Source organism: Providencia sp. PROV_01, from assembly GCF_053098325.1.
Genome location: NZ_JBRFKD010000002.1, coordinates 4,042,816 through 4,100,486, shown reverse-complemented (window position 1 = coordinate 4,100,486; position 57,671 = coordinate 4,042,816). Strand labels below are relative to the sequence as shown.

At 38.7% G+C, this 57,671-nt stretch carries 56 protein-coding genes and 1 tRNA gene (2 of these 57 only partly in view); 37 read left to right on the top strand and 20 right to left on the bottom strand.

Annotated features, from left to right (window positions below; translation table 11 throughout):
* The 14 genes from ACU696_RS19850 to ACU696_RS19785 form a co-directional block, all read left to right on the top strand.
* On the top strand, nucleotides 1-1,548 hold the 3' portion of the coding sequence (locus tag ACU696_RS19850) for an acetaldehyde dehydrogenase (acetylating) (RefSeq protein WP_123382243.1). It extends 87 nt beyond the left edge of the window; 1,548 of the gene's 1,635 nt are visible here — the last part of the coding sequence; its start codon lies beyond the left edge, outside the window; the stop codon is at nucleotides 1,546-1,548.
* A 26-nt stretch (nucleotides 1,549-1,574) separates the two neighbouring features.
* Nucleotides 1,575-1,832, top strand: coding sequence for a EutN/CcmL family microcompartment protein (locus ACU696_RS19845; protein ID WP_004259057.1), 258 nt, complete (start codon nucleotides 1,575-1,577; stop codon nucleotides 1,830-1,832).
* 7 nt (nucleotides 1,833-1,839) lie between these two features.
* Entirely contained in the window at nucleotides 1,840-2,970 is a 1,131-nt protein-coding gene (locus tag ACU696_RS19840; protein ID WP_110731649.1) for a 1-propanol dehydrogenase PduQ, read from the top strand.
* 58 nt (nucleotides 2,971-3,028) lie between these two features.
* Nucleotides 3,029-6,460, top strand: coding sequence for a choline trimethylamine-lyase (cutC, locus tag ACU696_RS19835; protein ID WP_109912645.1), 3,432 nt, complete (start codon nucleotides 3,029-3,031; stop codon nucleotides 6,458-6,460).
* 93 nt (nucleotides 6,461-6,553) lie between these two features.
* Entirely contained in the window at nucleotides 6,554-7,504 is a 951-nt protein-coding gene (cutD, locus tag ACU696_RS19830) for a choline TMA-lyase-activating enzyme (protein ID WP_042851506.1), read from the top strand.
* Between the two features lie 13 nt (nucleotides 7,505-7,517).
* Nucleotides 7,518-7,955: a BMC domain-containing protein gene (locus tag ACU696_RS19825; protein WP_196719644.1), complete on the top strand. Its 438-nt coding sequence runs from the start codon at nucleotides 7,518-7,520 to the stop codon at nucleotides 7,953-7,955.
* On the top strand, nucleotides 7,952-8,596 hold the full coding sequence (locus ACU696_RS19820) for a phosphate propanoyltransferase (protein WP_004907971.1): 645 nt from the start codon (nucleotides 7,952-7,954) through the stop codon (nucleotides 8,594-8,596). The genes ACU696_RS19825 and ACU696_RS19820 overlap by 4 nt, the downstream gene beginning before the upstream one ends.
* Before the next feature lie 14 nt (nucleotides 8,597-8,610).
* Nucleotides 8,611-9,303: a hypothetical protein gene (locus ACU696_RS19815; protein WP_196719645.1), complete on the top strand. Its 693-nt coding sequence runs from the start codon at nucleotides 8,611-8,613 to the stop codon at nucleotides 9,301-9,303.
* 61 nt (nucleotides 9,304-9,364) lie between these two features.
* The gene (locus ACU696_RS19810) at nucleotides 9,365-9,793 is read left to right on the top strand and encodes a DMT family transporter (protein WP_004907975.1); all 429 of its coding nucleotides are present in this window, start codon (nucleotides 9,365-9,367) and stop codon (nucleotides 9,791-9,793) included.
* Between the two features lie 21 nt (nucleotides 9,794-9,814).
* Nucleotides 9,815-10,141, top strand: a complete 327-nt coding sequence (locus tag ACU696_RS19805) for a DMT family transporter (protein WP_004907976.1) — start codon at nucleotides 9,815-9,817, stop codon at nucleotides 10,139-10,141.
* A gap of 195 nt (nucleotides 10,142-10,336) precedes the next feature.
* The gene (locus ACU696_RS19800) at nucleotides 10,337-10,672 is read left to right on the top strand and encodes a tRNA-binding protein (RefSeq protein WP_196719646.1); all 336 of its coding nucleotides are present in this window, start codon (nucleotides 10,337-10,339) and stop codon (nucleotides 10,670-10,672) included.
* 74 nt (nucleotides 10,673-10,746) lie between these two features.
* Complete coding sequence (locus tag ACU696_RS19795; protein WP_004907981.1) at nucleotides 10,747-10,989, top strand: type II toxin-antitoxin system ParD family antitoxin; 243 nt, start codon at nucleotides 10,747-10,749, stop codon at nucleotides 10,987-10,989.
* A complete protein-coding gene (locus ACU696_RS19790; RefSeq protein ID WP_196719647.1) occupies nucleotides 10,982-11,287 on the top strand; it encodes a type II toxin-antitoxin system RelE/ParE family toxin in 306 nt (101 codons plus the stop codon). Before ACU696_RS19795 ends, ACU696_RS19790 begins: the two co-directional genes overlap by 8 nt.
* 80 nt (nucleotides 11,288-11,367) lie before the next feature.
* On the top strand, nucleotides 11,368-12,069 hold the full coding sequence (locus ACU696_RS19785) for a helix-turn-helix domain-containing protein (RefSeq protein ID WP_164529186.1): 702 nt from the start codon (nucleotides 11,368-11,370) through the stop codon (nucleotides 12,067-12,069).
* Between the two features lie 74 nt (nucleotides 12,070-12,143).
* Here ACU696_RS19785 and ACU696_RS19780 read toward each other — a convergent pair whose 3' ends face one another.
* The gene (locus ACU696_RS19780; RefSeq protein WP_115167987.1) at nucleotides 12,144-12,551 is read right to left on the bottom strand and encodes a DUF2628 domain-containing protein; all 408 of its coding nucleotides are present in this window, start codon (nucleotides 12,549-12,551) and stop codon (nucleotides 12,144-12,146) included.
* A gap of 198 nt (nucleotides 12,552-12,749) precedes the next feature.
* Nucleotides 12,750-13,130, bottom strand: coding sequence for a DnaJ family domain-containing protein (locus tag ACU696_RS19775; protein WP_004907989.1), 381 nt, complete (start codon nucleotides 13,128-13,130; stop codon nucleotides 12,750-12,752).
* Nucleotides 13,131-13,587: 457 nt separating this feature from the next.
* Between ACU696_RS19775 and ACU696_RS19770 the strand changes: the two genes are divergently transcribed.
* From ACU696_RS19770 to ACU696_RS19720, 11 genes are all read left to right on the top strand, one after another.
* The gene (locus tag ACU696_RS19770; protein WP_004907990.1) at nucleotides 13,588-15,159 is read left to right on the top strand and encodes an AbgT family transporter; all 1,572 of its coding nucleotides are present in this window, start codon (nucleotides 13,588-13,590) and stop codon (nucleotides 15,157-15,159) included.
* 674 nt (nucleotides 15,160-15,833) lie between these two features.
* Nucleotides 15,834-16,364, top strand: coding sequence for a fimbrial protein (locus ACU696_RS19765; protein ID WP_109912640.1), 531 nt, complete (start codon nucleotides 15,834-15,836; stop codon nucleotides 16,362-16,364).
* An 86-nt stretch (nucleotides 16,365-16,450) separates the two neighbouring features.
* On the top strand, nucleotides 16,451-18,925 hold the full coding sequence (locus ACU696_RS19760; protein WP_123382247.1) for a fimbria/pilus outer membrane usher protein: 2,475 nt from the start codon (nucleotides 16,451-16,453) through the stop codon (nucleotides 18,923-18,925).
* 23 nt (nucleotides 18,926-18,948) lie between these two features.
* Nucleotides 18,949-19,683, top strand: a complete 735-nt coding sequence (locus tag ACU696_RS19755; RefSeq protein ID WP_109912638.1) for a fimbrial biogenesis chaperone — start codon at nucleotides 18,949-18,951, stop codon at nucleotides 19,681-19,683.
* Complete coding sequence (locus tag ACU696_RS19750) at nucleotides 19,684-20,670, top strand: fimbrial protein (RefSeq protein WP_109912637.1); 987 nt, start codon at nucleotides 19,684-19,686, stop codon at nucleotides 20,668-20,670.
* A 508-nt stretch (nucleotides 20,671-21,178) separates the two neighbouring features.
* Nucleotides 21,179-21,481 (top strand): helix-turn-helix domain-containing protein, encoded by a 303-nt coding sequence (locus ACU696_RS19745; RefSeq protein ID WP_109912636.1) that lies wholly within the window; start codon nucleotides 21,179-21,181, stop codon nucleotides 21,479-21,481.
* 209 nt (nucleotides 21,482-21,690) lie between these two features.
* The gene (locus ACU696_RS19740; RefSeq protein WP_004907996.1) at nucleotides 21,691-22,224 is read left to right on the top strand and encodes a fimbrial protein; all 534 of its coding nucleotides are present in this window, start codon (nucleotides 21,691-21,693) and stop codon (nucleotides 22,222-22,224) included.
* Between the two features lie 161 nt (nucleotides 22,225-22,385).
* A complete protein-coding gene (locus tag ACU696_RS19735; RefSeq protein ID WP_272688172.1) occupies nucleotides 22,386-24,836 on the top strand; it encodes a fimbria/pilus outer membrane usher protein in 2,451 nt (816 codons plus the stop codon).
* Nucleotides 24,837-24,842: 6 nt separating this feature from the next.
* Nucleotides 24,843-25,568, top strand: a complete 726-nt coding sequence (locus tag ACU696_RS19730) for a fimbrial biogenesis chaperone (RefSeq protein WP_117162577.1) — start codon at nucleotides 24,843-24,845, stop codon at nucleotides 25,566-25,568.
* A 3-nt stretch (nucleotides 25,569-25,571) separates the two neighbouring features.
* Nucleotides 25,572-26,555, top strand: a complete 984-nt coding sequence (locus ACU696_RS19725) for a fimbrial protein (protein WP_109912633.1) — start codon at nucleotides 25,572-25,574, stop codon at nucleotides 26,553-26,555.
* 69 nt (nucleotides 26,556-26,624) lie between these two features.
* Nucleotides 26,625-27,278: a response regulator transcription factor gene (locus tag ACU696_RS19720; RefSeq protein ID WP_110731653.1), complete on the top strand. Its 654-nt coding sequence runs from the start codon at nucleotides 26,625-26,627 to the stop codon at nucleotides 27,276-27,278.
* Here the strand turns inward: ACU696_RS19720 and ACU696_RS19715 are convergent.
* The 7 genes from ACU696_RS19715 to aspA all read right to left on the bottom strand — a co-directional run bounded on the left by ACU696_RS19715 (nucleotide 27,256) and on the right by aspA (nucleotide 36,488).
* The gene (locus tag ACU696_RS19715; protein ID WP_226538027.1) at nucleotides 27,256-30,459 is read right to left on the bottom strand and encodes an ATP-binding protein; all 3,204 of its coding nucleotides are present in this window, start codon (nucleotides 30,457-30,459) and stop codon (nucleotides 27,256-27,258) included. The genes ACU696_RS19720 and ACU696_RS19715 overlap by 23 nt on opposite strands.
* A 90-nt stretch (nucleotides 30,460-30,549) precedes the next feature.
* Nucleotides 30,550-30,891, bottom strand: coding sequence for a helix-turn-helix domain-containing protein (locus tag ACU696_RS19710; RefSeq protein WP_109912631.1), 342 nt, complete (start codon nucleotides 30,889-30,891; stop codon nucleotides 30,550-30,552).
* A 781-nt stretch (nucleotides 30,892-31,672) separates the two neighbouring features.
* A tRNA-Phe gene (locus tag ACU696_RS19705) sits at nucleotides 31,673-31,748 on the bottom strand.
* 126 nt (nucleotides 31,749-31,874) lie between these two features.
* Nucleotides 31,875-32,447 (bottom strand): division control transcriptional repressor DicD, encoded by a 573-nt coding sequence (dicD, locus tag ACU696_RS19700; protein WP_411268619.1) that lies wholly within the window; start codon nucleotides 32,445-32,447, stop codon nucleotides 31,875-31,877.
* 220 nt (nucleotides 32,448-32,667) lie between these two features.
* Nucleotides 32,668-32,961 carry a helix-turn-helix domain-containing protein gene (locus tag ACU696_RS19695; protein WP_004908080.1) on the bottom strand — a complete coding sequence of 98 codons (294 nt, stop codon included), beginning with the start codon at nucleotides 32,959-32,961 and terminating at the stop codon, nucleotides 32,668-32,670.
* A 635-nt stretch (nucleotides 32,962-33,596) separates the two neighbouring features.
* On the bottom strand, nucleotides 33,597-34,919 hold the full coding sequence (locus tag ACU696_RS19690; protein ID WP_004258703.1) for an anaerobic C4-dicarboxylate transporter: 1,323 nt from the start codon (nucleotides 34,917-34,919) through the stop codon (nucleotides 33,597-33,599).
* A 144-nt stretch (nucleotides 34,920-35,063) separates the two neighbouring features.
* Nucleotides 35,064-36,488: an aspartate ammonia-lyase gene (aspA, locus tag ACU696_RS19685; RefSeq protein ID WP_004908081.1), complete on the bottom strand. Its 1,425-nt coding sequence runs from the start codon at nucleotides 36,486-36,488 to the stop codon at nucleotides 35,064-35,066.
* 436 nt (nucleotides 36,489-36,924) lie between these two features.
* Here aspA and ACU696_RS19680 point away from each other — a divergent pair, with 436 nt between their 5' ends.
* The 4 genes from ACU696_RS19680 to ACU696_RS19665 all read left to right on the top strand — a co-directional run bounded on the left by ACU696_RS19680 (nucleotide 36,925) and on the right by ACU696_RS19665 (nucleotide 40,355).
* Nucleotides 36,925-37,440: an FxsA family protein gene (locus tag ACU696_RS19680; RefSeq protein ID WP_004908083.1), complete on the top strand. Its 516-nt coding sequence runs from the start codon at nucleotides 36,925-36,927 to the stop codon at nucleotides 37,438-37,440.
* Nucleotides 37,441-37,603: 163 nt separating this feature from the next.
* The gene (locus ACU696_RS19675) at nucleotides 37,604-37,897 is read left to right on the top strand and encodes a co-chaperone GroES (protein ID WP_004908085.1); all 294 of its coding nucleotides are present in this window, start codon (nucleotides 37,604-37,606) and stop codon (nucleotides 37,895-37,897) included.
* 51 nt (nucleotides 37,898-37,948) lie between these two features.
* Nucleotides 37,949-39,592, top strand: coding sequence for a chaperonin GroEL (groL, locus tag ACU696_RS19670; RefSeq protein ID WP_164529182.1), 1,644 nt, complete (start codon nucleotides 37,949-37,951; stop codon nucleotides 39,590-39,592).
* 418 nt (nucleotides 39,593-40,010) lie between these two features.
* Nucleotides 40,011-40,355 (top strand): DUF4156 domain-containing protein, encoded by a 345-nt coding sequence (locus ACU696_RS19665; protein WP_004908089.1) that lies wholly within the window; start codon nucleotides 40,011-40,013, stop codon nucleotides 40,353-40,355.
* Between the two features lie 44 nt (nucleotides 40,356-40,399).
* On the opposite strand, the gene epmB is transcribed toward ACU696_RS19665, so the two are convergent.
* On the bottom strand, nucleotides 40,400-41,428 hold the full coding sequence (gene epmB / locus ACU696_RS19660) for an EF-P beta-lysylation protein EpmB (protein WP_004908091.1): 1,029 nt from the start codon (nucleotides 41,426-41,428) through the stop codon (nucleotides 40,400-40,402).
* Between the two features lie 43 nt (nucleotides 41,429-41,471).
* On the opposite strand from epmB, the gene efp reads away from it, so the two are divergent.
* Nucleotides 41,472-42,038 carry an elongation factor P gene (gene efp, locus ACU696_RS19655; protein WP_004258667.1) on the top strand — a complete coding sequence of 189 codons (567 nt, stop codon included), beginning with the start codon at nucleotides 41,472-41,474 and terminating at the stop codon, nucleotides 42,036-42,038.
* Nucleotides 42,039-42,116: 78 nt separating this feature from the next.
* On the opposite strand, the gene ACU696_RS19650 is transcribed toward efp, so the two are convergent.
* The 3 genes from ACU696_RS19650 to ACU696_RS19640 form a co-directional block, all read right to left on the bottom strand.
* On the bottom strand, nucleotides 42,117-42,314 hold the full coding sequence (locus tag ACU696_RS19650) for a YbdD/YjiX family protein (protein WP_004908094.1): 198 nt from the start codon (nucleotides 42,312-42,314) through the stop codon (nucleotides 42,117-42,119).
* 248 nt (nucleotides 42,315-42,562) lie between these two features.
* A complete protein-coding gene (gene cstA / locus ACU696_RS19645; protein WP_004908095.1) occupies nucleotides 42,563-44,656 on the bottom strand; it encodes a pyruvate/proton symporter CstA in 2,094 nt (697 codons plus the stop codon).
* A gap of 339 nt (nucleotides 44,657-44,995) precedes the next feature.
* Entirely contained in the window at nucleotides 44,996-45,904 is a 909-nt protein-coding gene (locus ACU696_RS19640; RefSeq protein WP_123382249.1) for an EamA family transporter, read from the bottom strand.
* A 269-nt stretch (nucleotides 45,905-46,173) separates the two neighbouring features.
* Here ACU696_RS19640 and sugE point away from each other — a divergent pair, with 269 nt between their 5' ends.
* Entirely contained in the window at nucleotides 46,174-46,488 is a 315-nt protein-coding gene (gene sugE / locus ACU696_RS19635) for a quaternary ammonium compound efflux SMR transporter SugE (protein ID WP_123382250.1), read from the top strand.
* Nucleotides 46,489-46,599: 111 nt separating this feature from the next.
* On the opposite strand, the gene ACU696_RS19630 is transcribed toward sugE, so the two are convergent.
* Nucleotides 46,600-46,809, bottom strand: coding sequence for a helix-turn-helix domain-containing protein (locus ACU696_RS19630; RefSeq protein WP_004908101.1), 210 nt, complete (start codon nucleotides 46,807-46,809; stop codon nucleotides 46,600-46,602).
* 206 nt (nucleotides 46,810-47,015) lie between these two features.
* Here ACU696_RS19630 and ACU696_RS19625 point away from each other — a divergent pair, with 206 nt between their 5' ends.
* The 5 genes from ACU696_RS19625 to ACU696_RS19605 all read left to right on the top strand — a co-directional run bounded on the left by ACU696_RS19625 (nucleotide 47,016) and on the right by ACU696_RS19605 (nucleotide 51,970).
* The gene (locus tag ACU696_RS19625) at nucleotides 47,016-47,777 is read left to right on the top strand and encodes a hypothetical protein (protein WP_109911642.1); all 762 of its coding nucleotides are present in this window, start codon (nucleotides 47,016-47,018) and stop codon (nucleotides 47,775-47,777) included.
* A 39-nt stretch (nucleotides 47,778-47,816) separates the two neighbouring features.
* Complete coding sequence (locus ACU696_RS19620) at nucleotides 47,817-49,010, top strand: MFS transporter (protein ID WP_209101820.1); 1,194 nt, start codon at nucleotides 47,817-47,819, stop codon at nucleotides 49,008-49,010.
* A gap of 15 nt (nucleotides 49,011-49,025) precedes the next feature.
* Nucleotides 49,026-49,790, top strand: a complete 765-nt coding sequence (locus ACU696_RS19615) for a helix-turn-helix transcriptional regulator (protein WP_196723503.1) — start codon at nucleotides 49,026-49,028, stop codon at nucleotides 49,788-49,790.
* A 161-nt stretch (nucleotides 49,791-49,951) separates the two neighbouring features.
* Nucleotides 49,952-50,734 carry a helix-turn-helix transcriptional regulator gene (locus ACU696_RS19610; protein WP_117162575.1) on the top strand — a complete coding sequence of 261 codons (783 nt, stop codon included), beginning with the start codon at nucleotides 49,952-49,954 and terminating at the stop codon, nucleotides 50,732-50,734.
* A 51-nt stretch (nucleotides 50,735-50,785) separates the two neighbouring features.
* Nucleotides 50,786-51,970, top strand: a complete 1,185-nt coding sequence (locus ACU696_RS19605) for an MFS transporter (protein WP_117162574.1) — start codon at nucleotides 50,786-50,788, stop codon at nucleotides 51,968-51,970.
* Between the two features lie 139 nt (nucleotides 51,971-52,109).
* Here the strand turns inward: ACU696_RS19605 and ACU696_RS19600 are convergent, their stop codons facing one another.
* Together ACU696_RS19600 and tet are read right to left on the bottom strand one after the other, a co-directional pair.
* Nucleotides 52,110-52,691 carry a TetR/AcrR family transcriptional regulator gene (locus tag ACU696_RS19600; protein WP_196719656.1) on the bottom strand — a complete coding sequence of 194 codons (582 nt, stop codon included), beginning with the start codon at nucleotides 52,689-52,691 and terminating at the stop codon, nucleotides 52,110-52,112.
* A gap of 77 nt (nucleotides 52,692-52,768) precedes the next feature.
* Nucleotides 52,769-53,965, bottom strand: coding sequence for a Tet(A)/Tet(B)/Tet(C) family tetracycline efflux MFS transporter (tet, locus tag ACU696_RS19595; RefSeq protein WP_196723502.1), 1,197 nt, complete (start codon nucleotides 53,963-53,965; stop codon nucleotides 52,769-52,771).
* An 81-nt stretch (nucleotides 53,966-54,046) separates the two neighbouring features.
* On the opposite strand from tet, the gene tetR reads away from it, so the two are divergent.
* Nucleotides 54,047-54,646 (top strand): tetracycline resistance transcriptional repressor TetR, encoded by a 600-nt coding sequence (tetR, locus tag ACU696_RS19590; RefSeq protein ID WP_117162571.1) that lies wholly within the window; start codon nucleotides 54,047-54,049, stop codon nucleotides 54,644-54,646.
* A 63-nt stretch (nucleotides 54,647-54,709) separates the two neighbouring features.
* On the opposite strand, the gene frdD is transcribed toward tetR, so the two are convergent.
* The 4 genes in view from frdD to frdA are tightly spaced (at most 15 nt apart) and all read right to left on the bottom strand, a layout consistent with a single transcriptional unit that may run on beyond the window.
* Nucleotides 54,710-55,063, bottom strand: a complete 354-nt coding sequence (gene frdD / locus ACU696_RS19585) for a fumarate reductase subunit FrdD (protein WP_004258620.1) — start codon at nucleotides 55,061-55,063, stop codon at nucleotides 54,710-54,712.
* Nucleotides 55,064-55,078: 15 nt separating this feature from the next.
* Entirely contained in the window at nucleotides 55,079-55,474 is a 396-nt protein-coding gene (gene frdC, locus ACU696_RS19580) for a fumarate reductase subunit FrdC (protein ID WP_109911650.1), read from the bottom strand.
* A 14-nt stretch (nucleotides 55,475-55,488) separates the two neighbouring features.
* Nucleotides 55,489-56,223, bottom strand: coding sequence for a succinate dehydrogenase/fumarate reductase iron-sulfur subunit (locus tag ACU696_RS19575; protein ID WP_004258616.1), 735 nt, complete (start codon nucleotides 56,221-56,223; stop codon nucleotides 55,489-55,491).
* A protein-coding gene (gene frdA / locus ACU696_RS19570; protein ID WP_004258614.1) for a fumarate reductase (quinol) flavoprotein subunit crosses the window boundary here: on the bottom strand, nucleotides 56,216-57,671 show its 3' portion. It continues 341 nt past the right edge of the window; the window shows 1,456 of its 1,797 coding nt (coding positions 342-1,797); its start codon lies beyond the right edge, outside the window; its stop codon occupies nucleotides 56,216-56,218. The genes ACU696_RS19575 and frdA overlap by 8 nt, the downstream gene beginning before the upstream one ends.

Genomic DNA, 57,671 nt, shown 5'->3' with positions numbered 1-57,671 from the left:
ACATTTTCGCAGGAAAAAATCGACAGTATTGTTAAGCACATCGCGATTGAGTCGGCACTTCATGCAGAAGAGCTGGCAAAAATGGCCAATGAAGAAACAGGGTTCGGTAAGTGGCAAGATAAAGTCCTGAAGAACACTTTTGCTTCAATACGTGTTTATGAACACATTAAAGATCTCAAAACCGTTGGCATCATTAATGATGACAAAATCAACAAAGTTATGGATGTGGGTGTCCCTCTTGGTGTGATTACGGCGTTAGTACCTTCTACTAACCCAACATCTACCATCATCTACAAAACGTTGATTGCCTTGAAGGCAGGTAATGCCATTGTCTTTTCCCCTCACCCAAATGCGAAAGCCTGTAGTTTTCGTACATTAGAAATTGTCAAAAAAGCCGCATTAGAAGCAGGGGCACCAGCGGGTATTGTGGATGGCGTCACGATGTTGACTCTTGAAGCAACGAAAGAACTGATGCACAGCAAAGACGTTTCTTTAATTTTGGCAACGGGAGGTGAAGGCATGGTACGCGCAGCTTACGCATCCGGTACACCAACCATTAGTGGCGGTCCAGGTAATGGCCCTGCATTTATTGAACGTAGCGCCAATATCAAACAAGCGGTGAGTGACATCATCACCAGTAAAACTTTTGATAACGGTGTCATTTGCGCTTCAGAACAATCCATCATTGTAGAACGTTGCATTTACAACGAAGTTCATCGTGAACTGCTCGCTCAAGGCGCTTACTTCATGAATGAAGACGAAGCGAAACGCATGGCATCCATGCTGCTAAGAGCGAATGGCACTATCAACCCAGAAGTGGTGGGTAAAGATGCCATCACATTAAGCCAGCGTGCAGGTTTCACTGTTCCAGCTAATACGCGTGTATTGATTGCTCTGCAAGACACGGTATCACCGAAAAACCCATACTCCCGGGAAAAATTATGCCCAATTTTAGGGATGTATATCGAGGAAGACTGGCAGTCAGCTTGTCACCGTGTAGTTGACTTACTGACCAATGAAGGTCTCGGCCATACTTTGGTTATTCACACACAAAACGAAGATGTTATTCGTCAATTTTCTCTGGAAAAACCCGTTAATCGCATTTTGATTAATACACCGGCTGCATTGGGTGGGATCGGCGCAACGACCAATATCACGCCAGCGTTAACACTGGGTTGTGGCGCAGTAGGTGGTGGCTCTAGCTCCGATAACGTCGGCCCGATGAACTTGCTGAACATCCGTAAAGTCGGTTATGGCGTACGTTCCATTGATGATTTAAGACAGCCCGCCCAGTCTTGTACTTCTACCCAGCCAGCGGTATCAGCAGCTGGCAATCAACCGCAAGTCAGCATTTTTGATGATAACCGCTTCCGTAACCCTGTTGCAGCGACAACGTCAGCGGTGACTGCTAACCCAACAGGCGACGACCGATTTGGCAGTACGGCAACGACGGCTGCGATTGCTGAGGCAGTGGTTTCTCAAGGTGATATTACTGAAGAAAATGTTGAGCAAATCATCAAGGCCGTTCTCGGACGCCTAAATAAGTAACTTATTGGAATAAGGCGGTATAAACCATGATCCTCGCAAAGGTAGTTGGACATGTTGTTGCAACGCAGAAATGCCAAGAACTTAGCGGCAGTAACTTATTGATGGTAACCAAGCTAGGGGATGACCTTGAACCGTTGAAAAACAAAACGTATGTGGCAGTCGACAGTGTTGGCGCAGGTATTAACGACATTGTTTTAGCTGAAGCTTACTTCGCTTTGAATAAAGACAATTACAAAGCCATGTCAGTGGTTGCCATTGTTGAGAAGGTTTATACCAAGGAGTAAAAACAGCATGAACCAGTTTTTGATTAAACCTAAAGTTCAATTCGGTGCGAATGCATTGGACTTTATCTCACACATGAGTGCTCACCATGCCTTTATCGTCACTGACAAAGCGATGGTGAAGTTTGGCTTAGCCGATGAAGTCACTCGCAGGTTAACCCAAAGTGGCATCACATTTTCAATTTACGATGATGTTAAGCCAGATCCTGATATTTCAGCCATTGTTAACGGTATGAAAATCATGGATATGCAATATCCAGATGTGGTGATTGCACTCGGTGGTGGGTCGGTTATTGATGCTGCGAAAGCTGTTATTTACTCCCTCTGGCACACAAAAAAAGACGTCAGCCGCGTTAAACCACAGTTTATTGCCATCCCAACTACCAGTGGGACGGGCTCAGAAGTGACGTCGTTTTCAGTGATCAAATCCCAGTCTGAAAAACTGGTTTTGGTTGATGAGTTCATGCTGCCAGATGTGGCTATCTTAGACCCTGCACTGGTGAAGTCAGTACCCGCTTCTATTACGGCAGACACAGGTATGGACGTGCTATGCCACGCGCTAGAAGCCTATGTTTCTCGCACTGCATCTGACTTTTCTGATGCCTTAGCTGAAAAAGCGGTGCAATTAGTGTTCGGCCATTTAATTGACTGCTATCGCGATGGTAGCAACTTAGTGGCTCGCGAAAAAATGCATAACGCGTCATGTATTGCGGGAATGGCTTTTACCAATGCCTCATTGGGAATAACGCATAGCTTAGCCCATGCATTAGGCGGCGTATTCCATATTCCTCATGGCCGTGCCAATGCGTTGTTGATGGCGCAAGTCGTGGCTTTCAATGCGGATTTAGAAGGGCGATGCGATAACGAAGCTGCAAAACGTTATGCCCATCTCGCAAAAAATTTAAGTTTACCTGCCTCAACAATACGTGAAGGTGTTGAAAGCCTAATTGTGGCAATCAACGTATTGAAAGATGAAATGAATATGCCAAAAGGCATTCAAGCAACCGGCACTAATGAATTCGATTTTAACGCCCGTTTAGGGGAAATGGTTGGGCAAGCACTGCGCGATAGTTGCACTCCGACCAATCCACGGGATGTGAGCAAGGTGCAACTGGAAGTGCTGTATAGACAGTCTTTTTAACAGTTAACGCTTTTATGTGATGAACAACAAACTAGAAAGAACATCAGGATAGGCTAACATGAATAAATATGCTTTGACCCCACGCGTAAAAATGCTGGCTGAACGCTTAAGTGCCCGCAACAGCTCAATTATTACTGAACGTGCCAATATTTTAGAAGCGCTTGGCAACCAACTGTCTGGCGCACCGCAGGCGATTAAACCTGCCCAACGTTTTTATGAATTTATCCGTCATTTTCCGGCATTTATTGCTCAAGATGAGCTGATTATTGGTAGCCAATCATCGACCCCTCGCGGAGCGATTTTTCATACTGAAAATGAAATCAATAGCCACAGTATTTATACCTTTTTAGCTGGCGATAGCACCATCGATGCGCCAGATTACTTAGCGGTATTAAACATCGGCTTTTTAGCTATCAAAGCACAGTTAGAGAACAAAGTTAGAAACATTGGTAGTGCGGTCAGTCGCAATAGTATTGATGAGGCAAATAACTGCCGTTCGGCAATTTACGCATGTGATGCGGCCATTCATTTTGCACAAGCTTTAGCTTCTAAAGCAGAGAGCATGGCAGCGGCAGAATCTAATCAATACCGTCGTGCAGAATTACAAGAAAGTGCAGCGATTTTACGCAATGTACCGGCAAAACCGGCGCAAACTTTTAAAGAAGCGTGCCAAGCTTTCTACTTACTTCAATTAATCCTGCATTTAGAAAATGGTAGCTATGCCGTTAACCCAATGGGATTCGATAAAGCGGTCTATCCATTCTACCAACGTGATATTGAACAAGGCCGTTTGACCCAAGCACAAGCTTATGAAATTGTAGAAAGTTTATGGTTGAAACTGGCTGAACTCTCTGAAGTTCGCTCAACCAAGCAAGTTGATGGCTACCCAATGTTTGATGCATTGAAAGACGGCATTTATCTGAATGACCCACGCGTATGCCTTAACGAATTATCAGCCATGATGTTATCCGCACATGAAAACATCAGCGCTATCAATAATGGATTGAAAGTCCGTTTATATTGTGGAAAAAATAGCGTTCAGCCGCAATATGCAGCACCAAATGCCAGCTATGTTGCGCCGGCAGCTCAAGCTGAAACTGAATTCAAAGTCATGGAAGGTTTAACGCCTCGCTTACAGCGCTTGCGTAACCGTTACTTAGAAGCGCGTCCAAGCGTGTCTATCTACCGCGCACTCGCTTTTACTGAAGTTGTCAAAAATAACCCAGGTTTACCGCCAATTTTATTGCGTGCGAAAGCATTCCGCCGTGCTTGTGAAACTGCACCAATCTTAATTCAACCTGAAGAGCTGATTGTGGGGCATCCATGTGGTAAAGCCCGCGCAGGTGCATTCTCACCGGATATCGCATGGCGCTGGGTAGTCGAAGAACTCGATACAATGAGCACACGTCCACAAGATCCGTTTGTTATCTCTGAAGAAGATAAAAAAGTGATCCGCGAGGAAATCGCTCCATTCTGGGAAGGCCGTTCACTGGATGAAATTTGTGAAGCTCAATACCGTGAAGCGGGAGTCTGGGAATTCAGTGGTGAAACTTTCGTCAGTGACTTGTCTTATCACCAAATCAATGGCGGTGGGGATACTTGCCCCGGTTATGACGTGTTGTTATTCACCAAAGGAATGAATGGCATCAAAGCAGATGCTCAGGCGAAACTGGCTGAATTAAGCATGGAAAACCCTGATGATATTGATCGCATTTATTTCTATAAAGCGTCAATTGAAACCTGTGAAGGGGTGATTGCGTATTCACACCGCATTGCTGCCCATGCTCGCGAATTAGCGGTGCTGGAGTCAGACCAAAAACGCCGTGAAGAATTGCTGACTATCGCACAAGTCAACGAAAACGTGCCAGCGAATCCGCCGGTGACGTTACAAGAAGCATTACAAAGCATTTGGACAGTTGAGTCACTGTTTGAAATCGAAGAAAACCAAACTGGCCTTTCTTTGGGACGTCTTGACCAATATTGCTTACCAATGTACGAAAACGACATCAAAACAGGCCGCTTAACCCAAGACCAAGCATTAGAAATGATGCAGGCATTTATTATCAAATGTGCGGAATTAATGTGGATGTCGAGTGAATTAGGCGCGAAATATTTCGCAGGTTATCAGCCATTTATCAACTTAACAGTGGGTGGACAAAAACGTTCAGGTGGCGATGCATGTAACGACTTAACCTACTTAATTATGGATGCGGTTCGCTTTGTTAAAGTGTATCAGCCATCTCTGGCTTGCCGTATTCATAACCAATCACCACAGAAATACATGGAAAAAATCGTTGATGTGGTGAAAGCCGGTATGGGCTTCCCTGCCTGTCACTTCGATGATTCCCACATCAAAATGATGCTGCGTAAAGGTTTTGACTTTGAAGATGCGCGTGATTACTGCTTGATGGGCTGTGTAGAGCCACAGAAATCTGGCCGTATTTATCAATGGACTTCAACGGGTTACACCCAATGGCCAATTGCGATTGAATTCGTATTAAACCGTGGCCGCATGGTGTTATTCGATAGCTATCAAGGTTTAGATACCGGTGACTTACGTGAGCTAAAAACATTCGAAGACTTTGATAATGCTGTGAAAGCGCAGATAGCTCATATTGTTCGCTTATCCGCTATCGGTACCGTCATCAGCCAACGTGTTCACCGTGATGTGGCACCAAAACCATTAATGTCCTTGCTGGTGGAAGGCTGTATGGAAAAAGGCAAGGACGTTGCGGCAGGTGGGGCGATGATCAACCACGGCCCAGGGCTGATTTTCTCTGGTCTGGCGACCTATGTTGACTCGATTGTCGCTATTCGCAAATTGGTTTACGAAGATGGCCGCTACACACTTGAGCAAATTCGTGATGGCTTATTAGCAAACTTTGAAGGCTACGACGAACTACGCCGTGACTGCTTAAATGCACCTAAATTTGGTAACGATGATGACTACGTTGACCAATATGCGCTGGATATTACGGAGTGGACAGAGCGTGAGTGCCGTAAGTACGACATGTTGTATTCAACACTGAGCCACGGAACCTTATCCATCTCTAACAACACGCCGATTGGTGAGTTAACCGCCGCGAGTGCCAATGGTCGCTTGGCTTGGATGCCGTTATCAGATGGTATCAGCCCGACACAAGGTGCGGATAAACAAGGTCCAACTGCCATCATTAAATCAATCAGTAAAATGAATGTTGAAACGATGAACATTGGCATGGTGCATAACTTTAAGTTCTTAAAAGGCTTATTGGACACACCAGAAGGTCGTCACGGTTTAATCACCTTGTTGAGAACCGCGTCTATCTTAGGCAATGGCCAAATGCAGTTCAGCTATGTCGATAACGAAATGCTGAAAAAAGCCCAGCAAGAGCCTGAAAAATATCGTGATTTAATCGTTCGTGTTGCAGGTTACAGTGCCTACTTCGTCGAACTTTGTAAAGAGGTTCAAGATGAAATTATTAGCCGTACTGTGATTGAGAAGTTCTAAATCAACGCTGGCAGGTATGGCTTCATACCTGCCATGTCATACCGGCTATTTAATAACAACAATAATAAATTTTGAACTGATTTTAGAGGTGCAATGATGAGCGCGGCAGAAATTAAAGGTCGGATATTTAATATCCAAAAATACTCGATTTATGATGGCGACGGTATTCGGACGCTGATTTTCTTAAAAGGGTGCAATATTCGTTGCCCTTGGTGTGCTAACCCTGAAGGGTTAAGCAGCCAGTTCCAAGTGATGTTTTCCCACGATAAATGCGTCAATTGTGGGAAATGTGTTGATGTCTGCCCTACAGGGATCCACTACAAAACCATTAATGACCAAGGTGAACAAATTCACCGTGTGAATCGCAGCATTGACTGCATTGGTTGTCGTAAATGCGAAGAGGTGTGTATTGGTGGTGCGTTAGACATCATGGGGAAAGATGTCACGGTAGCTGAAATGATGGACATCATTATGCAAGATTATGATTTTTATATTTCTTCTGGTGGTGGCGTAACAATCGGTGGTGGCGAAATGAGCCTACAAACCGATTTTGCCGTCGCGCTGCTGCGGGAGTGTAAAAAAATGATGATCAATACGGCGATAGAAACCCAAGGGACGACATCATTAGAAAATTATGAAAAGTTATCTGAAGTTGTCGACCTGTTCCTCTATGACATTAAGCACATTGATACTGTTCAGCATAAAAACCTATTCGGCATTGGTAATGAAAATGTTCGCCGCAACCTCGAAAGACTGGTTGATCTCGGCGCGAACGTCGTCGTCAGAATGCCACTCGTTCGTGGTTATAACGACTCCTTTGATGCCATCACGGGGGCGATTCACTATGCGATGGAATTGTCCAAACGCGGCAATGTAAAACGCATCGATATTCTGCCTTATCACCAGTTGGGGCGTGGTAAATACGACAAGCTGGATATGATTTATCCCGTTAAGCAAGACCCAACCTATAGTGCAGAAGAATTAGACCAACTTGAAGCATTCTTCAAACAATTTGATTTCGATATTCGACTGGTTCGTCACTAAGTAGGAGAGACAGATGAAAAGTTTAGGCGTAATTGAAACTCGGGGACTGACATCCGCTATACAGGCTGCAGATGCGGCATGCAAAGCAGCCAGCGTAGAAATTGTAGGTTATCGAAAAATAGGTTCTGGACTGGTATCCGTTTGTTTTCAAGGGGAAATCAGTGCGGTTCGTACTGCGGTTGACCACGGCATTGAGGTCATCGCGAATAGCCAACTATTAGTCGGCTCATTAGTCATTGCTCGCCCAGAAGAAAGTGTTATCAGCAAACTGCTTACCGTGAAAAGCAAAAAAGGCGAATTAGAGAAAAGTATTCAGCCGGAAGTGAAAGCCGAAAAACTAGTGGAAAAAGTGGTCGTTGAAACTAAAACGGAAGCACCAGTGGCTGAAGTCAAAACCGACATCAATGCGAAAGATGTCAAAAATGACCTGCGTAAAGGGAAAAAATCATGATGAATGAGCAATTGATGGGGAAAATACTGGCTCGGCTTTCAGCTTACACACCAGCACAAGCAGGTGTCGCTAACATTGCTATCCCTGTCGGAATATCTAACCGCCATGTTCATCTTTCACAGCAGGACGTTGAAGCCTTGTTTGGCCAAGGTTATCAGCTAACGCCATTCAAAGATTTAAAACAGCCGGGGCAATTTGCTGCGAAAGAATGCGTCATGGTGGTGGGGCCAAAAGGGTCGATTAGCAAAGTCAGAGTATTGGGACCCGTTCGCCCAAAAACGCAGCTCGAAGTGTCTAAGGCCGACTGCTTTGCCCTTGGTATAAAAGCGCCGGTAAGAGAGTCTGGTGACATGGCAGGTTCAGGCAATGCTTTACTGATTGGCCCCGCAGGGCATGTCAATCTTGAATCACAAGTCATTTGTGCTCAGCGCCATATTCATATGAGTGTGATGGATGCGAGAGCCTTAAATGTGGTGAATGGGCAAAAAGTGAATATCCGTACAGAAGGTGAGCGTCGCTTGGTGTTCGATGAGGTTGTCGTGAGGGTTGATGAGCGATTTTCCCTTGAGTTTCATATCGATACTGATGAGGCGAATGCTGCGGGATTACGTAATAACGATAGCGTATTCATCGCGGGTTAAGGGATGGTGGCAAAATGAACGAAAAACTGATTGAACAAATTGTGCAGCAAGTTTTACGTCAGTTAAAGCGACAAGTTTTGGTTGTGCTATCGCCAGTTGAGGGGTACCAGCAAGCCATTTACCAAAGGCTGGCACAGCTAGAGTCTGTGGCTTTTTCCTTTTATGCCACCGCATCCATGCTTCAGTCTTCCCAAGTTGAAAAATGGGCTGAACTGGGAAGTGTTATAAATAAACACACCTTATCAATAAATGGGTTAAGTCATTATGACAGCCTGTTTTTACCTTTTATTGATGCAAAAGTAGTTGGTGAGATAGCCAATGGTTTGTTTGCCAGTGAAGAAAGTGAATTAGTCTTGTGTGCCTTATCACAAAACATGCCTATATTGGCATTGAAATACCATTGCTGCCCTGAAAGTGAATTAAGTCAGGTTTTAGGTTTAAATAAAAATGAAAATTATAATCGTCTGATTAAAGAAAATATTAGTAAGGCTATCAAGTTAGGTATTCATTTCGATTCATTAAATGAAATAGAAAAGAAAATATCAACGAATGAACTTTCTGAATGTTTAAAACCTGAAATAAATAATGAACACCCAAGTCGCTATATTACTTTAAAAGAAGTAATGAATAACCCTAGGGGGTACTGTGCGAATGAAAATAAATTAACGGATTCAGCAATCGATTATTTAAAGTCTCTTAAAAAATAAAGCTATTTAATCAAATTAAAAATTAATTTTAATCTTTCTATTTATCGTAGGAGTATTATCTATGTCCCCTAAAGCAAAGTCATGGCTTTGGATGCTGGCGGTTATTATTTCTGAAACCTCAGCCACATCGACCTTAAAAATGTTTGATAACAGTGAAGGCATGACCAAATCATTATTATTGGCATTAATCGTTGTGTTGTATGTTATTTGTTATTACTCACTCTCTCGCGCAGTAAAATATATTCCAGTTGGTTTAGCTTATGCTACATGGTCAGGTACAGGAATTTTAATGGTTTCTACGCTGGGCATGTTGTTTTATGGTCAACATCCAGATACTGCGGCCATAATTGGAATGGTGGTGATTGCAAGTGGTATTGTGATCATGAATCTATTCTCCAAGATGGGCTCAGATGACCCAGAAGAAACAGAATCATCGAAAGATGAAACTGAGTCTTCATTAATATCCGCAAAAAATAACACTGCTCATTAAATCAACGCTAAGGGGAATATTATGTTTACTGGATTTTTATGGTTAGCGCTTTCTATTGGCTCTGAAATAACGGGCACCTCAATGATTAAAAAGACTAATAGCTTTAGCAAATTAGGTCCATCGGTATTAGTTATTATTGCTTATTGTTTATGCTATTTTGCCTTAACTCGTGCAATGGGTTATATCCCCGTCGGTGTGGCGTATTCACTGTGGTGTGGGTTTGGTATTGTCGGTGTAACTTTAGTTTCTATGATTTTATATAAACAAAAACCGGATTTTCCAGCGGTATTTGCGATGGGATTAATTATCTCTGGTGGGATCATTATGAATACATTTTCAACAATGTAATTAACAAGAAATTTTTATTTCAACCTATTTCCTGTCTTGTATCTTTTGCCCTCAATTTCTAATGAGGGCTATTTTTTGCCTATCTTCCTAACCCGTGGTGGTCTGGCTACATAAAATGACGTTCTGGCGATAAAATGCAAAATCTGTTGTATGTTAACTTATTACACATAAGTGATTTAATTCAGGAATAGATTTATGAAAATTATTGAATGGGACGATTTTACCCGTGTTGAAATGCGTGTGGGTACCATTGTTAGTGCACAAATTAACAGTAAAGCCAAAAAACCAGCTTATGTGATGGAAGTCGACCTAGGTGAATTGGGTATCAAGTGCTCAAGCGCACAGATCACCGTCAATTATACGCCAGAAGATTTGATTGGTAAGCAGGTGTTATGCGTGTGCAATTTTGAGGTTAAGCGAATCGCGGGGATCAAATCTGAAGTATTAATTACCGGGGCTCCCGATGAAACAGGGGCAATTGTCCTTGCAGAGTTTAACTTACCTTTGCCGAATGGTGCGCTTCTAGCCTAATGACTACATGGATTGATTTTATAGCGATAACCCACTAAAATATTTGTGTTAATAATTAACACAAAGGTGATCCTATGGCTCGTACCACAAGTGTGACAATCGGAGCGCAATTAGATGAATTTGTAAATCAACTGATTTCGTCTGGAAGGTATGGCTCTACAAGTGAAGTCGTTCGCTCCGCACTGCGTTTACTTGAAGCTCAAGAAAAACAAACGGCAGCATTAAAGATGCTAATTGATGCCGGTGAAAAAAGCGGTGAATCATCATTAACACTCCACGATATCGCCAAGAAAGTGAAGAATGCACATAATGTATAAACTTTCTAACTTAGCCGCTAAAGATTTTGAAGGAATATTTGAATATACTTTAATCAATTTTGGTGTCAGGAAAGCGGATGAGTATACAAAAAGTTTACATTGCGTATTAGAAATGCTTAGCTCCAATCCTTTGATAGGACTGGAGTGTGCGGAAATTTCAGTGGGAATTAGACGTTATAATCATTCTAAGCATGTCATTTTTTATCGACATAGAACCAACGATATCTTTGTTATGCGTGTTCTTCACCAGCAAATGGAACCGCTGAAATACTTCTATTTTGATGAATTTACTAAATAGGCTGGTCACTTCTTCTATAGCTATATTGCTGCCAATAGCCCTATACTCTTACTATTCATTGACTGTGGGAGTATAACCCTTTGCGATTACCTGAGCTTCATTTTCGCCAATATTCGAACGAAGTCATTTCTCATCAACATGATGGGCAGTGGCAAGTTATTCTGTCGTTATCTGGGCAAATGGAAATCAATATGTATCGCCAGCATTTTTTACTCAATGCAGGCAAGGGGATGGTGATCCCGCCAAGTGTTAATCACGCTTTTAGTGGACAGGTAGGCAATCAAAATTATGTATTAGAAATGCCAGCCACAGCACAATGGGCATTAAGTGAAAAAATGACGGAATTTACTCTGACACCTGCCGCAGTCGGTCTTTTGAATTGGCTGCAAAGTTTTCCACAAGCTCCCGAACATAATTTTACTGTTGCCCGTTTGTTATTGGCCCAGTTAAAACCTGAAAAAAAATGGATTGATGAAGTTTCTCAATGGGTGGAGCTGCGTTTACATCATCCTATTAGTTGTGAAGATATGGCGACCGCTTTTTGTATGTCAGTGAGTACGCTTCAACGAAAAATAAAGGCAGAAGCACAATTAACTGCGATGCAATTTTTATTACAAAAACGTATGGAAGCGGCAGGGAGCTTGTTATTAACCAACACATCAATAGAACAAATTGCATTAGCAGTGGGTTATGACTCACATTCCTCATTTAGTCACGCATTTCGCCAATTTTATGGCAAAACGCCGAATGAATATCGTTTGCAGAGTGTTAATTTAGAGTAGCTATTTATTCTAAATTTTATTTTACGGTAAAAATTAGCTGCCTTGCCAGCAGCCAACTTTGATTTGATCGTCACTTAAAGCATTCGGATCCCTTCAAACGGATTCCAATTATCCAATCCTTTGGTTTCTTTAATATAATAAGCATAGTTAGCAATCATTGCCCACATTGCGGACATACCGACAGATACCCCGGTATAAACTGCATTTGGGATAGTTCCACCAATCATAAAATCAATAATATTCAAAACCAGACCAACCCCAATAGTGATACCAAGCATCACTAACCCTTTTTTCCAAAGTCCTAAAATCAGGAAATAAATAATACCGAAGAAGAAAGCAAAAATGTTCATGTTAATGAGAATACGCTCACCGAAAGAGGCGGCTTTTAACGCTGCTTTGAATTCAGGTGTATTAGGTGCACCATACTTATCAAAGAAATCAAAACGTTTTTGCCATTTACTAGAATATTGTTTCTGTTCCATCTTTATCCCTTGTCTATTAATAATAAAGTCGAGGTTGATAATACTGAGATGTTCACATAAATATAGGGGGAAATAGTCTTAATATGATTATTGCGGAGCTTTCTTAAAAAAGTGTTAAGAAACTATAGAAAATGGCAAATTACTCGTATATTTACTCGGTTACTATTTGACATAAGTTTATTTGCTATTTGCTATTTGCTATTTGCTATTTGGTTTATTATTTATTTGTTCAGAAATTGAATCTGCATAATTACCATGTAAAAAATCGGTATTGACATTGGCTTGCTTGAGCTTTAATTCAAGCAAAGCCAGCTGTTTACTCATTGATGTATAATTTGGGTCATCCACTGATAGGCTTTGTAACATGTGGCTAAGTGTCAGTGCATCTTTTCTTTGCTGTAATTCTGCGGGTAAATAACCTGAATTTTTCAATATCCGATATCCAGCCCTGAGTTCAGGCGGAACCAGGCTATCATCTTCAAGCTGCAAAGCTTTACCTTCCCCTGCTAAATTTGTAAGTTCTCCTCTGCTTAGTGCTTCTTGTATGTGGCGTTCAGCCCAAAGGTCGATAACTGACATTATAGAGGTTCCATGAGTTAATTTTCTGACATTATAACCTTCCATGACAGTGTAAATAAAGTTGGCATATTATGCTTTATTAGGTTTGTTATTCCGAGTTATAAGTAAGGTTTTATCGAGTATTGATAAATAAGGGTTTTCAGATTTATATAAAATAAAACCGCTAGAAAATGATATTTAATTAGTGATAAATGACGAAAAAAAGCCATAGATAATATAAAAATTGTTATGTTGACCACACTTATCGAAATTAATTTACTAAAACTATTTTGGTTGTAATTATCTTCTTTAGCTAAATTAATAATATTAATAGCTGATAAAATGGAGTTAGTCCTAATTATGTTGAATTTTATGTCTGATTTGTGTGTATTTTGTTAATTTAAAATTATCTATTTGTAAATAGCAAAAAGCAAAAACATTGTGTAATGTCCGTTTTTCTTGTTTATAAGGAGAAAATATGGAACAAAAAAAGCAAGAGGGAAGCCGTTTTTTAAGAACGGTTGAGTGGCTAGGCAATGCTCTACCACATCCTGTTATTTTATTTATTATTTTAATTGCGATTTTATTAGTTTCCTCGGCAATTGGTCAGTACTTCGGTGTCAGCGTGCCAGACCCTCGTCCCGAAGGTGCAAAAGGGCGCGCAGAAGATGGTATTATTCATATTGTGAGTTTATTGGATGCCGAAGGGATCCGAAAAATTATTGCGAATGTCGTCACTAATTTTACAGGCTTTGCACCGTTAGGAACGGTACTCGTCGCATTATTAGGGGTGGGGATTGCTGAACGAGCAGGTTTACTTTCCGCTGCCATGCGTTTGGTTGTCACCAAAGCCCCTCGAAAATTAACCACAATGGCGATCGTGTTTGCTGGGATCATGTCAAATACCGCGGCAGAGTTAGGTTATGTGGTACTTATTCCGCTCGCAGCTATCATTTTTCATTCATTAGGTCGTCACCCTTTAGCCGGCCTTGCTGCGGCATTTGCTGGTGTTTCCGGAGGTTATTCAGCAAACTTATTATTAGGCACGGTTGACCCGTTATTGTCGGGTATCACTCAACAAGCCGCACAAATCATTGATCCAACTTATATCGTGGGTGCAGAAGCAAACTGGTACTTTATGTTTGCCAGTACGTTTTTAATCACTATTTTAGGTTATTTGATCACTGAAAAAATTGTTGAGCCACAACTTGGCCCATACACCGGCGGTGCAGTAGATGATGATGAAAATAGCCTCTATGCCTCGGCAAATGTCACTCCGTTAGAGAAAAAAGCCTTATTTTGGGCATCTGTGACTTTTTGGGGATTGGCAGCACTTTTGGCGTTAATGGTAGTACCAGAAAATGGAATATTACGTAACCAAGACACTGGGTTAGTGAGTAACTCGCCGTTCTTAAAAGGGATAGTGGTCTTTATTTTTGTCTTCTTTGCTGTCCCCGGTATTGTGTATGGCTATATTGCTAAAACCATGCGCTCTGATAAGGATATCGTGGATGCAATGGCTGGCGCAATGAGCACGCTTGGCTTATATTTGGTTATTATTTTCTTTGCTGCGCAATTTGTGGCTTTCTTTGGTTGGACAAACATCGGGCAAGTTATTGCGGTTAAAGGTGCCAACTTCTTAAATAGTATTGACCTTCATGGTGGTGTACTGTTTATTGGCTTTATTCTTATCTGCGCATTTATTAACTTAATGATTGGCTCTGCATCCGCACAATGGGCTGTCACAGCACCTATCTTCGTACCTATGTTGATGTTGGCGGGCTACGCGCCAGAAACTATTCAAGCCGCGTATCGTATCGGTGACTCGGTCACGAACATTATTACGCCGATGATGAGTTACTTTGGCTTAATTATGGCGATTGTTGTGAAATATAAGAAGGATGCAGGAATAGGAACATTAGTTTCAATGATGTTGCCATATTCAATTATTTTCCTGATCGGCTGGTCATTATTCTTTATTGTCTGGGTATTTGTGTTGGGCATCCCTGTCGGCCCTGGCTCACCAATTTATTTCACGCCGGGAAGTTAAGTACAGTTTATTTTCTTTATATAAAACTAAAAAAGCTGCTTATTAAGGCAGCTTTTTTTATGATTAAGATAAAATGTCAGTATCTCATTCTATTAATTGATTTTTTACTTTTATTTTCACATAAAAAAGAGGATGAACGAGTTTTTTTGCGAAAATAGCTTAAAGTAAATTATAAAAGAGGGTGTATTGAAATATTTAATAATAATTTAGCTTATTGTTTTATAAATGATTTATTTATATGTGGATGGATTGATACTTTATTTTTTATTGAATTGGTAACAGAACCTTGAATGGATGTAAATAAATGTCTCTATAAGTGCATTTTAAGAGTATTTATGATGTTTTAGTTTGTGTTTTTTCTTTTTTTTATTTAAATTCTTTTGTTTTTATTTATATCAACATTTAACTCCTTTTATTTTTAATCTTTCAGCTTTTAATTCTGGGTTATTCGTGTTTTTTTATGTGACCATCAGGATTTTAACTTTAAATTGGAAGGGGGTAAATTCATTATTTATTAAATTTCAATTAGTTATGGTGGTTATGTTTGGTTACACTCTACAAGTTAAATACACATTTCAGTTGTATCGTTTAACTCGAATGCTGAGTATTATTCATCTCGTTCAGAAATTAAATAAATCCCTAGAAATTAATTATTAACTAATAAGGTACGCAAGATGAATAAAACATTAATCGCAGTTTTCTTGGCACTAACAACAACTTCTATTTCTACAATGGCTGCGGATGCTGGTTCAGGTAAAATTACATTTAAAGGTACAGTTAATAGTGGTGCATGTACTATCGCACCTTCAGATATAAATAAAGAAGTTCAATTAGGTAGTATTTCAGCTGCAAACTTAGGAGCTGCAGGTAAAACAGGTCCACTAAATGCTTTTGAATTAAAATTACAAGATTGCCAGTTAGATTCAGGTACACCAGGAACGCCTTATTCTAAAGTTAAAATTGCATTTAATGGACAACCAGATGCAACTAAATCAACTTTATGGGCAAATACAGGTAGTGCAGATAATATTGCCGTAGCATTCTTTAATAATGATGGAAAAGCAATCAAACCTGGTGATGTTTTAGAGCAAAAATTAAAAGAAGCAGAAACAACAATTATTTTATCTGCCCAAGTAGAATCAACAGGTGCAGCGACAGCCGGTAGTATTAATTCTGTTGCGAACTATGTATTAAGCTACGAGTAATATCATCTTTATTTACTTGCTAATTGCTTTACGCCGTTTTGGCGTAAAGCATTTTCTCTGCATTTTTTAATTAAAAGAGTGAAATCATGTATTTTAAGAAAAAAAATATTTGTTATATCATTTCACTTCTTGTATGTGGTGGATACTCTAATGCAGAAACATTTAATATAAATGCACTGAATTTATCTGTTGATGATAATATTGACTTAAGCTATTTTGAAAAAAATAACTTTAGTGAAGGTTTGTATGAAACAGATATTGTTTTAAATGGAAAGAGAATTTTACGTGGCGAAAAAATTAAATTTATTAGCCATGATGGAATAATTGAACCTTGTATTACAGCGAGTGTTATTAAACGCTTTCCATTAACTGAAGATGCAAAAGAAATATTACTATCTTCGGAAGAAGACCATTGTATCAATATTAGTGCGTTGGATAAAAATGTCACTGTCGATTTTAATGACAGCGATCAAGTTCTGACAATCTCTATTCCACAAAAATACCTTGTAGCGGTGTATTCATCTTGGATTAGTCCTGAGCTACGTGACTACGGTATTGCTGGTTTAATTTTAGATTATACGGTTAGTGATAATAATTTTTACCGAAAAGATTCTGGTAATCGTAATAACCTCAGCGCATTTGGTAATGTGGGTGCTAACCTTGCTGAGTGGCGTTTACGTGCGAATTATCAATATGAAAATAAGCTAGTTGACAGCAGTAATGATAAAAAAAGCCGCTTTGAATGGGAGCAAATTTATGCATTCAGAGATATGGCGAGTTTATCGGCAAAATTATTTGTCGGCGAGATTTATATTAAATCTGATTTGTTTGATAGTGTACGCTTTAAAGGGATCAGTGTCTTTACTGACGAAAGTATGATGCCACCTAACCTCCGAGGGTATGCACCGCAAATAACTGGTGTTGCAGCATCGAATGCGACCGTGACTTTATCTCAAAATGGGCGAATTATTAGCCAAATTAAAGTACCCGCAGGGCCTTTTGTTATTAAAGATTTGAGCCAGTCTGTGATGGGTACAATTGATGTTACTGTGATTGAAGATAATGGTAAAGAAACCAGGTTCCAATACACTACCACGAATATTCCATTTTTGACCCGTAAAGGCCAAGTGCGCTATACCATGAATTTAGGGCAACTTTCGCCAGAAAATAATGAAAATATCGATAAGAATTTTATAACAGTTGAAAGTTCTATCGGGGTTCTCAACAACACTTCAGTGTTTGGTGGCTTGGTTGCTACATCAAACAATCAATATCGAGCAATCAACCTTGGTGTTGGTCAAAACTTAGGTTTCTTAGGTGCTCTTTCTGTTGATGTAACTCAATCATATGCCGATGTGGGTACAAGAGAAACAGGAAAGAGCTATCGTATTAATTACGCTAAAAATTTACCGAGTATTGATGGGCAATTAACTTTAACTGGTTACCGCTTTGCTGACCGTACATTTAATTCATTATCTAATTTTGTTGAAAAGAACTTTAGTGATAACTCGCAAGGTGAATTGGATAAAGATAAACATGTATTTTCACTGTCATATGCACAGCAATTACATTTTATGAATGCGAGTGCGAATATTACAGCATCACGCAAAACCTATTGGAACGGCAAACAAAATAACTATTTTAGCATTGGATTAAATAAATTCTTTGATGAAGGAATTATGAAAGGAGGGAGCGTTTCTTTATCTTTAAATCAATCGCGTAACTCCCGTGATAAAACAGATAATCAAATTTATTTATCGGTAAGTCGGCCATTACAGACTGAAAGCCAAAATGCCTCAATCTCTTACTTTGCTTCTTATAGTGATCAAGATAAGCGCTATACTAATAATGTCAACTACAGTAATTATGTGAATAAAGATACAAACTATAACCTGACAGCATCAACTCAAGACGGTTTATCTCAAGGAAGTGTGAATGCGTTTATTTCACACAGTGGTGATACAGGGCAGTTGCAAATGAGTGGGGCATTATCCGACTCAATGAATTCAGCGAGTATTATGGTGAGTGGTTCAATCACAGCGACTCAACATGGTATTTCCGCGCATCGATTAACATATCGTGACCAATCTCGCTTAGTGGTTGATGTCCCTAAAGCGAAAGGTGTCATCATTGAAAATAGCCATGCCATCACCAATGACCTTGGGTTAGCGACCATCAGTAATGTACCGACTTATTACAATATGGAATATAAAGTGGATGTTAACAACTTGCCGGATACTGTTAACGTTGAAGATAACGTTTTAGAAACGGCACTGACGGATGGCGCTATTGGTTATATCAAAATGGATGCTGACATCGGCAAATCATTAATTTCACGGATTAAATTGGCGAATGGCCAATACCCACCACTAGGCGCAGTGGTGACAAATACCTCGAATAATAAAGTTTCTGGGATCATTGCAGAATCCGGTATTGTTTACTTAACAGGGTTAAATATGGGCGACCAGTTAAGTATCAACTGGGGAGAAGGAAAGTCATGCAGCTTCTCTGCCGACAGTATTCTGGTAAAAAGCAGTGATGCCATCATGTGCAATCAGTAAAATAACGAAAAAATGGGTGAAAAATGACATTCTTTAAAAAGGTAATTTCGGTTGTTTTATTATCTGGCGTAATGACGCAAGCCCACGCAGTATTAGGGCTTGACCGGACTCGTATTATTTTGAATCAAGCGGATGGCGGTACGAGTGTAGTTGTTGATAACCAAGATAAAACATCATCATTTTTAGCGCAGACATGGATAGAAACCGCCAAAGGCGATAAATTAACAAACTCTTTAGTGGCACTACCCTTTTTACAGAAAATAGGGCCGCTACAGAAAAAACAAATTAAAATTACGCATATGGAAGGGCTGAACACCTTACCGCAAGATAGAGAAAGTTTATTATATTTCAATGTTCTTGGAATCCCACCACAAGGCAAAGAAGCGAATGTGGTGCAGTTTACCATCCAATCACGGTTGAAACTGTTCTATCGCCCAAAAGGAATTAATTACCCATTATCTGCCGATAAAGATTTTCAACAGGATCTTAAAGTCGCTAAGCAAGGGGGAAGCTTAAAATTAACTAATCCAACACCATTTAATATTATTGTTACGAATATTAATGTGGATAGAAGCAAGGATAACCAATTTCCAGAAACTGTTGTTGCGCCTTTCAGTGATGCAGTTGTCACATTAAAAAACGCATCTTTAAACAGTTTTGAGGTTGCTTATATTGATGACTTTGGCGGATTAAAATTTAATAAATACCAATGTGATTCATCACAATCTTGCCAGTTATTACCACAGGCGAAAAAATAAATGAAAAGCTTTAATCATACAAAAAAAGATCACAAGAAAAGACTGATTAAAGGCATATTAGGGTCTTTATTATTACTCTCAGGAGCGTCGTCTTATGCGGGGGTAAATTGTAAACCTGGCAGCGGGAATGCCTGGTTTCCTCTACCTTTGATATCGATTGATATGAATACAACTCCTGGTCCTATTCCTACAGGCACTGAGTTAGGCAGTGGACGCTCGATGATGGCATGGGAATGTAATTTTTCGGGGTCTGTAGCTGATAGAACGATTTGGTTTTATAACCAAACGCCAGCCCAGACTAAGGCATATCTCTTATCTAGTGGTATTCAGGTTTATCAACATTCTTATAGCCTTAGCAAGGTTGTTGAGATCACGGCACCGAACACACCGCGTTTAGAAGTAGGTTATTGGGGGGTAGGTACGCAAAATATTGGGTTATGGCATGTGTTTACGCTAAAAAGAGGATATGGTGAGCTAAAATCTTTTGATACAGGAAATTTTGTTATTGGTTATCATACAGATGGAGTAGGGAAACGTATAGGAGACTTATATACTATCCGTCTAGTTGGGAAGTTAGTTAATTATTGTCCCACTCCGATAGTAACAATGAGCGATAAAGTCGTTGATTTTAAAGAGCTTACTCCTGAGCAATTCAATAATGGTAAAACGGTTAAAGAGAATTTTAATATCACGTTAACGCCTATTTCTACTTGTGAAGCGGCACTTGAAGTTAGCGTGGCTTTTCAAAGTAACAGTGGTGTTGTGAATAAAAAATATTTGATGTTTGACAATGGGTTACAAATTGCAATTACGGATAAAAATTTAGGACAGGAAATCAACTTTGACCAGTATTACTATAAAGGTCAAATTTCTCAGCAACGACCTGGAAACTACCAATATACTGCTGAATTATCGAATAAAAGTAATGATCCAATTAAATCAGGACAATTTAGTAATACTGTAAATGTATTATTTTCATACCGTTAACGTTACCTCATTTTATTTCATGAAAGCTCATCATATTGAATATGATGGGCTTTTTTGTTTTCATGCTTTCAATCAATTTAGTCATTTATAGCTTTAAGTCTTATTATTTTATAGATGTATGTTTCACTCTATCTTGGGGATATAAAATTCCATTAAAAAGAAAATGTTAACGTCAGGTTAATTAATAACATTTTACATTGAAGATTTTTTAGATAAAAAAACTGTATTTTTAAAATATATGAGATAAGTAACTATATTTAGTGATGGTGTTTACCCGAAAAATGACGAGTTCGCTAGATAATGTTTCATAAACCTTACTTATATTAAGGGTAAATCATATATTAATAGTCAAAAATCAGAGATTTTAATAAATAAAATTAATGTTTGGTTTTATTTATTACTCGTATGTGAGTTTGTTATTTTTATTTTATTTAATTAGTATTGCTCGCAGTTAGTTATTCTTATGTTATTCAGTATCTACTTTGTATTTTTCAGAAAGGAAATAAAAATGGCAGCTAGATATCCTATTGCCAAAATAGTAGGGAGCAGAATAAAGAAGCTTAGAAGGGAGTATGGGCTAACGGGAACTGAAGTGGCAATGGCTTTGAATGTTAGTCAACAACAGTTTTCTCGCTATGAACGAGGTATTAACAGAATAGATATCGATTCATTAGTTATGATTGCAGACTTCCTTAAAGTCAGTGTTCATTATTTCCTTGAAGATATAGAACAATCAAATAGCTGGACCTCTGAATATAATTCATTATTGAGTCATGGTTTTTATTCAAAAAATAAAAAAAACGAAGGTTAGTGCTTGTTTTAAGGATCTCCTTATATTTACGGTTCATGTTAGTAGTTATATTACTTCACATGTTATCGGACATCTCAAGTCATTAAAATAATGATATGAATAAAGTTAACTGAATTCTAGTTATATCAATAATACTATTGGTATGGCTGTGTACCAACTAAGGTATTTCCTTAGTATATATTAATAATATCATGAAATAAGGGTTTAAAATGAAAAAGACGCTATTAGCATCTTCAATTATCGCATTAACATTCACTGCTGCATCAACTTCATTCGCTGCGGATGTAGGAAGTGGTACTATTGAATTTAATGGTACAGTGAATACTGGTGCTTGTACTATTGCACCTTCTTCTGTTAATAAAGAAGTTCAATTAGGTTCTGTTCCAGCGGCATCATTACAAACAGCTGGTTCACAAGGTCCAAATGTTGATTTTACATTAGAATTAACAGATTGTATTTTGGACCCTACTGCAAGTGGTACTGATTATTCTAAGGTAACAGTTAAATTCACGGGCCAAATGGATGCTGCAGGCACCTTATGGGCAAATACTGGTACTGCTACCAATGTTGGTGTGTTATTCCAAAATGCAAGTGGAACAAATTTAAAAACAAATGATACTGTTGAGCAAAGCTTAAATGCAGGGACAAATGTTATTAATTTATCTGCTCGTATGCAGGCATTAGGTGCAGCTACAGCCGGTTCTGTTAAATCTACAGTCGCTTACGTTTTAGATTACCAATAAGTATTAATATAAAAATATTAAAAAAACAATAAATCTTATATTTGCTGATTATGCTGTGTATAGCAATTGCTTCACAGCATTTTCAGTTATATGAGTTCATTCAATAAATCCATTATAGAATATTGCGGCTAATGAAAAAGAACAATTTTAATAAAAACATAGTGACTAGTTTAGTATCTAGTTTATTGTTTTACACTTACTGTGTTAATGCGGATTCTGTTCAATTTAATGAAGACGCATTATCTATTTTGGGTAATACTAATATAGATCTAAGTGCATTTGAGAAAAATAAAATTAGTGAAGGTTCTTATTTTTCTAATGTATCGGTAAATGGTCGAAGAATTAATTATTTTGATCAAATAAATTTTTTAAAAAAAGATGAAAAGATACAACCTTGTATTTCTAGAAGCTTAGTAGAAGTTATTGGGTTAAAAGAAGATTTTATTAAAGAAGTGCCTACATGGGGAAATGGTCAGTGTTATGATCTTACATCACAGGATCAAAACATTCAGGCTAGATTCGATGATGAAAAGCAAGAGTTAATGCTTTCAATACCTCAAGCTTACTTTCAGTATTCTGATGACAATTGGGTTCCGCCTATGCAGCGGGAAGTTGGGGTTAATGCGCTCGTCTTGGATTACAACCTTGTTGAAAACTATATTAAATATAAGAATACTCGAGATATTAATAATTTTAGCTCATTCGGTTCTGTTGGTGCGAATGTAGGGCGTTGGCGTGTCCGCAGTAATTATCAATACCAAAAAGATTTTAATGATAATAAAAATGATAATTTTAAATGGGTACAAACTTATTTATTTACAGATTTACCTAGCTTATCTGCAAAATTTTTTGCGGGTAAATATTATACAGTAAGCAATGTATTTGATTCTGTACGTTTTAACGGTGTTAGTGTCTTTACTGATGAGAACATGTTACCGGCTTCTCTAAGAGGGTATGCACCGAGTGTCACAGGAACCGCGACAAGTAATGCGACGGTTACTATCTCGCAAAATGGACGTATCTTGAATCAAATGAAAGTGGCACCAGGGCCTTTTTCAATTGATAATTTAAGTTCCTCTTTATCGGGGGCTCTTGATGTTAAAATTACAGAGGAAGACGGCTCTATACGTGAGTACCAAGTTTCCTCGACTAATATTCCATTTTTAACACGCCCAGGCATGGTGCAATATAAACTAAATGCAGGTCGGTTAGACCCAATGGGATATAAAAACATTAATGATGATTTTATATCAACTGAAGCCTCTTGGGGGATCCTCAACAATTTGTCTATTTTTGGTGGTGTTTTCGCAACCTCTAATGATGAATACCATGCCTATAATGCGGGTGTTGGGGTAAATATGGAACGCTTTGGTGCAATATCTTTTGATATTACACAGTCGAGAAACCAACTACAGGATATCTTTTTACATACTGGTGAAAGTTACCGTATTAATTATGCAAAACGTTTTTCAAATTCGAGTCGACTGGATTTAACAGGGTATCAGTTTTCTAACGAAGGCTTTATGTCAGTGAATGACTATATTAGTTTAAAAGAAACTCCGTTAACACCACATTATCGGCAGAAAAATGTATTTACGACTTCTTTTACACAACAACTCCCTGATATACAGGCTGATATAAGTTTAAGTTACTCGCGGGAAAGTTATTGGAAAGAATCAAAAAATAACAATACTCTTAATTTATCGTTTAATAAAACAATTAACACAAGTTTTATAAATAATGCGATTTTATCATTATCGGTCGGTGAAAGTAGTTACGTAAAAGGTAAGCGCTCTAAGCAAGCATACCTTTCGTTAAGCGTCCCATTTGGTGGTGAAAGAAATTCACGGATTCAATACTTTAGTTCTTATAATGATATTGATAAGAAATATAATAGTAATATTAATTACAACTCTAAAATTAATGATAATAACGTTAGTTTAGGTTTATCAAGTAAAGACTTTTTTGAAAATGCAACAATGAATGCATCCGTTTATCGTGATACGCAATATGGTACTGCACAACTAACGGGTTCCTATGGCGAAGACTACCATACATTAAGTGGTTCTCTAGACGGCTCTTTGACCATTACCAGTCAAGGCCCAGTCTTACACCGACGAGTTTATGATAACCAAGCTCGTATGGTTATTGATACAGATAAGGCTAAAGGGGTATCAATTAATAAAAATGAATCAGTCACGAATGGGTTTGGTTTAGCCGCAATTAGTAATGTTCCAACCTATTATAGGTCGACCCAGTATGTGGATCTTAATAATGTACCAGACAATGTCAGCATTGATGACAGCGTGATTGAATCAAATTTAACTGATGGTGCGGTTGGTTATTCAAAACTCAATACATTAGTAGGTGAAAAAGCGTTAGTCACAATTAAATTCCCTGACGGCAATACGCCTCCATTTGGTGCTTTAGTTTATGGCTCTGATAATAAAAATGTATTGGGAATGATTGCAGAGGAAGGGCAAGTTTATTTAACGGGCTTCCAGCCAGACCAACAATTAATAGTTAAATGGAGTGGTGACCAGTCATGTCGAATTATGCTAGGTAAACAAACTCATTTAACCAGTAAAAACATAACCTGTAATAAAGAATAGAAAATTATGAAAAAACTTAAATTAATAATGAGTGCTTTAATTTTAATTAGCACATACACACATGCATCAATTTCTGTTGACCGTACTCGCGTTATTTATGATGAAGCAAGTAAAGGTGTTAGCGTTGTGATTGAAAATATTGATAAAAAAGATCCTTATTTAGTCCAGTCATGGATCGAAAATGAAAATGGCGAAAAAATTTCAGAACCACTGATTGCTTTGCCTTTATTACAACGTGTTGAAGCAAATCAAAAGAAGCAGGTTAGAATTAGTTTATCAAAAAATGATGTGAAAATACCGAACAACCAAGAGTCATTATTTTATTTTAATGTCTTGGGTATTCCACCGAAAACTAAGCTAGAAAATGCAGTTGAAATTGTTATTCAATCACGTTTTAAATTATTTTATCGCCCGAGTGAATTGAAAAAATACCCTAATAATGATTGGCAAAAAGAGTTGAAAGCGGAGAAAGTGGGAAAATCATTAAAATTAACTAACCCGACTCCCTATCACATTGTTGTGATTAATGTTAATGATAATGAATCTAAAGTTCCTGATTTTAAAGAAATTGTTGTGAAGCCAAATAGCAATGCAACATATTTACTATCAGATAAACAAGTGAAATCACCAAAAATGATTGTGACTTATATTGATGATTATGGAACACCAAACTTATTGAAATATACATGTAATACAACTTGTTCCTTGTCAAATGAAAAGGATAAGAGGTAAGTTATGTTAATTTTGAAAAAAATAAATGCATTCGCTATATTATCTTTATTTTTGCTAAGTTTTCAATCAGTAGCTGCAGTTAATAATTGTGTACCGAGTTCAGGAGCTACATCTATAGAACAAGAATTAACCTTTGATATTGCAAATAGTAGTGCTTCAATTCCAAATGGTACCTTATTGACATCAGCAATGAGCTCATATATATCAATGAGATGTGAGTTTACTGGTTCATCAAGTACAACTAATGCTGTTTACTTTAAAAATACAATGCCGAATGCAATTAAAACATTGTTGATTAATAGTGGTGTCAGTGTGACACAACAAAATGCAATTTCATCGCCTAATCCAGTAACGATAACTAATCCAACTGTTCCAAATATTTATTTAGGGTATTGGAGTCAACCAGAGACAGGAATTACACGTAATATTGCTTTCATGTATAACTTCTATGTTTATAAGGGGGCTAATGCTCTTAAACCTTTTGATACTGGGTTATTTTTATTAGGAACTCATGTGGATTATTTAGGCAAGGATTTAGGCGGACCAACTTATGTGCGAATTAAAGGTAACTTAACCTTACTCTGCCCTGCGCCGGCGGTGAATATTACGGCTTCTAATGGGGGGAGTGTAAACTTTGACACGATTTCACCTAAACAAATGAATGCGGGAGATGTGGTTAGCCGAACTTTTAATTTAGGTATGTCAGTGCCACAGGACTGCGAAACAGGGCTGAATATATCAGTTCGTTTTGAACCAAATAATAATACGGTGCTAGGCGGAAAATATCTTGATATGGGTAATGGATTACAAACACTATTAACCCGTAATTCAACTGATATTAACTATAATGAAAGTTACAGTATTGGCGAAATCATGCCACAATCACCGATTAGTGTCCCTTTTACTGCGACATTAAGCAAGATAGCAGGTAGCACCATCGCTTCAGGTCCGTTTTCTAAAACAGTTCGAGTTGTTGTTTCATATTAAGAGTGTTAATTGACATTTTTTCTATGGTGTTATATTGAATATACATATTCTGATGCTGAGTATTATTAAATGAAAAAACTCAAATTAGTATTAGTTGATGATCATCCCATTGTGCTTTCAGGTTTGAAAGATACACTTTCTCAATCAATGAATTTAGAAATTTTAGGTGCCTACACTCAGGATGCTGAACTATTTTCTTTTTTGAAAAAAAATGAGGTTGATGTGATCGTAACTGATTATATGATGCCTAATAATACCCAATCTAGCGATGGCCAGAATTATATTCAATTTTTACGTCGTCAATACCCAAATATTGCTGTGATTGTATTAACGATGGTTTCTAACCCAATGATTATACAAATGTTATATGATTCAGGGGTGAGCGCGGTGGTGTCAAAAGAGGCACCATTAAGCGACCTGATGAAGGCTATCACATTAGCGGGGCAAGGCCGCCAATATCGTATTCCTGTTGCAGATATGACAACGACATTAAAAAGCCGTAATGCGATAACATTAAATGATAGGGTAAAGACATTATCACCTCGTGAACTTGAGGTATTGCGACTTTTTGTTCAAGGTAAGCCTATTGTTGATATTGCTAAGCAATTAAACCGCAGTGATAAAACTATCAGCTTACAGAAAAATGCCGCAATGCGTAAATTGGGTGTTGATAATAATCAAGCGTTAATCAGTTATTGCCTTACACACCATTTATTTGACTGATTTTTTTTATCCAATTAGCTAATTGATTGCAAATATTCTGGTTAACCTGAGTATCAATGTGTGTTGATGCCTGTGAATCTAATGTTGCCTCAAACTCACGAAGCTCATTAGCTAATTCACGTTGTTCAACACTAATTAATGCGCCACGGATACGGTGGGATAACTGTTTTATTTCATCAGTATTATTATCTTCGACAGCTCGGCAAAATTGAGCAATATCGGTAATAAAATGATGAATAATTTTTTCTCTATCCTCTCCATTTAGTGGGTTAATCATTTTTAGGGTTGCCGTTTCTAAAGTTGAGGAGGAGTAAATCGGGAATAAACGGTTGAATAATTGAATTAAGGTTTCTAGCTCTATAGGTTTTACAAGCCATGAATCCATTCCAGATTCTAGACATCGCTCTTCTTCTTCTTTTAATCCATTCGCAGTAACACCAATAATTGGACATGTTTCGCCTTCACTGCGTAGCTGTTGTGCAAGCTCATAACCATTACGATAAGGCATATTAACGTCTGTAAGGATGATATCGACAATTTCGTTATCCCAAATTACCAATGCTTCTTCACCATCATTGGCAATAAATACCTTACAACCGAGTAATTCAAGCTGCTCTTGTAGAACAACTTGGTTAATGGGGTTATCTTCAGCAATTAAAACGCGAAGCGGATATTTATGCATATGAGTTTGTATACGAGATGTTGGACAAATAAGGGGTAACTGTTCTTTATTATTTTGTAGTAAGAATAACTGCTGATTTAATTCGGATAGTCGAAAATTCATCTCAGGGCTTACCCATTGTTGTCCATCCCAATGAGTCGGCAGAGGAAACGATGGAATTAATATGCCGACAGCAATAACGGATGAGGTATCTATGGGGAGGCTATTTTCTGTGAAATAAACATTAGCCCCCCACCGTTTTAGCCATTGCGTTATATTTTCAGTCAATAATGGGTTTGGGGTTTGTAACCATATATTGGTGTTTTTTAGCGGCAGCCAATGTGGTTGCTGTATATCGAGAGCTAAAGGTAGTGTTACGAGAAACGAGCTACCAACCCCAGTTTCACTTTGTAAGCTTATTTGCCCATCCATCAATTTGATAAGTTTAGAGCAAATAAATAGGCCTAAGCCAGTACCGCCATAGGCATGAATTTCTGAATGAGCTTGATAAAATGGCTCAAATAATTTTATTTGTTGTTCAGGGCTAATTCCAACACCGGTATCACTGACACGTATTAATATATTATTATTACTTCTTTTAAGTTCAATAGTAACCGTACCCTTGTGGGTAAATTTAATTGCATTACTGAGTAAATTACCTAAGATTTGTTGCAGTCTAGCAGAGTCACCAATTCTATTTGCTTGTACACTTGGGTCAATAGTAGCAAATAGGAGTAACCCTTTTTGCTGAGCAATACCTTGATATAGTTGAACAGTTTGTTGTACTAACTCTAATAAATCAAATGGCTGATTATGGATTTGAATTTGATTAGCTTCTATTTTACTAATATCTAAAATATCGCCAATTAATTGCATAAGTAATTGGGACGTTGTTGATATTCTCTCAATAAAATGAGCTTGTTGAGATGAAAGAGAAGTATTTGCGAGTAATTCTAACGTGCCGATTAGGCCATAAAGTGGGGTTCGTATTTCATGGCTCATTGTTGCTAAAAATGTTGATTTAGCTCGGTTGGCTTCTTCTGCAAGCCGCTTAGCATCATCAAGTTGTTTTTCAGTTTCTGCTTGGATGGTAATATCAGTAAATGCACATAAAATAACAGGACGCTGTTGGTAATAAGTTGCTGTACTCACAACATAGAGGACATGCTCCCCTGATTTTAAAGTTGTTTTAACGTGTTCTGTGTCAGAAAGAACCTTGATGAGTAATTCATTATATTCATTTGAGTCGTGGGGGGGGGCTGTATTGGTTATTTTTAGCCAGTAACGAGCTAACTCATTCGCGAAGCGTAACTGCTGGGTTTCTTTATCTATTACACATAAGCCGATAGGTGTTGTTGCGATAAGCGCTTGGTTGAATGCTTCATTTTCTAAAATGGCTTGTTGGGAGTCTATTGCAGGTTGTAAGATTTTTCGCTGGTACCAGCGGTGGTATCCCCATCCACAAAATAAACTAAAGAAAAGTGCAATAACTAAGCTGATAGGAAACCACAGGTTGTCTTCAAAAAAAGCAGCATAACTAATTCTATAATATCCAGTCCATTCGTCAGTTTTAGATGAAAGCTTAAGAACTAGGCCATCTTTGGTATAAAAAATACCTTCTAATGCTTCTTCCTCAGGCGCTTGGGTTGTGCCAAGTAACTGACCATATTTTGTATGAATTAGCCAAAATTGATGTGTGAGTGTGGGGTTTAACATTCGTTCCAGCACACTTAACCTAGCTTGGCTTAACATACTGACCGCATAAATATTTTTAGGGGAAATATGAGCATTTTGCCATAAATGTTCATCAAAACCGGCTGGAATAATCCCGATGAGAATATTATCAAAAGGCACTGGGCGTAGCCAAATAATTTGTTTTAAGTCAGTTGGTTGCGATTCTGAAAACTGGGCATGGATAGCAGGTAAATTTTTCCTGACGTTATCAATAACGGAATAATATAAATTTGGAGATATCGATTCATTTCCTAACACAGTGCCAACAGAAGGCACACTAATACTAATTTGGTCGTGCTCATTGACAAAAAATACAGCGGCTGCTGGGAAATAGGATCCCCCCCAAAACGTAGAATAATAATCAGCTAAATAAGCCCCCAGAGAAAATAATATGCTGGGCACTTTGGTGCATTCTAAACTTTTATCACAAGCTAGCGTGAATGGCATTGCGACTAAAGATTCTTTACCTTCGAGTAGGTGTAATGATAGTTTGGTTGGTAGTGATTGCTCTTGTATTGCATAAGTTCGGCTTTCAACTAGCTCTGATAGGTCTTGGTTTTGCTTATTTAACGATCTTAAAAATTTCTCTTGCTCATTGATATAGCCTATTAGTGACCTAAAATCGACTTCTAACCGCTTAGTTTCTTGTTGGACAATGCGTTCTGCGCTCCAAAATAATGTTGCTATTAGGATAAACAACAGAGGGAAGGCGACAGTGAGTATGCTGTTTGTGCGTCCTGATGTGCGAGTTATCCTTGAAAATGCAGTCGGAGAAGGGGTAGGCATAGTGCTGTTCTCATCGATTATAGGCAAACTCCATAATTTTCATAATAATATAAAATAAACAAATTAAACAATATTTCTTTATGCCAAAGGTTAGACAATTGCTGAATTATAATAGTCTTTCAAATCATCTAATTCCCAACCAAAACCATTTAAATTAGTGATATGGTGTGAAAGTTTAGGATGATGGCTAACGATATAGAATAGCCTATGGTAAAAATCTGGGAAGTTAATACCGAGTATAAGAATAAATTTAAACAATACATCTACGGTTAATGCATTTTCACCTCGTTCATAACGGGATAATTGCTGTTGGCTAATACCTAGCTCTTTTGCAATGCTCTCACCGCTAACACCTAACTCTTGTCGGTATTCTTGTAGGCATTTACCAACTAGCTGGCTGATATAATAAGTTGTATTTTTTTTCTTTTTCATGTGGAAACTTGACCCTAGTATCATTGATTCATAAAACTATGTTTATCTTTAAGAGTAAATTATGGCAAAAATAAAATTTTAGAATATAAGGTATTCCTTAATTAAAAATAATATTAAGTCACTTATTTCAGATTCATATGCAGAGTCTTATTTTAAACATATAGTTTTTTCTTTTTATTTTTGAGAGCTATTTTTATTATTTAACAGTATGTTAAGCATTGGCTGTGAATTGCTCGGTAAGGTTTAGTTGACTTTATTGCATTAAGGCTTGGTTACATTCTCATTACAAATTATTATTATTTATTGTTTAATATTGTATTTGATTATTTTTTTAGCTCAATAGATGGGAATAAAAAATGATATTATGGTTTTTTAATGGTTTATTTGAATAACTATTAATATAAAAACTTATTTTTAGGTTCCTAAATGAAACAATAGGCCAGCAAATACACGTAATAAGAGTGATTAATGGCCGTTTAATGGATGAAATGAGAAAAGGGTGAGAATAATAATCTAGTTATAAGCCCTAGCGTTTGGTTTTTTCCTGTTCCTCCCTAATTATTTGGCATAAGTTAAGTTAATTAACTTTGGCTTGTGGTTATTTTTATATCTATATTCTGTTTATAGGCTTATTACTCATAGCTTGCAAACAGAGAGTATAGAGAAATAGGTGTTTAGAGGAGAGTAAAGGCCATTCCGTGTCTTTAGCCTAGTTAGCTAAGTATGAGTGTTTGAAAATACAAAAGCAAAAACCCGCCTTTTGGGCGGGTTCTTTAAATAGTGGTGCCCGGACTCGGAATCGAACCAAGGACACGGGGATTTTCAATCCCCTGCTCTACCGACTGAGCTATCCGGGCAACGGGGCGCATTAAACCGTATTCAGCCGTTTGCGTCAATGCATTTTTAATAAAAAAACACTTTTTTTTACTGAGTGTTTTCTTTTTCAACAAAAGGTGTGTGTTTAGTATGCGTTAATTGGTTTTTTAGCTTAACGCTCCTTTTTTACGGCACAGTGCGATTGTCAGGATATCCTCAGAAAGGTGTTGTGCAATCTCGACATCTTGAATGTCCCTTTGTACTAATAAGCGGTTTAAACAGCCTTCGAGCACTAATTCCATTTGGTTAGCAACTAATTCCGAGTCTTCAATATCTAGCTCATCTAATAGGCTTTTTGTGAAATGAAACGAATTATCTTTTTGTAGGCGGCTTAATTGGTGGATAGGGTGTTCTGCATCTGGATAATAATTACATGCAGAAATGAATAAACAGCCCGGAAAACGCCCTTCACTGACTTTTTCAGACAATTGTTGGTAACGAGCCATTAATTTTTGTTGCGGGTTTAGGGATTCATCTAGCAAGGTTTGGCGCTGCCATACTTCAATTTGCTGGCTATGATAGCGCAAGCAATCATAAACAAGAGCTTCATCGTCTGGCCAAAACTGCCGAATAGTAGAGAAATCAGATTCAATTTCGCTGAGTAAATTTTCTGTAGATGCGGATAACCCTTGGATTTCCAATTGATTTAACGCATGACTTAAAATAATTTCACGTTGGATAGGCATTGTTAACTCCATCACAATAATGTCTGATTTTTCTCCATCATAACAATGTTCAATTGTGAATTATAGCGGTTTGCAGTGCTATCATGAGGCGCCGTTTCTGAGGTGAAATAAAATCAAATAAGAAATTGAATGGGTATTTTAAAGTGGGGAGTTTTAAGCACACAGGAGGGGGAAGAACCCCCCTGGAACGAACTTCATGGGTTTATATCGGGCTTTAATTGATCAATTTAGCTTCTAACGCTGCATCGATATAGTAATACTGAAAGACTTTTTTCATAAAGTCATCGATGTCATGTTTTCGCAATTCGAGAGCTTGTAAAATGTCCAAAAGACCTTGGATAGTAATGGCATTTTTACCTCTTTCATAACGGGAAACTTGCTGCTGGCTGATTCTTAGGCGAGAAGCTAATTGTGCACCAGTTAAACCAACCACTTTTCTGCGGTGCTTTAAAAAGGTTCCAATATAAACGGTTACATTTGTGTTTTTATTTCGTTGAGTATTTAGCATACCTCCTCCAAATATATAAATCTTGTTAAAATAAATTATTTTTGCTATTGAAAAGTTCTTGATATTTAATTCGTATTACTCCGAGTAATTAAATTATCATTATCAGATTTTTCGGGTGTTATTAAATAAGGATGAGTTAATGATTACCAATATTTATGGCGGATTGATTTTAAATTTTTGATAGATTATTTCTATCTTTGGTGCCTTCAATTCATGTGTCAAGAAAGATGACTTAGCATTACCATCTGCTCAAGAATAAATATCAGAACTTTATTCTAATTTTTATTTATTTTTATTTTATTATTGAATTTATATTCCACCTGGTAATTGTAAGGAAAAAAACGAGATAACTTATTATTGCGTAATTGTAGTCATTATTTGTTACAATTATATTTATAGCCTTAATATATATTATTAGAAAAATTCTTATTTTGATTTGTTTATAATCTAAAGTAATATATTTAAATGCATATTATTAAAAAAAAGTTTGAGTTTTTTATCTAAATGGTTATTGTATTTTTATAATTGCCTACGTGACTTTATATGGGATAACAAAAATAATATGTTATAGGTAGGTATAAAGAACCCGTGCTATTTGCACGGGCCTGTATAAGATTAATTGTAATTAATATAAACTATAGGATCATACCGCCAAATAAGAAGCCGAATGAAACAGCTAATGCGACAGCGATAGTGCCTGGAATAAAGAATGGGTGGTTAAAGACGAATCGGCCAATACGCGTTGTCCCTGTGTCATCCATCTGTACTGCTGCAACCAGTGTTGGGTAGGTAGGCAGAATAAATAGGCCAGAAACCGCAGAGAATGATGCGATAGCAGTTAATGGGCTAACATTCAGCGCTAATGCCATTGGCATCAGAGCTTTCGCTGTTGCGGCTTGTGAGTATAGTAAAGCGGAGCAGAAGAAGAATATAACTGCTAACATCCAAGAATGTTCATGAATTAAATCCCCCGCAGTTTCTTTGATCCAGTCAATGTTGTGCTGTACGAAAGTATCACCTAACCAAGCCACACCTAAAATACAAATACATGCGCTCATACCTGCTTTAAAGGTACTTGAGTTCAAGATAGCATCAGTATTTACACGGCAGAAAATAGTGATTAATGTCGCCACAGTCAGCATGATAATCAAAATTGCATTTGTGGTGTTCATTAATGGTGTTTCAACAATCCCTAAGCTTGGGCTGTTAATGATGGCATAGCAGACAACGCCAACAACCCCAAGCAAGAACAGCAGTACAGAAGACTTAGCTCCCGCTTTGATTTCTTTAACTTGGCTACCACGCAGTTCAACTAAACCTTCAGCTAAACGTTTTTGGTAGATAGGGTCATCAGATAATTTAGAGTTAAACGTCCAAGAGATGATGAATGACATCAAAATGATAGCAAGGAATGTCGCAGGTAATAGAACACTTAGAAGCGAAATATAGCTGACTGTGTTACCTGCACCCACCATTGCTGGATTTTCCATGACGGATGCCATGTAAACCACTGCCGCAGAAATTGGTGATGCTGTAATACCTATCTGTGCTGCAACGACCGCAGTCGATAATGGACGACAAGGTTTCACTCCCTGTTCTTTAGCGACTTCTGCAATAACAGGCAGTGTTGCTAACGAGATATTACCTGTCCCTGCGAAAAGTGTCAGAAAGTAGGTAACAATAGGTGCAAGGATGGTGATGTACTTAGGATTACGACGCAGTAATTTTTCGGTTTGGGCAACTAAATAGTCCAGACCTCCAGCAATTTGCATTGCAGAGATAGCGGCAATAACAGCCATGATAATTGAGATAACGTCAAATGGAATGGTTCCTGGTTTTACGCCAATAGCTGCGAGTACCAGTACACCAAGGCCACCGGCAAAGCCGATACCTATCCCACCTAAACGGGCCCCCAAAAAGATGGCCAGCAGAACAATAATAAATTCTACGGCTAACATAGTGTTTACTCCTCGACAAAATGAAAATTAAAATTATGAAACTGTTATGTTAATTATTTGTGTGTGTATTAATCAAAAAAGGCACGCTTTCTGTTGAGAGGCGTGCCTTTATTTTTAAGTATTATTTATGATAAACATAAATTTTTAGTCATCAAAGCGTTTTGCTTTATAAGCTGGGTGTTTTAAGTTCTCAACAGAGAAAATATCATCCAGTTCTGCTTCAGTCAGTAAACCGCGTTCTAAAACAACTTCGCGTACGCTCTTACCGGTTTCAGCACAGATTTTACCCACGATATCACCATTATGGTGACCAATGAATGGGTTCAGATAAGTGACGATACCGATGGAGTTAAATACAAATGCTTCACAGATTTCTTTGTTCACAGTAATGCCGCTAATGCATTTTTCTTGCAGGTTACGACATGCGTTGCTCATCAGAGAGATAGACTCGAACATCGCTTGGCCAATCGCTGGTTCCATTACATTTAATTGTAATTGACCTGCTTCAGCAGCCATCGTTACACAGATATCATTACCAATAACTTTGAAACATGCTTGGTTGACGACTTCAGGAATAACAGGGTTAACTTTTGCTGGCATGATAGACGAACCAGCTTGTAACTCAGGTAAGTTGATTTCTTTAAGGCCAGCACGAGGACCTGAAGATAGCAGACGTAAGTCGTTACAAATTTTAGACAGTTTCATCGCTAGACGTTTTAAGCCTGCATGAACAGTGATGTAAGCACCACAGTCAGAGGTTGCTTCGATTAAGTCTTCTGCTGGAACGCATGGTAAACCAGTTACTTCTGCTAATTTTTTAACTGCAAGTTCTGAGTAACCAGGAGCAGTATTCAGGCCTGTACCAATAGCAGTTGCGCCCAAGTTAACTTCGAGCAGTAATTCAATGCTGCGTTTTAAGTTTTTCTCTTCTTCTTTTAAGAGAGTAGCGAAAGCATGGAATTCTTGGCCGACAGTCATTGGAACGGCATCCTGCAGCTGGGTACGACCCATTTTCAGAATGTCTTTGTATTCTTCAGCTTTAGCTTCAAAGCCTTTTTTCAGGTATTCAACAGACTCAATTAACTTCAATATAGAATTATACACTGCGATACGGAACCCTGTAGGGTATGCATCGTTAGTGGATTGACTTTTGTTCAGGTGGTCATTTGGATTTAAGAATTCATACTCACCTTTTTTATGACCCATCAGTTCAAGACCGATGTTTGCTAGAACCTCGTTGGTATTCATGTTCAGTGATGTGCCCGCACCACCTTGGAATACGTCAACCGGGAATTGGTCCATGCATTTGCCTTCATTTAGAACAACGTCACACGCTTTGATGATGGTATCCGCGATATTACGTGGAATAGTGTGCTGTTCTTTGTTGGCTAAAGCCGCCGCTTTTTTAACCATAACCATGCCACGAATAAATTCTGGGACATCGTTAATGGTGCGGTCGCTGATATAAAAGTTTTCAATCGCACGCAGAGTATGAACACCATAATAGGCATCAGCTGGAACTTCTTTTTTACCTAACAGGTCTTCTTCGATACGAGTATTGTTTGACATGAGAACCTTCTTAATTAGATTACAGTTACTGTCCGTTTATGCGCTTTAAAAATCGATACTTCGTAAAACAAAATTCACAGGTGATTAATATTGCAAAGTAAAACTTTACAAGCAATTAACACCGTCTACTACGTTGTCAGCATTATGATCTACTGATTTATGGGTAGATGATATGCTTTTAATCATCTATTGCCTTGAACCTAGATCACTATATAGTTTGATTTATGCAACAGATTTCACGTTGTGTGATATTCATCACAGATAAGTACCATTAATGAAAAAAATCCGTGAGTTGAAAAGCGTTATATCTGCCCCAATTATTATGGCTATACTAAAGAAAAAAGCGAATATTGATAGTTGTCTCTTAGATGCAGTTCACAAAGGTTTCCCTAGGGGCGTAAAATAATCGATAGCTTATTGAAATAAAGGAGAACTTGTGCGCTGGTTACCACTCATTCTGATATGTATTCTCGTTTACATTGAATCCGTCATTTTTGTGCGGGTTGCATCTGAAGTTGGTGTTTTAATGACGTTAATTTTAGTCGTTTTGACATCCTGCTTAGGTGTGTCACTTGTGAAAAATCAAGGTATGAAAAATGTACTGCAAATCCAACAAAAGTTAGCATCAGGTGAAAGCCCTGCAGCTGAAATGATCAAGAGCGTTGCATTGGTCTTAGCGGGTTTCTTGTTGATTGTGCCTGGGTTCTTTACGGATTTTATTGGTTTACTGTTATTACTACCGCCAATTCAAAAGCTTATTGTAATGCGCTTAATTCCTCATATTCGTTTCTACCAACCAGGTGCTGGTTTTAACCAAACGGGAAATGGCGGCTTTCAACGTGGCGATACTTTTGAGGGGGAATTCCAACGTAAGCAAGACGATCCTTCTTTTACAATCGATAATTCAGATAAAACAGATTCGTCAGATAAAGACGATCGCCCTAAACCATAAAACCATCCTATTTATGGGGAGATAAAAATGAAAAATTTTTTATCTCCCCCCTTGAAGTCCCTCTTCTTCGCCCCAATCTGCTCAAACATGGTACTAGTTTATTTAAGACATGCTGGTATCGTCCTTTTACCTAGTATGGACTTTATTTATAGGAGAACTATTAATGAAAATTCGTCCATTGCATGACCGTGTTATCGTTAAACGTAAAGAAGTTGAATCAAAATCTGCAGGCGGGATCGTTCTGACGGGTACTGCTGCAAGCAAATCAACTCGTGGTGAAGTTCTTGCAGTTGGCAACGGCCGCATCCTCGAAAATGGTGAAATCAAAGCACTGGATGTGAAAGTTGGCGATATCGTAATCTTTAACGATGGTTATGGCGTGAAAGCTGAAAAAATCGACAATGAAGAAGTCCTGATTATGTCCGAAAGTGACATTCTGGCAATTGTTGAAGCGTAATTTTCACTTAAAACTTCTCAACGAACGAAAAGAATTTGAAGGAAAGAGATAATGGCAGCTAAAGACGTTAAATTTGGTAGTGATGCACGTACGAAAATGCTTCGTGGTGTGAATGTTCTGGCAGACGCAGTAAAAGTGACTTTAGGTCCTAAAGGCCGTAACGTAGTTTTAGATAAATCTTTTGGCTCACCAGTTATCACCAAAGATGGTGTTTCAGTTGCACGTGAAATCGAATTAGAAGACAAATTCGAAAACATGGGCGCACAAATGGTGAAAGAAGTTGCTTCTAAAGCTAACGACGCTGCAGGTGACGGTACCACAACGGCAACTGTACTTGCTCAAGCTATCATTACTGAAGGCTTAAAAGCGGTTGCTGCGGGTATGAACCCAATGGACCTGAAACGCGGTATCGACAAAGCAGTTCTTGCTGCTGTTGAAGAACTGAAAGCACTGTCTGTTCCTTGTTCAGACACTAAATCAATCGCACAGGTTGGTACGATTTCTGCAAACTCCGACGAAACCGTGGGTAAATTAATTGCGGAAGCGATGGATAAAGTCGGTAAAGAAGGCGTTATCACGGTTGAAGAAGGTACTGGTCTGGAAGACGAGCTGGATGTGGTTGAAGGTATGCAATTTGACCGCGGTTACTTGTCTCCTTACTTCATCAACAAACCAGAAACAGGTGCTGTTGAGTTAGAAAACCCATTCATCCTGTTAGTTGACAAAAAAGTTTCTAACATCCGTGAATTACTGCCAGTATTAGAAGGCGTTGCTAAGGCAAGCAAACCACTGTTAATCATCGCTGAAGATGTTGAAGGTGAAGCACTGGCAACTCTGGTTGTTAACACCATGCGTGGTATTGTTAAAGTTGCAGCGGTTAAAGCACCCGGCTTCGGTGACCGTCGTAAAGCAATGCTACAAGATATCGCAATTCTGACCAATGGTACTGTTATCTCTGAAGAGATCGGTATGGAGTTAGAAAAAGCGACATTAGAAGATTTAGGTCAAGCAAAGCGTATCGTTATCAACAAAGACACAACCACTATCATTGATGGTGTGGGTGAAGAGTCTGCGATTGCAAACCGTGTTACTCAAATTCGTCAACAAATCGAAGAATCTTCTTCAGATTACGACCGTGAAAAACTGCAAGAGCGCGTTGCTAAATTAGCAGGCGGTGTCGCAGTAATTAAAGTGGGCGCAGCAACTGAAGTTGAAATGAAAGAAAAACGTGCTCGTGTTGACGATGCTCTGCATGCAACTCGTGCCGCTGTCGAAGAAGGTGTTGTTGCTGGTGGTGGTACTGCACTGGTTCGCGTTGCAGCGAAACTGGAAGCACTGACTGGTGAAAACGAAGAACAAAACGTAGGTATTCGTGTTGCTCTGCGTGCGATGGAAGCGCCAATGCGTCAAATCGTTACTAACGCAGGTGAAGAAGCCTCTGTTGTTGTTAACAACGTGAAAGCAGCAAAAGGTAACGAAGGTTACAACGCGGCGACTGACACTTATGGCGATATGATCGACATGGGTATCTTAGACCCAACTAAAGTAACGCGTTCTGCTCTGCAATTCGCAGCGTCTATCGCAGGTCTGATGATCACAACTGAAGCGATGATCACTGATCTGCCAAAATCAGATGCACCTGACTTAGGTGCTGCTGGTATGGGCGGCATGGGTGGAATGGGCGGTATGATGTAAGCCAGTTGGCGACATCAAGCTCAAGTAGTTACTAACTAGGTTAGGGCTACCCACCATAAGACCGGCATCGTTATATTTCTAGCGGTGCCGGTTTTTTTATTGATTTTTAATTAATAAATAACCATTAATTATTGATGAAGGTAATATATCAAAACAAGATACAATTAATGCGTTATATGATTTATTTTTGCGTCAATGTTGCTTCGCAGGTTATATTTAACGTAAGGTAAGTGGTTTGAATTAGCAAAGAATAGAGCAGGTTCTTGATTAATTTGTGGTAGACTCTATTCGGCTGGTGATGTGCGGCAATTATGACGCTGTATGTTAATCACCTCCTAGATATTTCAATTAGTAGGCTATTGGAACTAAAGAGATTTTCAAACCAGCTGCAAAAACACAATGAAAAATGAGGGAAAACATGCGAATTAAAGTCTTGCTTGGTGCTGCTGCATTATTGCTTTTAGCAGGTTGTTCAACAACAACTAATTTGACTGCGGCAGGCTCACAAGTTCGTTTTGTTGAGAATCAACCTGGAAGTGATTGCCAACTTCTCGGTCAGGTTGCAGGGACTCAAAGCAACTGGTTGAGTGGTGTCAACAATGAATCTAGCTCAATGCGCAGCGCAGCAAATGATTTACGTAATAAAGCAGCGGCGATGGGCGGTAACGTGATTTTTGGTGCATCAAGTCCAAGTGAAACCGTGTTATCTAGCTTCATTCCATTAGATAGCAAAATGGTTGGCCAAGTTTATAAGTGCCCCTAAAATGAATTCATAGCGCCCAAATAATTGTTTGGGCGTTTTGCTTTCTAGTTCTGTCTTAAGTTAAGGTCAAGCAGTGTTTTACTTGGCTCTCCCCCTATTTCCCGAGCGAGCTTAGGTACAAGGTACCCAGAGACCTTACTCAGTAATTGCTGTATCAATTGTCTAGCTTCGGTATCACTCACTAAAAAGTGCGCAGCGCCTTGAACTTTATCTAATACATGTAAGTAATAAGGTAAAATACCTGCATCAAATAAGGCATTACTTAAATTCATCAGAGCCGTCACGTTGTCATTAACTTGGCGCAGTAATACGCTTTGGTTTAATAATGTCACACCTGATAGTTTTAGTTTTTGTATTGCCTTGGTGAATGGCTCGTCAATTTCGTTAGCATGATTAACGTGTGTAACCATAATGACCTGTAACCTAGAGCTAGCAAGACGTTTACAGAGCGTATCTGTAATGCGTTCTGGTATCACCACAGGCAAACGAGTATGAATTCTAAGGCGTTTTATATGAGGAATCGCCTCTAATTGGCTGATGAGCCAATCAAGTTCATGGTCTTTTGCCATCAACGGATCACCACCTGAGAAGATGATTTCATTGAGTTCGGTGTGGTTTTTTATATAATCCACAGCCATCAACCAGTTATTTTTATTTCCTTTGTTGTCTTCGTAAGGAAAATGCCGGCGAAAACAGTAGCGACAGTTGACTGCGCAGCCACCTTTTACCAGCAGTAATGCGCGGTTGTGGTATTTATGCAGTAAACTTGGAATTTCATTATCCTGCTCTTCTAGTGGGTCAGTAGAAAAACCTGGATGTATATCAAACTCTGCTTTTGCAGTTAATACCTGCAATAGCAGAGGGTCTAGTGGATCACCTTTTTTCATGCGGGAAATAAAGGGCACTGGAACGCGTAAAGGAAATAATTTACGTGCCTCACTGCCTTCTTTCGATAAAAGATGATTTTCTAGGTTAAGTATTTGCAGCAATTCATCTGGATTAGTGATTGCTTCAGCAAGTTGTTGTATCCAGACTTCTCTGGATGAGGTATTTTGAGTTACAATATCGACCATTTTTTGGCTATGCCATTTTTAGTTTATAAATTAGAGGATCACCATGGCTACTTATAGTACCAATGAATTCCGCTCAGGTCTTAAAATCATGTTAGATGGCGAGCCTTGTGTCGTTTTAGAAAGTGAATTCGTCAAACCGGGTAAAGGTCAAGCATTCGCACGTGTGCGTATCCGTAAACTGATTTCTAACAAACTGTTGGAAAAAACATTTAAGTCTACTGACTCTGTTGAAGGTGCAGATGTCATGGATATGAACTTAACTTACCTATACAACGACGGTGAGTTCTGGCATTTCATGAACAACGAAACTTTTGAACAGTTAGCAGCGGACGAAAAAACCGTTGGCGATAACGCGAAATGGTTAGTTGACCAAGCAGAATGTATTTTAACACTGTGGGACGGCCGTCCTATCGCGGTAACTCCACCTAACTTTGTTGAGTTAGAAATTACCGATACTGACCCAGGCCTGAAAGGGGATACCGCAGGTACAGGTGGTAAACCTGCAACACTGAGCACTGGCGCAGTGGTTAAGGTTCCTCTGTTTGTTCAGATCGGTGAAGTTATCCGTGTTGATACTCGTTCAGGTGAGTATGTTTCACGCGTAAAATAACGGTTGATCCTATACTGAATCGTTAAAAATAAAAAGCCGTGGTACTCGACCACGGCTTTTTTTGTCTATTTTAAGTGATTAACAGCACTTAAACCCACCTTTGCCACCGTAACGTGCGTCTTGACGCTCTTTGAAAAATTCTTCATAGGTCATAGGCGTTTGGTCAGGGTGTGTTCTTTGCATATGAGCGACATAGTTGTCGTAATCGGGAACGCCAACCATCATTTTTGCCGCTTGGCCTAGGTAGCGGGCCGCTTTTCCCAGTTCTCCAAACATAAATCCTCGTCATATTTTGTGTTGTAGCGGTGTTGGCTTCACTTGTTAACCCTAGTCACATACTGTTATGTATGCTCCTATTTTCTCCTTCATACTTCACGCTGTTGCTGCGTTGGCTTCATTCGCTAACCCTAGTCACATACTGGAGTATGCTCCTAGGGATTATCTTCTTTGCCGCCTTGCTCCAACGTGAATTATTTTGGAGAAAGAGTATATGTCCTAAACAGTGACAAGCTTTTCCGCGAAAATCAATGATGGCGGGTATTTGCCACGATTTCTTCATAGTTGGCTGGCATGGGTTCATATGGTACTTCATTCGCAGTTGGTTGGTCAGATTTTAATGCCTTCAACGCGGTGCGGATGGAGAATAGAGCCAGTAATACCACGACAATCATAAAGAAAATAGTTAACCCTGCATCTAAGCGGTTATTGAAAATTAACTGAGTTAATTGAGACTCTGTATATTGAACAGGAATATTGCCGCTATCAATCATCGCTTGGAATTTATTTGCTACAGCTAAGAAACCGACGCGGGCATCTTCACTGAAGGTTTTTTCCCAGCCTGCAGTCATCGTGCAGATTAACAGCCATGCTGTTGGTACTAAAGCGACCCATGCATATCTTTGGCGCTTCATTTTGAACAGTACCACAGCACACAGCATTAATGCCATACCTGCTAACATTTGGTTCGCGATACCAAACAATGGCCACAAGGTGTTAATACCACCAAGTGGGTCGACAACGCCTTGGTGGAGGAAATAACCCCAAGCTAGCACACACAGTGCAGTTGCTATCAAGTTGGCGGGTAGCGAATCCGTACGTTTCAAAGATGGAGACACCACTCCCAGTAAATCTTGTAGCATAAAACGTGCTGCTCGGGTTCCTGCATCCACCGCGGTTAAAATAAATAATGCTTCAAATAATATGGCAAAGTGGTACCAGAATGCCACATTCATCAAGCCGCCAAGCGCACCGTGAAGAATATACGCCATCCCAACTGCCAGTGTTGGCGCACCGCCTGCCCGTGAAATAATACTGGTTTCACCCACGTCATTCGCAATGCTGTTGAGCTGCTCAGGAGTGATTTGGAAGCCCCAACTACTGACAACTTGGGCCGCAGAGGCGACCACATCTTGCGTACCTGCGGGAGCTAACATCGCCATGGGACTATTCATGGCAAAATAAACACCCGGGTCAATCACACAAGCGGCAACCAATGCCATAATTGCTACGAAAGATTCCATTAACATGCCACCATAGCCAATAAAGCAAGCTTGGTTTTCATTAGCCAACATTTTTGGTGTGGTGCCTGATGAAATCAGTGCATGGAAGCCAGAAACGGCGCCACAAGCAATCGTAATAAATAAGAATGGAAACAAATCACCTGCCCAAACTGGGCCTGTACCATCAATATATTTCGTTAACGATGGCATCTGTAAGTTTGGATTGAGAATTAAAATACCAATTGCCAATCCAATGATAGTCCCGATTTTTAAAAAGGTTGATAGATAGTCGCGGGGAGCGAGTAATAGCCAAACTGGCAAAACGGCAGCAACAAAGCCATAACCGACTAACATCCAAGTGAGTTGAACACCTGTATAGTCAAAGTAAGGTGCCCAAGTTTCGCTTTCAGCAACCCAACCCCCTGAGATAATTGCAAATACAAGAAAAACTAGCCCAATAATAGAAACTTCACCAATGCGTCCTGGGCGGATATAACGGGTATAAATACCCATAAAAATCGCTAAAGGAATAGTAAAGGCAACCGTATAAGTTCCCCATGGGCTATGAGTGAGGGCTTTTACGACAATCATGGCAAGTACGGCTAAGATGATTACCATAATCATAAAACAAGCGATTAAAGCCAGCACCCCTGCGGTATTGCCCATTTCTTCTTTGACTAATTCACCCAGTGAGCGGCCATCTCGACGTGTTGAGACAAACAGCACCATAAAATCTTGTACGGCACCAGCTAGCACAACCCCAGCGAGTAGCCACAGCATACCGGGTAAATAGCCCATTTGCGCGGCAAGAACAGGGCCAACCAGTGGGCCGGCGCCTGCGATAGCGGCAAAATGGTGACCAAATAATACTTTTTTATCTGTTGGTACGTAATCTAAGCCATCATTATGACGAATTGCAGGCGTCATTCGAGTTGCATCGACTTGGAGTACTTTTTTAGCAATAAAAAGCCCGTAATAGCGGTATGCAATCAGATAAATACATACGGCAGCGACAACGATCCACAAGGCATTGATTTGTTCGCCACGATATAAAGCGATGTAGCCAAGTGAAAAAGCACCGAGCAGAGCGAGCACAATCCAAATAAATTGTTTACCCATAGCCATCCCCATCTGTTCAATGAATGATATTTGTTATTTATTTAAGTGAAACTGAGGAAGATATAGCCATAGTTAAGTTAAAGAAAAAGTAGCTAAAACGAGACACCTAATTGAAATTTGAGATAAATTTAATAATTGTTGTCAGTATCACTAATTTAGGATTATTTATTGGATTTTATCTGGTTTTGAGCTAGCGATTATTTGATGAATTGGTTTTTTATCTGGGTTTTTGATGTTTTTTAGTGATAATGTCTGTTACGATGTTTTTGTTGATACGAGAATGGTTAAAGAAAAGAAAATAATCGGAAGCTAAAAAACTCCCGACTATTAATTAGTTAACTAGGCTCGTCTTAATTGTTGGATTATTTTTTTACCAAAAAGCGTGGTAATTAGGCCAAACATGATCAAAACGAGGCCAGCAACTTGTACGCCATTTATATGCTCTCCAAGGAATAAAGCACTGCTGCTTAAACCAAAGACTGGAACCAACAATGAAAAAGGAGCAACACGCCAAGCTTCATAACGGCCGAGCAGGACTCCCCAAAGCCCATAGCCGACAAATGTTGATAAATAAGCTAAATAGATAATGACACCAAAGACTGACCAATTAAAGCCTGATAGCCCTTCAACAATGGCTTCTTCACCTTCTAAAACCCATGAACTAATCAAAAAGGGAATGATTGGGATCAGCGCGCTCCAACTGACCAATGATAGGGCACTGCATTTCTCAGCACCTTCCTGTTTCATTATGATTCTATTGGTAATGTTGCCGCAAGCCCATGATAAACCAGCAATTAAAGTAAATACTAACCCGAGTAATGGAATATCATCTAGCCCACCGACGGTGGCGCCATTGGCTAAAACCGTTAGCCCTGCAATCGCGATAAACATGCCAATAAAATGGGTTGGTTGTAATGATTCTTTTAAAATCATTGCGCCGAGCAATAAGGTAAAAAAGGCCTGAGATTGCAAGATAACAGAGGTAATCCCCGCTGGCATCCCCACTCTAATCGCACAAAATAAGAAGGCAAATTGACCAAAGCTGATGGTGAGCCCATAGAGAAGCAATAATTTGAACGGAATTTTGGGGCGCTTGAAAATAAAAATAGCAGGAAAGGCTACAAACATGAAACGTAATGCGCCTAATAATAACGGCGGAAGTGCGGTAACGCCGAGTTTAATGATAACGAAGTTAACCCCCCAAATTACGACTACACAAAGGGCGAGTAAGATGTCTCTGAGACTCATGCTATTTTCTCGATGAACTTGCCAGATTAGACATCTACTTTACATGTGTATAATTTTGAGTGCGATGGTTATGATGCTTAATAATAAAAAACGGTATAAAAAGGTTAAGTTTTATGGTTGATTTGCGCTTATTTGTTATTTTTCGTTGCTTGAGTCTGGGTCTGTGAATATTTATAATGTATTCATACATCATACGTATTCAGGACGGCCTGAATCAACGTCATTTAAATATGGGGACGACCCCGAGTAATTAACGGGAGCAAGCAATCATGGCTTGGATCGTCCTTTTATTTGCAGGTTTATTAGAAGTGGTATGGGCTGTAGGGCTAAAATATAGCCATGGCTTAACCCGTTTAACGCCGAGTATTATTACCATTATCGCCATTATTGCGAGTATGGGGCTATTAGCCTACGCCATGCGTGATTTACCGGTCGGCACGGCTTATGCCATTTGGACGGGGATTGGGGCTGTGGGCACAGCAATTGTTGGGATTATTTTCCTTGGTGAGTCAGCAAATATGTTCCGCTTGTTAAGCCTTGCTTTGATTATTACCGGGTTAATTGGTTTAAAAGTATCAAGTTAATTTTCAAATTAATTATTATTTAATTAAAAATGAATAATAAGCGGGAGACAGAGAAAGTTACCCGCTTTATCTTCTTGATATTTTATTGGCATAAAGAAAACTATTCTTATGTTATTTTTCGTTATAACGCGATGGCCAAATTTCAGATGGTGCAACACCCAAAAACTCGGCAATAATACGCTCTCCTTTAGGCCAACGTCTTGACAAGGCGTTATTTAATGTTGATGAGTTTAACCCTGCTGAACGTGATATTTGTGAAAGAGAAGAACCTTTTTTCTTTATCGCTGCAATAATATCAGCTGAATGCCAATCTTGTTTCATACGATCTCCAATAGTGAATATATAAATATAATTGAAATTATTTAAGTTAGCTGGAACTAAATTTAGATATCAAGATAAAAAAATAATTCTTAATTTTAAATCCCTTTAAATTTTGGTCTTTGAATATTTATTTTTATGTGCTAAAGATATGGGTTAAACGCTTTTATTATCTTTATTTTTATTTAAATAACTATAAGGTGATTTTTATGGATATAGAAAACAATAAGATGGAAAAAATAAGCACTAGAGTAAAGTTAGATCTTTGCAATTATTTTAATTGGAATGATATTGATATCCATTATACGATTATTAATGTTGATGAGGAAAAGATATACACATTATCTAGTAATTATGAGTGGCAGTTAATTTATTGGCATCATGATATGGATTTATCATTAAAAGAACGGTTATTCTCTGGGGTGCAATATTGGAGTAATTATTCAGATGCATACCAGAAAATATTAACAAAACTCGATAAAGGAAATAAAAAAATTGATATTTGTAATAGGTACAATAATTTATTTGAGATATTTTCACTCAATGGAAACCATAAAGTCTCATATGAGTACTTACTTTCATTATATCAATGGCGTTCAATAGTTTCTGATTATGCATATGAAAAATGGTCTGAAAATAAAACGGTGGCATTACCGTTACGCCAAAAAATTGAATTAGATGAACCTGTACCTATTATTTGTAGAAGTAAGGAAACCCCTAATTTTATACGTTTTGGTCAGTTATCATTTTCAAACAAAGAAGCATTAACCATCCGCTTGTTGCTTTCCCACCGAAATATCAAGGAAATTAGCCGTATTCAAGGCTGTTCGGAAGAGGTGGAATATATAAGAGTTAAAAACATCAAGAAAAAATTAAACTGTGAAATGGTCTCTCAAAAGGAATGCTTTTCGGTAATGGAAGGTCACGGCATTACATTAACAAGTTTAGAAAAATTAATGCCTATTAATTAATTTAACTATTGGTTTTCTATAGGGACATGGGATCATTTTATGAAATGGAAATTACGTTTTGGTGCTGTCGCAGGGCATACCTTAGAATTTTATGATGTTGCAATTTTTGCTGCAATTTCATCATATTTAAGTGCAGAATTAACCCGCCTAGGTTATCAGCAAGCAACGGAGCTGGTGTGGGGGATTTTTGCTTTACGTTTTCTTATTCGGCCATTAGGGGGGGATGTAATTGGCCGTTATGCGGATAAAGTCGGTAAAAAACCGGCAATGATTTTGGTCAGCATTCTTACCGGTAGTGCCACATTGTGTATGGCATTTCTGCCTATTGAATTATTAGGGATATATACACCTTTAGCCATCCTATTTCTTCAAATGTTGCTATCTTTTAGTTTTGCGGGTGAAAGCCCATCACTGTCTACCTATTTATATAAAGATTCTAAACCCCAAGAACGAGGTCGAATTTCAGCGTTGTTAACTGGAAGTGCGGTTGTTGGCGTTATTGGCTCGTTAGGAATTGTGTTAATTCTTGAAAATATATTAACCCCTGAAACCATGCAAAGAGTGGGATGGAGAATACCACTGCTATTAGGTTTAGGTAATATACTGATCTGTTTCTGGTTTCGCTATCGCTTACCAGACCAACCCATTGAATATGATGGGCGCCAAAGAATAGATTGGCTTAAGGCATTTAATATTTTACTGATTGTTATTCCTGGTTCGGTTGTTTTTTATACCTTAAATTTTTCATCTTCGTTTTTACTTAAGGAGCTAGAACTCGAAGAATTTAAAAGCATATATTCAATGATATCATCAACGTTATTATTGGTTTTAATGGCAATAGTTGGTTGGCTAACAGATAAATACAGCTACTCTGAGCGGGTGTTTAACTTAGGGGTAAAGCTCGCTACGATATTATCAATTCCTATTTATTACCTAATGTCTACTAAGGTTTTATCATTAGTACTTATCTCCCAATCGTCAATTATTATTATTTCAGCGATGGTGTTATGCAATTGGAATTATGCGATGGCAAAACCAGCCAATGGGCAAGTTACGACGTTAAGTATGGGGTATAACCTTGCATCGACGATTATAGGTGGGTTAACGCCATTAATTATCAATTACTTAGTCCTCATTGATGTTTCCTTGGTGGGTGTTTTTGTTTCATTGAGCTCGTTAACGCTATTTGCGTCATTTTTATTGAATAAAAAACAAAGGTTATTAACTGCTTAAATTTAAGGGGGATGTATGAATATTGAAAATAAACACTTAGAACTGTCTTGTTCTGGTTTTGGTGATAAGTTTTTAAAATATTTCGATTGGAATGATATGGATGTGACTTACAGTAGAGTGGATGTAACAAATAACGTGGTAAAAGTTATTTCAAATCACTATGAGTGGATTTTAATGTTTTGGGATGATGACCTAGATAAAAAAGTAAAGGAACGATTAACCCCCGGTATTCAATATTGGAATAATTACTCTGCCGCATTCCAAAAAACATTATCTAAAACAGATAAGAAAGAAATGAAGGTGGATTTTTGTACCCAATATGGTGGTATATATGAAATTACCTCAATAAATTCAAGAAAAAAATTCACAAGTAATGAATTATTAGAACTCTATAAATTAAGAGCAGTTATTTCTGATTACTCCCAACATGCTTGGAAAGATAATGAAAATATTATTTTACCACTTAGGGCTGACATAAGCTTATCTCAAAAAATTGAAGATAATAACCGAGATATTTTAGATGCTCACCACTACATGCGTTTTGGTAATATTCGTTTTACCCGTAAAGAAATGATGACTATCCGATTACTATTATCACATTGCCGGGTAAAGGAAATTAGTTATATCCAAGGTTGTTCGGAAGCGACTGAAAATAAACGTATTCAACGTATTAAGGAAAAATTAGGTTGCTCTTATACTTCACCTAGCGGTTTATTTCAGGCATTAAAAGAAAATGGCATTACCCTTGCTTGTCTGGAGTCTCTGGTAAGTTACCCTTAATTTAAAATATCTATTTTAACGTATTGAATTATTAACCAAATTGAGAGTAGGGATGTGGAGCCTTTAATTCATTAACTTCCAGATGCTAATAAGTATACTGTTTTTTAAAAGTATTAATTTTAATCTAATAATTTAAAAAATAATCAAATTAAGGATAGTGTATGGATATAGAAAATAATTTATTAGAAAAATCCTGTTCTAATTTAACAAGCCTTTTTTCAAAGTATTTTGATTGGAATGATATAGATTTGTCCATAACCAGAGTTGATCTTAGTAATAAGCAAGTGAGTATTATGTCAAATAATTACGAATGGCTGCTCATATATTGGAATGCTGATTTAGATTTACGTTTAAGTGAACGGTTATCTCCAGGGATTCAATACTGGAGTAATTACTCAGAAAGCTTTATAAACACATTAGCAAAAACTAAAAAAAGAAAATTGAAAATTGATTTTTGTGCGAAGTATGGAAACATGTATGACATTGTCTCCATTAATTCTAGGAGGATAATTTCACTCAACGATATGATATCACTTTATAAGTGTAGGCCAACGATTATAGATTTTGCGTATGAATCATGGAAAAAAGGCAAAGATAATTATGCTATTTTACCCTTGCGCGAGGAAATTAAGTTTCCACAGAATAGAGTTTATAAGCTTAGTGAACAAGAGCTTGAACCTTTAGATATTCATCCTTATATGCGTTTTGGTAATATTCGTTTTACTCGTAAAGAAATAATTAGTATTCGATTGTTATTATCACATTGTCGTGTAAAAGAAATCAGTTATATCCAAGGTTGTTCAGAAGCGACAGAAAACAAACGTATTCAACGTATTAAGGAAAAATTAGGTTGCTCTTATACTTCACCTAGCGGCTTATTTCAGGCATTAAAAGAAAATGGCATTACCCTTGCTTGTTTGGAGTCTTTGGCTAGTTATCCCTGAAGGCCAGAATATTTTGCTACAAGGAAAGTCATTAATAGAAAAGGGACAAAAATGAAATGGAAATTTAGATTTGGTGCAGTTGCTGGTAATGCTTTGGAATACTATGATATTGCAGTTTTTGCAGCTATATCTACTTATTTAAGTATTGAATTAACTAAATTAGGTTATTTTCAAGCGACAGAAATAGTATGGGGTATCTTTGCATTACGTTTTTTAATCCGCCCTTTAGGCGGATATGTTATCGGTCGCTATGCTGATACGGTAGGAAAAAAGTCAGCCCTAGTATTAACAAGCTTGATAACCGGTACGGCAACATTAATGATGGCACTGTTACCCATTGAATTATTAGGGAACTATACGCCATTAGTGATATTAATTTTACAATTGGCTCTTTCTTTTAGCTTCGCAGGTGAATTTCCTTCTCTAATTACATATTTATTTAAGGATTTAGATGGAAATATTCGATCTAGAGTTTCGTCAATTATTGTTGGTAGTTCTTTGTGTGGAGTCATTGCATCATTAGCTATCGTTTTCATACTAAAGAATACGTTATCTGAAGATACTATGCAGTCAATTGGATGGAGAATTCCATTGTTAATTGGTTTGGTTAATATTTTTATTAGCTTTTGGTTTAGAGCTAAATTACCTAATTATAAAAATGAGTTAGATAAAAAAGCGATATTTAGTTGGTATCATGTATTTTGGGTGTTCTTATTTACCATTCCAGGTACTGTCACTTTTTACTCTCAAAGTTTGTCAACCTCACTAATTATTCAACAATTAAAGATAGATGAGATAAAAAATTATTATGAAATATTTTCATCCGGTTTATTGCTAGTTTTTATGATGATATGCGGTTGGCTAACAGACAAGTATAGTTCGGCTAAATCTGTTTTTGATATGGGCGTTAAAGGGATGGTGTTGTTTTCAGCGCCACTTTATTTTTTATTACAAATAGATAGTTTGCTTCTAGTCTTTTTTACTCAAGTTGTTATGTCCGCATACTCAGCGATGATATTGTGTAATTTATCAGCGGTACTGATGGGCAAATCTAATGGGCAGGCAACAATATTAGGTGTTGGTTATAATAGCGCAGCTGCCTCTATCGGTGGGATCACCCCTCTGATTGTCAGTTATTTAGGTCACTTTAACCTAGGTTATGTTGGGCTATTTATTGCGGTTTGTGGGCTTTTTTACTTTGTATCTGCTTGTTTGCCAAAACCAAACCCTGCTTAGTGTTAACCATGATTTAATCCCCCCGTTAGGGGGGAAATCATCATAAATTATAGAGCTGTAGTAATAGAAAATAAGATTGCCACCCTATTGGGTATACAAAAATTTTGCGGATGAAAAATAAAACCCAGTATTAAATGTGTTATTTGATGAGTTGGCTGAAACGTTGGTATAGGATCTCGCCCAGAGTATGTTGATCATACTCAGTACTATTGGCTAAATTATCAACAGCAGCATGCATGGAGTGATAAATCATTGTCGCCATCAATTCATGTGGCAATTCTGGCCATGCTTTGTTTTGCTCACCAAAAGCTAAAATAGCTTTAATCTGTTCAACTGCACGGGTTTCATGATCATTACTGCGGCCGTGGTATTCGTCATGAAATAGCATGTCGTGAATATTTTGTTTTTCAACATAGTATTTGACGCTATTTTCACACCACGATTTCAGCTTGGCAGTGGCACTTTTTTGTGAATCTAAAGCAGATTGAATGTAGCCTAAATACCAGTCCATGTAGCGTGTGCGTAAGGCTTCCATAATGTCATTTTTGGATTGGAAGTAGTGATAAAAAGTACCTTTTGCGACATCGGCAACGATGACAATTTCACTGACAGTTGTATTGACAAACCCTTTGGAAAGAAAGAGTTTTTCCGCTGCATTCATCAGGTCATCTAACCTTTCTTCCGCAGGTTTCGTTCTTGGCTTTTTAGGTGGTGTTGTCATTGAGTTTTTCTCTTAATGTTCTTTTCACAACAAAGATTATTCAGGCATCATAGCATTTAAATGAGTTACCCTAACATTTAGCCTGCCGATAGTTTTATTTCTTTTGTTTCTAAAGCTTTTTTAGCACAAAAAAGTAAATAAATGACGATAAGTAACGCATAAAGCATAGCCCCAATCATCCACACCCAACCGTCCCATATCAGCAATGTTTGGCCAAAAATAACGCTAAATAGTAATGGGCCAATTACCCCTGTGGCATTGGTTAAACTCACTAATACTCCTTGTAATTTACCTTGATTAGCGTGATTGACGTGAGCTGACATCAACCCTTGTAGTGCTGGTAATGCAATACTACCACCGGCGAGTAAGATTAATGTAGGGTAAATCATCCAACCTTCGGTGAGTAATGACAAAATAATAAATGCGCTTCCGTCTGCGACAAAGCCGACAATGATTGTTACCTTTTCATTGAATTTTTTGGCAATGGCGCCAGCAACAAAAGCTTGGAATAGGGTATGCATAACGCCTAAGCCAGCCAAAGATAACCCAACTTGCACACTATTCCATTGGAAGCGATTTTCGGTAAATAGCACCCAGGTTGTTGCAGGGATCTGACCAATTAACTGTGCCATAAAAAAGACAAAAAGTAGCAAAATAACGGGTTTTATCAGCTGTATGAAGGGAACTGACAGCTCTACAGTTTCATTTTGATCATTCTGTATGGCATTTTTATTTTTAAAAATAAGCCAGATCACGACAAAAGAGCACGCATTCAAAATAGCCGCAATAACAAAAGGTAAATGTGGGGAAAATTGCCCTGCAAAGCCCCCAATCGCAGGGCCGGCGATTAACCCCACGCCAAATGCTGCGCCTAATCGCCCAAACCACTTAGTGCGTTCTTGTGGGGCAGTGTTGTCGGCAATAACAGAAGCCGCTACGGCGCCTGTTGCGCCAGTGATCCCTGAAATTAAACGGCCTAAATACAGCATCCAAAGTGAGCTCGATAAAGCCAATAAACTGTAGTCCAGTACGGCTCCTGCAAGGGAGATCAACAAAATAGGCTTGCGACCGAATTTATCAGACCATCTGCCCAATATTGGGGCAAAAAATACCTGCATGATGGAGTACAAAGCCAGCAAGATACCGTAATGATTTGCCAAGTTTTCTAGCGTCACATACTCGCGGAGTAAGGCAGGTAAAACAGGCATGATCAAACCGATCCCCATAGCATCAAGGGCGGTGATCGTTAATGCAGTGATCGCAAATTTATTCATTATTCATTTCTCTATCATTGATAGATTTGGAATGTATCCCTATCAGTGATAGAGTGTCAATAGAAAATTAAGGGGAAAGCGATGGCAAGATTGGATAAAGAAACCATTATTACGGCTGCACTAGATTTGCTGAATGAAGTGGGAATGGAAGGACTGACAACGCGAAAATTGGCTCAAAAGCTCGGGGTTGAGCAACCCACACTGTATTGGCATGTAAAGAACAAGCGCACATTGTTGGATGCATTATCGGTTGAAATGTTAAAACGACATCATGACCATCCATTACCTGTTGAAGGTGAAACGTGGCAGGAGTTCTTGCGCCATAATGCACTAAGTTTTCGTCGAGCCTTACTTAGTTACCGTGATGGGGCAAAGGTACATTTAGGCACGCGGCCTAGTGCAGAGCAATACGCCACGGTGGAAAAACAATTGCAGTTTATGATTGATAGCGGTTTTTCATTAAAAAGTGGCCTTTACGCAGTGAGTGCAGTGGGGCACTTTACATTAGGTTCAGTACTTGAGCAGCAAGAACATTTGGCAGCAATGGGTGAGAGAGATGTTGAACAAGACGGAGCGATGCCATTGTTATTAAAAGAAGCTATTCAAATCATGGATAATGATGATGGAACAGAAGCATTTTTGTTTGGTTTAGAATCACTTATTCGAGGCTTTAAGCCCTAAAAAAGAAAAGGTATGACAATGTGCTGTCATACCTTTTATTAAAATAATGTGTGATTGCATTATTTACAGAGTAAATACACCAATAATTGCAATTACACTAATGATTGCTGAGCCACCGTAGAAAACCCATTTTGTCGCAGGGACATGGATTTTAAAGTCGTGCAGCGTATGGTGGATACGGTGCATACCACACCAAACTGGCAAAATAATCATCAGTAATAAGAAAACGCGGCCGATAAAGCTTTGGCTAAATGCCATAATGCGCTCATAGCTCAGCATTTCTGGTGCCACACCGAGAGGAATTAAAATTCCTAACAGAATGATGATTGCAGGGCCAATTACAGCACTCCACATACCACCTGCACCAAATAACCCCCAGAAAATCGGCTCATCGGAACGTTTAGGCGTTAGATTCATCAGATTCTCCTTAGATTAAAATAACAATGCGATTGCTAAGATTGCTGCCGTAACAACAATCGTAAGAGCCCAGAAGCCTTTAACGATAGGCTCCTCAGACATTTTCTTATCTTTTACAATAATACTGACGGCTTTTGGTGCAAGTTTGAACCACGTTGTGGTGTGCAATAATGTTGCCGCCAAAGTAATAATGTTAATGATAAGAATGATTGGGTTGCTTAAGAACCCAACAAAGCCAGCCCATGATTCTGGACCGCTTTTCAGCGCAAATACCCCATACAGGACTAAAATACTGAACCAGACCTGAAGGACGGAGGTACTTTCACGCATGATGTAAAAGCGGTAAAAACCCAGCTTTTGCCACCAATCACCCTTCATTTCTCTGACATAGGGTTTACGTTTCGTAGTCATGACTTCAATTCTCCTTATCGTGGCTTCAGCATGGCGATAACAAAGTCTTGCGCGCTGGCAACTTTCCCTTGTTGGATCGCACCCGCAGGGTCAACATGCTTAGGACAGACTTCAGAACAGTAGCCTACAAACGTACAGCTCCAGACACCATTGTCACCGTTTAATAAGGTCATGCGTTCTTTCGCACCATGGTCTCGGTTATCTAAATTGTAGCGCTCTGCCAATGTGATCGCGGCTGGGCCGATGAACTCTGGGTTCAGTCCAAATTGTGGGCAAGCTGCATAGCACAGACCACAGTTGATACAGCCTGAAAATTGATGGTATTTGGCCATCTGTGCAGGCGTTTGCTTATTTGGGCCTTCAGAAGGTTTACGGTCATTACCGATAATATACGGTTTGATCGCTTCTAAACGCTCAATAAAGTGAGTCATATCAACAACAAGGTCGCGCTCGATTGGGAAGTTACCTAATGGCTCAACTTTCATACCTTGCGGGTATTCACGCAGGAATGTTTTACACGCCAGTTTAGGTACTTTATCCACCATCATGCCGCAAGAACCACAAATCGCCATACGACAAGACCAACGGTAAGACAGGTCTGGAGCGAGGTTATCTTTGATATAGCCTAACGCATCTAACAAAGAAGTTTGCTCGTCGTAAGGGACATCATACGTCACCAAATGGGGCTCACTATCCGTTTCCGGATTGTAACGCATGATCTCCATTTTTAGGTGTTTCATATCATCCATTAGCTTGCTCCTTCTTCGCCTTATCTTGAGCTTCAGCTTCGGCACCGTAAACACGTTTAGCTGGCTGAGATTTCGTGATTTTCACGTCACTGTACTCTAAACGAGGGGAGCCCTCTGGGTTATAGAATGCCAAAGTATGTTTAAGGAAATTAACATCATCACGCTCAGTACAGCCTTCATCGAGACGTTGGTGTGCACCACGTGATTCTTTACGGTTGATTGCAGAGTGAGCCATACATTCCGCCACATCAAGGCCAAAGCCTAATTCAATGGTGTACAGTAGGTCAGTATTAAATACGCTGCTATGGTCGGTAATTTCGACGTGTTTGAAGCGTTCTTTCAGCTCAGCAATTTTATCAACGGTTTTTTGCATTAATTCGGGGGTACGGTAGATACCGCAGCCTTCTTCCATTGAAATACCCATTTCGTCGCGGATCTTCGACCAGCTCTCTTTCCCTTTTTGGTTCATGAGTTTGCTGAGGTCAGCTTCGATATCACGAGTACGGGCTTCGATAGCATTTGCATTGGCTGGTGTTGCTTCAGCAGCATGGCGAGCGGCTTCTTCACCTGCCAGACGACCAAATACAACTAATTCAGCTAATGAGTTAGAACCTAAACGGTTTGCACCGTGCAAGCCAACAGAAGAACACTCACCGACAGCAAATAGGCCTTTGATGCGTGTTTCTGTGCGTTGATCCGTTTCGATACCACCCATGGTGTAGTGAGCGGTTGGGCGAACAGGAATTGGGTCTGTTACTGGGTCAACACCTACGTAGGCTTTCGCCAATTCACAAATAAATGGTAAACGCTCATGCAGTTTTTCTGCGCCAAGGTGACGTAGATCCAGATAGACGACATCACCACGGTGAGTGCTGATCGTACGGCCTGCACGCCATTCGTGCCAGAACGCTTGGGAAACTTTGTCACGTGGACCCAGTTCCATATATTTATTTTCAGGTTTACCCAGTGGAGTTTCAGGCCCCATTCCGTAGTCTTGCAGGTAGCGATAGCCGTCTTTATTGACAAGGATCCCGCCCTCACCACGACAACCTTCGGTCATTAAGATACCTGAACCCGGTAACCCAGTTGGGTGATATTGAACAAATTCCATATCACGCAGCGGCACGCCATGGCGGAATGCGATACCCATACCATCACCGGTTACAATACCGCCATTGGTATTGTAGCGATAAACGCGTCCAGCACCGCCAGTTGCCATCACGATGGCATTAGCACGGATCTGGACTTTTGTTCCTTCCATCATATTTAACGCGACAAGACCACGGACTTGGCCTTCATCAACAATGATATCGAGAACAAAATGTTCGTCAAAACGTTGAATTTGTGGATATTTTAATGAAGTTTGGAACAGGGTATGGAGCATGTGGAAGCCAGTTTTATCAGCAGCAAACCACGTACGCTCAATTTTCATTCCACCAAAACGGCGA

Bases quoted from the DNA above. Each gene is read 5' to 3' on its own strand.
- ACU696_RS19715 (WP_226538027.1), bottom strand. From the start codon at position 30,459: ATGCCTACCCCTTCTCCGACTGCATTTTCAAGGATAACTCGCACATCA.
- groL (WP_164529182.1), top strand. From the start codon at position 37,949: ATGGCAGCTAAAGACGTTAAATTTGGTAGTGATGCACGTACGAAAATG.
- cutD (WP_042851506.1), top strand. From the start codon at position 6,554: ATGATGAGCGCGGCAGAAATTAAAGGTCGGATATTTAATATCCAAAAA.
- ACU696_RS19825 (WP_196719644.1), top strand. From the start codon at position 7,518: ATGAAAAGTTTAGGCGTAATTGAAACTCGGGGACTGACATCCGCTATA.
- frdD (WP_004258620.1), bottom strand. From the start codon at position 55,063: ATGAATCTAACGCCTAAACGTTCCGATGAGCCGATTTTCTGGGGGTTA.
- ACU696_RS19665 (WP_004908089.1), top strand. From the start codon at position 40,011: ATGCGAATTAAAGTCTTGCTTGGTGCTGCTGCATTATTGCTTTTAGCA.
- ACU696_RS19780 (WP_115167987.1), bottom strand. From the start codon at position 12,551: ATGGAACAGAAACAATATTCTAGTAAATGGCAAAAACGTTTTGATTTC.
- ACU696_RS19740 (WP_004907996.1), top strand. From the start codon at position 21,691: ATGAAAAAGACGCTATTAGCATCTTCAATTATCGCATTAACATTCACT.
- ACU696_RS19790 (WP_196719647.1), top strand. From the start codon at position 10,982: ATGTATAAACTTTCTAACTTAGCCGCTAAAGATTTTGAAGGAATATTT.
- ACU696_RS19600 (WP_196719656.1), bottom strand. From the start codon at position 52,691: ATGACAACACCACCTAAAAAGCCAAGAACGAAACCTGCGGAAGAAAGG.
- ACU696_RS19755 (WP_109912638.1), top strand. From the start codon at position 18,949: ATGACATTCTTTAAAAAGGTAATTTCGGTTGTTTTATTATCTGGCGTA.
- ACU696_RS19695 (WP_004908080.1), bottom strand. From the start codon at position 32,961: ATGCTAAATACTCAACGAAATAAAAACACAAATGTAACCGTTTATATT.
- ACU696_RS19730 (WP_117162577.1), top strand. From the start codon at position 24,843: ATGAAAAAACTTAAATTAATAATGAGTGCTTTAATTTTAATTAGCACA.
- ACU696_RS19615 (WP_196723503.1), top strand. From the start codon at position 49,026: ATGAATATTGAAAATAAACACTTAGAACTGTCTTGTTCTGGTTTTGGT.
- sugE (WP_123382250.1), top strand. From the start codon at position 46,174: ATGGCTTGGATCGTCCTTTTATTTGCAGGTTTATTAGAAGTGGTATGG.
- ACU696_RS19610 (WP_117162575.1), top strand. From the start codon at position 49,952: ATGGATATAGAAAATAATTTATTAGAAAAATCCTGTTCTAATTTAACA.
- aspA (WP_004908081.1), bottom strand. From the start codon at position 36,488: ATGTCAAACAATACTCGTATCGAAGAAGACCTGTTAGGTAAAAAAGAA.
- ACU696_RS19805 (WP_004907976.1), top strand. From the start codon at position 9,815: ATGTTTACTGGATTTTTATGGTTAGCGCTTTCTATTGGCTCTGAAATA.
- tetR (WP_117162571.1), top strand. From the start codon at position 54,047: ATGGCAAGATTGGATAAAGAAACCATTATTACGGCTGCACTAGATTTG.
- ACU696_RS19675 (WP_004908085.1), top strand. From the start codon at position 37,604: ATGAAAATTCGTCCATTGCATGACCGTGTTATCGTTAAACGTAAAGAA.
- ACU696_RS19725 (WP_109912633.1), top strand. From the start codon at position 25,572: ATGTTAATTTTGAAAAAAATAAATGCATTCGCTATATTATCTTTATTT.
- efp (WP_004258667.1), top strand. From the start codon at position 41,472: ATGGCTACTTATAGTACCAATGAATTCCGCTCAGGTCTTAAAATCATG.
- tet (WP_196723502.1), bottom strand. From the start codon at position 53,965: ATGAATAAATTTGCGATCACTGCATTAACGATCACCGCCCTTGATGCT.
- epmB (WP_004908091.1), bottom strand. From the start codon at position 41,428: ATGGTCGATATTGTAACTCAAAATACCTCATCCAGAGAAGTCTGGATA.
- ACU696_RS19650 (WP_004908094.1), bottom strand. From the start codon at position 42,314: ATGTTTGGAGAACTGGGAAAAGCGGCCCGCTACCTAGGCCAAGCGGCA.
- ACU696_RS19630 (WP_004908101.1), bottom strand. From the start codon at position 46,809: ATGAAACAAGATTGGCATTCAGCTGATATTATTGCAGCGATAAAGAAA.
- ACU696_RS19765 (WP_109912640.1), top strand. From the start codon at position 15,834: ATGAATAAAACATTAATCGCAGTTTTCTTGGCACTAACAACAACTTCT.
- cutC (WP_109912645.1), top strand. From the start codon at position 3,029: ATGAATAAATATGCTTTGACCCCACGCGTAAAAATGCTGGCTGAACGC.
- ACU696_RS19840 (WP_110731649.1), top strand. From the start codon at position 1,840: ATGAACCAGTTTTTGATTAAACCTAAAGTTCAATTCGGTGCGAATGCA.
- cstA (WP_004908095.1), bottom strand. From the start codon at position 44,656: ATGGGTAAACAATTTATTTGGATTGTGCTCGCTCTGCTCGGTGCTTTT.
- ACU696_RS19640 (WP_123382249.1), bottom strand. From the start codon at position 45,904: ATGAGTCTCAGAGACATCTTACTCGCCCTTTGTGTAGTCGTAATTTGG.
- ACU696_RS19605 (WP_117162574.1), top strand. From the start codon at position 50,786: ATGAAATGGAAATTTAGATTTGGTGCAGTTGCTGGTAATGCTTTGGAA.
- ACU696_RS19710 (WP_109912631.1), bottom strand. From the start codon at position 30,891: ATGAAAAAGAAAAAAAATACAACTTATTATATCAGCCAGCTAGTTGGT.
- ACU696_RS19810 (WP_004907975.1), top strand. From the start codon at position 9,365: ATGTCCCCTAAAGCAAAGTCATGGCTTTGGATGCTGGCGGTTATTATT.
- ACU696_RS19575 (WP_004258616.1), bottom strand. From the start codon at position 56,223: ATGGATGATATGAAACACCTAAAAATGGAGATCATGCGTTACAATCCG.
- ACU696_RS19815 (WP_196719645.1), top strand. From the start codon at position 8,611: ATGAACGAAAAACTGATTGAACAAATTGTGCAGCAAGTTTTACGTCAG.
- frdC (WP_109911650.1), bottom strand. From the start codon at position 55,474: ATGACTACGAAACGTAAACCCTATGTCAGAGAAATGAAGGGTGATTGG.
- ACU696_RS19760 (WP_123382247.1), top strand. From the start codon at position 16,451: ATGTATTTTAAGAAAAAAAATATTTGTTATATCATTTCACTTCTTGTA.
- ACU696_RS19795 (WP_004907981.1), top strand. From the start codon at position 10,747: ATGGCTCGTACCACAAGTGTGACAATCGGAGCGCAATTAGATGAATTT.
- ACU696_RS19770 (WP_004907990.1), top strand. From the start codon at position 13,588: ATGGAACAAAAAAAGCAAGAGGGAAGCCGTTTTTTAAGAACGGTTGAG.
- ACU696_RS19720 (WP_110731653.1), top strand. From the start codon at position 26,625: ATGAAAAAACTCAAATTAGTATTAGTTGATGATCATCCCATTGTGCTT.
- ACU696_RS19775 (WP_004907989.1), bottom strand. From the start codon at position 13,130: ATGTCAGTTATCGACCTTTGGGCTGAACGCCACATACAAGAAGCACTA.
- ACU696_RS19690 (WP_004258703.1), bottom strand. From the start codon at position 34,919: ATGTTAGCCGTAGAATTTATTATTGTTCTGCTGGCCATCTTTTTGGGG.
- ACU696_RS19750 (WP_109912637.1), top strand. From the start codon at position 19,684: ATGAAAAGCTTTAATCATACAAAAAAAGATCACAAGAAAAGACTGATT.
- ACU696_RS19745 (WP_109912636.1), top strand. From the start codon at position 21,179: ATGGCAGCTAGATATCCTATTGCCAAAATAGTAGGGAGCAGAATAAAG.
- ACU696_RS19620 (WP_209101820.1), top strand. From the start codon at position 47,817: ATGAAATGGAAATTACGTTTTGGTGCTGTCGCAGGGCATACCTTAGAA.
- ACU696_RS19845 (WP_004259057.1), top strand. From the start codon at position 1,575: ATGATCCTCGCAAAGGTAGTTGGACATGTTGTTGCAACGCAGAAATGC.
- ACU696_RS19800 (WP_196719646.1), top strand. From the start codon at position 10,337: ATGAAAATTATTGAATGGGACGATTTTACCCGTGTTGAAATGCGTGTG.
- ACU696_RS19820 (WP_004907971.1), top strand. From the start codon at position 7,952: ATGATGAATGAGCAATTGATGGGGAAAATACTGGCTCGGCTTTCAGCT.
- ACU696_RS19625 (WP_109911642.1), top strand. From the start codon at position 47,016: ATGGATATAGAAAACAATAAGATGGAAAAAATAAGCACTAGAGTAAAG.